This is a genomic window from Brevibacterium sp. FME17 (assembly GCF_014897515.1).
In the GTDB taxonomy this organism is placed as follows: Bacteria; Actinomycetota; Actinomycetes; order Actinomycetales; family Brevibacteriaceae; genus Brevibacterium.
In genome coordinates, this window is record NZ_JABUYD010000002.1 from 1 (window position 1) to 54,121 (window position 54,121).

63 protein-coding genes, 1 pseudogene and 1 riboswitch are annotated in these 54,121 nt (G+C 62.1%); of the genes and pseudogenes, 23 read left to right on the forward strand and 41 right to left on the reverse strand.

Translation table 11 applies throughout. The features are described from left to right. Positions 1-275 precede the first annotated feature (275 nt). The 5 genes from INT40_RS01910 to INT40_RS01930 form a co-directional block, all read right to left on the reverse strand. Positions 276-1,247: a DUF368 domain-containing protein gene (locus tag INT40_RS01910; protein WP_193095367.1), complete on the reverse strand. Its 972-nt coding sequence runs from the start codon at positions 1,245-1,247 to the stop codon at positions 276-278. A gap of 70 nt (positions 1,248-1,317) precedes the next feature. Beyond that, positions 1,318-1,854: a DinB family protein gene (locus INT40_RS01915; RefSeq protein ID WP_193095368.1), complete on the reverse strand. Its 537-nt coding sequence runs from the start codon at positions 1,852-1,854 to the stop codon at positions 1,318-1,320. After that, a complete protein-coding gene (locus INT40_RS01920; protein WP_101569878.1) occupies positions 1,851-2,243 on the reverse strand; it encodes a VOC family protein in 393 nt (130 codons plus the stop codon). Before INT40_RS01920 ends, INT40_RS01915 begins: the two co-directional genes overlap by 4 nt. Before the next feature lie 92 nt (positions 2,244-2,335). Further along, positions 2,336-3,169, reverse strand: a complete 834-nt coding sequence (locus tag INT40_RS01925) for a thioesterase family protein (protein ID WP_101569877.1) — start codon at positions 3,167-3,169, stop codon at positions 2,336-2,338. 36 nt (positions 3,170-3,205) lie between these two features. Continuing rightward, positions 3,206-3,433 (reverse strand): hypothetical protein, encoded by a 228-nt coding sequence (locus INT40_RS01930; RefSeq protein WP_226830781.1) that lies wholly within the window; start codon positions 3,431-3,433, stop codon positions 3,206-3,208. 36 nt (positions 3,434-3,469) lie between these two features. Between INT40_RS01930 and INT40_RS21105 the strand changes: the two genes are divergently transcribed. Next, complete coding sequence (locus INT40_RS21105) at positions 3,470-4,450, forward strand: GNAT family N-acetyltransferase (RefSeq protein WP_319021914.1); 981 nt, start codon at positions 3,470-3,472, stop codon at positions 4,448-4,450. A 100-nt stretch (positions 4,451-4,550) separates the two neighbouring features. Here the strand turns inward: INT40_RS21105 and INT40_RS01945 are convergent, their stop codons facing one another. Together INT40_RS01945 and INT40_RS01950 are read right to left on the reverse strand one after the other, a co-directional pair. Continuing rightward, complete coding sequence (locus INT40_RS01945; protein ID WP_101569875.1) at positions 4,551-6,818, reverse strand: LPXTG cell wall anchor domain-containing protein; 2,268 nt, start codon at positions 6,816-6,818, stop codon at positions 4,551-4,553. Between the two features lie 269 nt (positions 6,819-7,087). Next, the gene (locus tag INT40_RS01950) at positions 7,088-9,001 is read right to left on the reverse strand and encodes an LPXTG cell wall anchor domain-containing protein (protein WP_193070693.1); all 1,914 of its coding nucleotides are present in this window, start codon (positions 8,999-9,001) and stop codon (positions 7,088-7,090) included. 244 nt (positions 9,002-9,245) lie between these two features. Between INT40_RS01950 and INT40_RS01955 the strand changes: the two genes are divergently transcribed. The 3 genes from INT40_RS01955 to INT40_RS01965 are packed head-to-tail and all read left to right on the forward strand — an operon-like array spanning position 9,246 to position 11,137. Then, positions 9,246-9,710, forward strand: coding sequence for an META domain-containing protein (locus INT40_RS01955; protein WP_101569873.1), 465 nt, complete (start codon positions 9,246-9,248; stop codon positions 9,708-9,710). Further along, entirely contained in the window at positions 9,707-10,027 is a 321-nt protein-coding gene (locus tag INT40_RS01960; protein ID WP_101569872.1) for an META domain-containing protein, read from the forward strand. Before INT40_RS01955 ends, INT40_RS01960 begins: the two co-directional genes overlap by 4 nt. Then, a complete protein-coding gene (locus tag INT40_RS01965) occupies positions 10,028-11,137 on the forward strand; it encodes a DUF808 domain-containing protein (protein ID WP_193095369.1) in 1,110 nt (369 codons plus the stop codon). It begins immediately after the preceding gene. A 44-nt stretch (positions 11,138-11,181) separates the two neighbouring features. Here the strand turns inward: INT40_RS01965 and INT40_RS01970 are convergent, their stop codons facing one another. The 7 genes from INT40_RS01970 to INT40_RS20895 form a co-directional block, all read right to left on the reverse strand. Further along, positions 11,182-12,006: an ABC transporter ATP-binding protein gene (locus INT40_RS01970; protein ID WP_193095370.1), complete on the reverse strand. Its 825-nt coding sequence runs from the start codon at positions 12,004-12,006 to the stop codon at positions 11,182-11,184. 32 nt (positions 12,007-12,038) lie between these two features. Next, positions 12,039-13,145 (reverse strand): FecCD family ABC transporter permease, encoded by a 1,107-nt coding sequence (locus INT40_RS01975; RefSeq protein ID WP_193095371.1) that lies wholly within the window; start codon positions 13,143-13,145, stop codon positions 12,039-12,041. Next, on the reverse strand, positions 13,142-14,209 hold the full coding sequence (locus INT40_RS01980) for a FecCD family ABC transporter permease (protein WP_193095372.1): 1,068 nt from the start codon (positions 14,207-14,209) through the stop codon (positions 13,142-13,144). Before INT40_RS01980 ends, INT40_RS01975 begins: the two co-directional genes overlap by 4 nt. Before the next feature lie 85 nt (positions 14,210-14,294). Further along, positions 14,295-14,783, reverse strand: coding sequence for a SufE family protein (locus INT40_RS01985; protein ID WP_101569869.1), 489 nt, complete (start codon positions 14,781-14,783; stop codon positions 14,295-14,297). Then, on the reverse strand, positions 14,783-15,691 hold the full coding sequence (locus INT40_RS01990) for a sulfurtransferase (protein ID WP_193070697.1): 909 nt from the start codon (positions 15,689-15,691) through the stop codon (positions 14,783-14,785). The genes INT40_RS01985 and INT40_RS01990 overlap by 1 nt, the downstream gene beginning before the upstream one ends. 168 nt (positions 15,692-15,859) lie before the next feature. Continuing rightward, positions 15,860-16,648 (reverse strand): alpha/beta fold hydrolase, encoded by a 789-nt coding sequence (locus INT40_RS01995; protein ID WP_193095373.1) that lies wholly within the window; start codon positions 16,646-16,648, stop codon positions 15,860-15,862. Between the two features lie 149 nt (positions 16,649-16,797). Continuing rightward, positions 16,798-16,929, reverse strand: coding sequence for a hypothetical protein (locus tag INT40_RS20895; RefSeq protein ID WP_264298389.1), 132 nt, complete (start codon positions 16,927-16,929; stop codon positions 16,798-16,800). A gap of 61 nt (positions 16,930-16,990) precedes the next feature. Here INT40_RS20895 and INT40_RS02005 point away from each other — a divergent pair, with 61 nt between their 5' ends. Next, the gene (locus INT40_RS02005; RefSeq protein ID WP_193095374.1) at positions 16,991-17,449 is read left to right on the forward strand and encodes an NUDIX hydrolase; all 459 of its coding nucleotides are present in this window, start codon (positions 16,991-16,993) and stop codon (positions 17,447-17,449) included. 12 nt (positions 17,450-17,461) lie between these two features. On the opposite strand, the gene INT40_RS02010 is transcribed toward INT40_RS02005, so the two are convergent. The 3 genes from INT40_RS02010 to INT40_RS02020 form a co-directional block, all read right to left on the reverse strand. Further along, positions 17,462-18,421 (reverse strand): iron-siderophore ABC transporter substrate-binding protein, encoded by a 960-nt coding sequence (locus tag INT40_RS02010; protein ID WP_193095375.1) that lies wholly within the window; start codon positions 18,419-18,421, stop codon positions 17,462-17,464. Between the two features lie 63 nt (positions 18,422-18,484). Further along, complete coding sequence (locus INT40_RS02015; RefSeq protein ID WP_193070699.1) at positions 18,485-19,984, reverse strand: amino acid permease; 1,500 nt, start codon at positions 19,982-19,984, stop codon at positions 18,485-18,487. A gap of 61 nt (positions 19,985-20,045) precedes the next feature. Then, complete coding sequence (locus INT40_RS02020) at positions 20,046-21,311, reverse strand: alpha-hydroxy acid oxidase (protein WP_193070700.1); 1,266 nt, start codon at positions 21,309-21,311, stop codon at positions 20,046-20,048. Between the two features lie 217 nt (positions 21,312-21,528). On the opposite strand from INT40_RS02020, the gene INT40_RS02025 reads away from it, so the two are divergent. Further along, positions 21,529-22,725, forward strand: a complete 1,197-nt coding sequence (locus INT40_RS02025; protein WP_193070701.1) for a Fic family protein — start codon at positions 21,529-21,531, stop codon at positions 22,723-22,725. Here INT40_RS02025 and INT40_RS02030 read toward each other — a convergent pair whose 3' ends face one another. Next, positions 22,726-23,373 (reverse strand): response regulator transcription factor, encoded by a 648-nt coding sequence (locus tag INT40_RS02030; RefSeq protein ID WP_101569918.1) that lies wholly within the window; start codon positions 23,371-23,373, stop codon positions 22,726-22,728. It abuts the gene before it with no gap. Positions 23,374-23,419: 46 nt separating this feature from the next. After that, positions 23,420-24,568, reverse strand: a complete 1,149-nt coding sequence (locus tag INT40_RS02035; RefSeq protein ID WP_180958878.1) for a sensor histidine kinase — start codon at positions 24,566-24,568, stop codon at positions 23,420-23,422. Positions 24,569-24,721: 153 nt separating this feature from the next. On the opposite strand from INT40_RS02035, the gene INT40_RS02040 reads away from it, so the two are divergent. Together INT40_RS02040 and INT40_RS02045 are read left to right on the forward strand one after the other, a co-directional pair. Further along, positions 24,722-25,390: a DedA family protein gene (locus INT40_RS02040; protein WP_101569860.1), complete on the forward strand. Its 669-nt coding sequence runs from the start codon at positions 24,722-24,724 to the stop codon at positions 25,388-25,390. Between the two features lie 5 nt (positions 25,391-25,395). Beyond that, positions 25,396-25,974 (forward strand): histone deacetylase, encoded by a 579-nt coding sequence (locus tag INT40_RS02045; RefSeq protein WP_193095376.1) that lies wholly within the window; start codon positions 25,396-25,398, stop codon positions 25,972-25,974. On the opposite strand, the gene INT40_RS02050 is transcribed toward INT40_RS02045, so the two are convergent. Next, the gene (locus INT40_RS02050; RefSeq protein WP_193095377.1) at positions 25,928-26,866 is read right to left on the reverse strand and encodes a ketopantoate reductase family protein; all 939 of its coding nucleotides are present in this window, start codon (positions 26,864-26,866) and stop codon (positions 25,928-25,930) included. The two genes, INT40_RS02045 and INT40_RS02050, sit on opposite strands and share 47 nt — an antisense overlap. 80 nt (positions 26,867-26,946) lie before the next feature. Then, positions 26,947-27,627, reverse strand: coding sequence for a thiamine phosphate synthase (thiE, locus tag INT40_RS02055; RefSeq protein ID WP_193095515.1), 681 nt, complete (start codon positions 27,625-27,627; stop codon positions 26,947-26,949). A gap of 23 nt (positions 27,628-27,650) precedes the next feature. Continuing rightward, positions 27,651-27,753: riboswitch (TPP riboswitch) on the forward strand. Here thiE and thiO point away from each other — a divergent pair. The 4 genes from thiO (at position 27,744) to INT40_RS02075 (ending at position 31,123) form a co-directional block, all read left to right on the forward strand. After that, on the forward strand, positions 27,744-28,892 hold the full coding sequence (gene thiO / locus INT40_RS02060) for a glycine oxidase ThiO (RefSeq protein ID WP_193095378.1): 1,149 nt from the start codon (positions 27,744-27,746) through the stop codon (positions 28,890-28,892). (Overlaps the previous riboswitch by 10 nt.) Further along, entirely contained in the window at positions 28,889-29,137 is a 249-nt protein-coding gene (gene thiS, locus INT40_RS02065) for a sulfur carrier protein ThiS (protein ID WP_193070706.1), read from the forward strand. The genes thiO and thiS overlap by 4 nt, the downstream gene beginning before the upstream one ends. 1 nt (position 29,138) lies before the next feature. Further along, positions 29,139-29,906: a thiazole synthase gene (locus INT40_RS02070; protein ID WP_193095379.1), complete on the forward strand. Its 768-nt coding sequence runs from the start codon at positions 29,139-29,141 to the stop codon at positions 29,904-29,906. After that, positions 29,903-31,123 (forward strand): ThiF family adenylyltransferase, encoded by a 1,221-nt coding sequence (locus INT40_RS02075; protein WP_193095380.1) that lies wholly within the window; start codon positions 29,903-29,905, stop codon positions 31,121-31,123. Before INT40_RS02070 ends, INT40_RS02075 begins: the two co-directional genes overlap by 4 nt. On the opposite strand, the gene INT40_RS02080 is transcribed toward INT40_RS02075, so the two are convergent. Next, positions 31,055-31,564 (reverse strand): SRPBCC family protein, encoded by a 510-nt coding sequence (locus INT40_RS02080; RefSeq protein WP_101569854.1) that lies wholly within the window; start codon positions 31,562-31,564, stop codon positions 31,055-31,057. The genes INT40_RS02075 and INT40_RS02080 overlap by 69 nt on opposite strands. A gap of 70 nt (positions 31,565-31,634) precedes the next feature. Between INT40_RS02080 and INT40_RS02085 the strand changes: the two genes are divergently transcribed. After that, on the forward strand, positions 31,635-32,279 hold the full coding sequence (locus INT40_RS02085) for a mismatch-specific DNA-glycosylase (protein ID WP_219618824.1): 645 nt from the start codon (positions 31,635-31,637) through the stop codon (positions 32,277-32,279). Between the two features lie 34 nt (positions 32,280-32,313). Here the strand turns inward: INT40_RS02085 and INT40_RS02090 are convergent, their stop codons facing one another. The 4 genes from INT40_RS02090 to INT40_RS02105 form a co-directional block, all read right to left on the reverse strand. After that, positions 32,314-32,922: a thymidine kinase gene (locus INT40_RS02090; protein WP_101569853.1), complete on the reverse strand. Its 609-nt coding sequence runs from the start codon at positions 32,920-32,922 to the stop codon at positions 32,314-32,316. An 80-nt stretch (positions 32,923-33,002) separates the two neighbouring features. Then, positions 33,003-33,464: a VOC family protein gene (locus INT40_RS02095; protein WP_101569852.1), complete on the reverse strand. Its 462-nt coding sequence runs from the start codon at positions 33,462-33,464 to the stop codon at positions 33,003-33,005. Between the two features lie 53 nt (positions 33,465-33,517). Beyond that, positions 33,518-34,081, reverse strand: a complete 564-nt coding sequence (locus INT40_RS02100; protein ID WP_193070709.1) for a DUF664 domain-containing protein — start codon at positions 34,079-34,081, stop codon at positions 33,518-33,520. A 95-nt stretch (positions 34,082-34,176) separates the two neighbouring features. Next, positions 34,177-34,965: a hypothetical protein gene (locus tag INT40_RS02105; protein ID WP_193070710.1), complete on the reverse strand. Its 789-nt coding sequence runs from the start codon at positions 34,963-34,965 to the stop codon at positions 34,177-34,179. A gap of 152 nt (positions 34,966-35,117) precedes the next feature. Here INT40_RS02105 and INT40_RS02110 point away from each other — a divergent pair, with 152 nt between their 5' ends. Continuing rightward, entirely contained in the window at positions 35,118-35,408 is a 291-nt protein-coding gene (locus INT40_RS02110) for a YrhK family protein (RefSeq protein WP_101569850.1), read from the forward strand. Positions 35,409-35,475: 67 nt separating this feature from the next. Here the strand turns inward: INT40_RS02110 and INT40_RS02115 are convergent, their stop codons facing one another. Genes INT40_RS02115 through INT40_RS02135 form a run of 5 tightly spaced genes read right to left on the reverse strand, consistent with a single transcriptional unit; the run spans position 35,476 to position 40,296 of the window. Next, a complete protein-coding gene (locus tag INT40_RS02115; protein WP_193070711.1) occupies positions 35,476-36,942 on the reverse strand; it encodes an ATP-binding cassette domain-containing protein in 1,467 nt (488 codons plus the stop codon). Positions 36,943-36,946: 4 nt separating this feature from the next. Beyond that, positions 36,947-37,762, reverse strand: coding sequence for an energy-coupling factor transporter transmembrane component T family protein (locus tag INT40_RS02120; protein ID WP_193070712.1), 816 nt, complete (start codon positions 37,760-37,762; stop codon positions 36,947-36,949). Continuing rightward, positions 37,763-38,617 (reverse strand): histidine kinase, encoded by an 855-nt coding sequence (locus INT40_RS02125; protein WP_101569847.1) that lies wholly within the window; start codon positions 38,615-38,617, stop codon positions 37,763-37,765. Next, entirely contained in the window at positions 38,607-39,803 is a 1,197-nt protein-coding gene (locus INT40_RS02130; protein ID WP_193095381.1) for a nucleoside hydrolase, read from the reverse strand. The genes INT40_RS02125 and INT40_RS02130 overlap by 11 nt, the downstream gene beginning before the upstream one ends. A 34-nt stretch (positions 39,804-39,837) precedes the next feature. Next, positions 39,838-40,296: a DUF2695 domain-containing protein gene (locus tag INT40_RS02135; RefSeq protein WP_193070714.1), complete on the reverse strand. Its 459-nt coding sequence runs from the start codon at positions 40,294-40,296 to the stop codon at positions 39,838-39,840. Positions 40,297-40,416: 120 nt separating this feature from the next. Here INT40_RS02135 and INT40_RS02140 point away from each other — a divergent pair, with 120 nt between their 5' ends. Beyond that, complete coding sequence (locus INT40_RS02140) at positions 40,417-41,304, forward strand: carbohydrate kinase family protein (RefSeq protein ID WP_193070715.1); 888 nt, start codon at positions 40,417-40,419, stop codon at positions 41,302-41,304. On the opposite strand, the gene INT40_RS02145 is transcribed toward INT40_RS02140, so the two are convergent. From INT40_RS02145 to INT40_RS02155, 3 genes are all read right to left on the reverse strand, one after another. Beyond that, entirely contained in the window at positions 41,233-41,718 is a 486-nt protein-coding gene (locus INT40_RS02145; RefSeq protein ID WP_180958877.1) for an SRPBCC domain-containing protein, read from the reverse strand. The two genes, INT40_RS02140 and INT40_RS02145, sit on opposite strands and share 72 nt — an antisense overlap. A gap of 19 nt (positions 41,719-41,737) precedes the next feature. Then, complete coding sequence (locus INT40_RS02150; protein ID WP_193070716.1) at positions 41,738-42,070, reverse strand: VOC family protein; 333 nt, start codon at positions 42,068-42,070, stop codon at positions 41,738-41,740. A gap of 100 nt (positions 42,071-42,170) precedes the next feature. Further along, positions 42,171-42,554, reverse strand: a complete 384-nt coding sequence (locus INT40_RS02155) for a DoxX family protein (RefSeq protein WP_101569841.1) — start codon at positions 42,552-42,554, stop codon at positions 42,171-42,173. Positions 42,555-42,636: 82 nt separating this feature from the next. Between INT40_RS02155 and INT40_RS02160 the strand changes: the two genes are divergently transcribed. Beyond that, a complete protein-coding gene (locus tag INT40_RS02160) occupies positions 42,637-43,515 on the forward strand; it encodes a sigma-70 family RNA polymerase sigma factor (protein WP_319020832.1) in 879 nt (292 codons plus the stop codon). Between the two features lie 21 nt (positions 43,516-43,536). Here the strand turns inward: INT40_RS02160 and INT40_RS02165 are convergent, their stop codons facing one another. Beyond that, the gene (locus INT40_RS02165) at positions 43,537-44,040 is read right to left on the reverse strand and encodes a winged helix-turn-helix transcriptional regulator (protein ID WP_193070718.1); all 504 of its coding nucleotides are present in this window, start codon (positions 44,038-44,040) and stop codon (positions 43,537-43,539) included. Between the two features lie 84 nt (positions 44,041-44,124). Here INT40_RS02165 and INT40_RS02170 point away from each other — a divergent pair, with 84 nt between their 5' ends. Then, positions 44,125-44,778 (forward strand): dihydrofolate reductase family protein, encoded by a 654-nt coding sequence (locus tag INT40_RS02170; RefSeq protein WP_101569838.1) that lies wholly within the window; start codon positions 44,125-44,127, stop codon positions 44,776-44,778. A gap of 33 nt (positions 44,779-44,811) precedes the next feature. On the opposite strand, the gene INT40_RS02175 is transcribed toward INT40_RS02170, so the two are convergent. Next, the gene (locus INT40_RS02175) at positions 44,812-45,498 is read right to left on the reverse strand and encodes an SDR family oxidoreductase (RefSeq protein WP_101569913.1); all 687 of its coding nucleotides are present in this window, start codon (positions 45,496-45,498) and stop codon (positions 44,812-44,814) included. Between the two features lie 113 nt (positions 45,499-45,611). Here INT40_RS02175 and INT40_RS02180 point away from each other — a divergent pair, with 113 nt between their 5' ends. The 6 genes from INT40_RS02180 to INT40_RS02205 all read left to right on the forward strand — a co-directional run bounded on the left by INT40_RS02180 (position 45,612) and on the right by INT40_RS02205 (position 49,835). After that, positions 45,612-46,244: a GNAT family N-acetyltransferase gene (locus tag INT40_RS02180; RefSeq protein WP_101569837.1), complete on the forward strand. Its 633-nt coding sequence runs from the start codon at positions 45,612-45,614 to the stop codon at positions 46,242-46,244. Positions 46,245-46,246: 2 nt separating this feature from the next. Continuing rightward, on the forward strand, positions 46,247-46,867 hold the full coding sequence (locus tag INT40_RS02185) for a M23 family metallopeptidase (protein WP_308298049.1): 621 nt from the start codon (positions 46,247-46,249) through the stop codon (positions 46,865-46,867). 99 nt (positions 46,868-46,966) lie between these two features. Further along, on the forward strand, positions 46,967-47,542 hold the full coding sequence (locus INT40_RS02190) for a 1-acyl-sn-glycerol-3-phosphate acyltransferase (protein ID WP_193070719.1): 576 nt from the start codon (positions 46,967-46,969) through the stop codon (positions 47,540-47,542). Between the two features lie 4 nt (positions 47,543-47,546). Beyond that, positions 47,547-47,987 (forward strand): alternative ribosome rescue aminoacyl-tRNA hydrolase ArfB, encoded by a 441-nt coding sequence (arfB, locus tag INT40_RS02195; protein WP_101569834.1) that lies wholly within the window; start codon positions 47,547-47,549, stop codon positions 47,985-47,987. A gap of 48 nt (positions 47,988-48,035) precedes the next feature. After that, positions 48,036-48,536: a mycothiol transferase gene (locus tag INT40_RS02200; protein ID WP_193070720.1), complete on the forward strand. Its 501-nt coding sequence runs from the start codon at positions 48,036-48,038 to the stop codon at positions 48,534-48,536. Positions 48,537-48,614: 78 nt separating this feature from the next. Continuing rightward, a complete protein-coding gene (locus INT40_RS02205; RefSeq protein ID WP_193095382.1) occupies positions 48,615-49,835 on the forward strand; it encodes a N(5)-(carboxyethyl)ornithine synthase in 1,221 nt (406 codons plus the stop codon). A 15-nt stretch (positions 49,836-49,850) separates the two neighbouring features. Here INT40_RS02205 and INT40_RS02210 read toward each other — a convergent pair whose 3' ends face one another. The 5 genes and pseudogenes from INT40_RS02210 to INT40_RS02225 all read right to left on the reverse strand — a co-directional run bounded on the left by INT40_RS02210 (position 49,851) and on the right by INT40_RS02225 (position 53,795). After that, entirely contained in the window at positions 49,851-50,606 is a 756-nt protein-coding gene (locus INT40_RS02210; RefSeq protein ID WP_319021915.1) for an alpha/beta hydrolase fold domain-containing protein, read from the reverse strand. 175 nt (positions 50,607-50,781) lie between these two features. Then, positions 50,782-51,621, reverse strand: a complete 840-nt coding sequence (locus INT40_RS02215) for an alpha/beta fold hydrolase (RefSeq protein WP_193095384.1) — start codon at positions 51,619-51,621, stop codon at positions 50,782-50,784. Between the two features lie 21 nt (positions 51,622-51,642). Then, positions 51,643-52,278: pseudogene (locus INT40_RS02220) on the reverse strand (helix-turn-helix transcriptional regulator). Beyond that, positions 52,229-52,351 (reverse strand): HTH domain-containing protein, encoded by a 123-nt coding sequence (locus INT40_RS20455; protein WP_226830635.1) that lies wholly within the window; start codon positions 52,349-52,351, stop codon positions 52,229-52,231. The pseudogene INT40_RS02220 and the gene INT40_RS20455 overlap by 50 nt, the downstream one beginning before the upstream one ends. A gap of 214 nt (positions 52,352-52,565) precedes the next feature. Beyond that, the gene (locus tag INT40_RS02225; RefSeq protein ID WP_193095385.1) at positions 52,566-53,795 is read right to left on the reverse strand and encodes an alpha/beta hydrolase; all 1,230 of its coding nucleotides are present in this window, start codon (positions 53,793-53,795) and stop codon (positions 52,566-52,568) included. Between the last annotated feature and the right edge of the window lie 326 nt (positions 53,796-54,121).

Genomic DNA, 54,121 nt, shown 5'->3' on the forward strand with positions numbered 1-54,121 from the left:
CCTGGCGGCGTAAGAGAAATCATCAACGAACTGTCTCAAAAACTTGACGAGCGCAGCCTGCCGCCTTGTCATCCTCTGGTGGCCCGCTGCCCAGTCCCGTCGCCGAGGCGGCCGCTGGTCCTGCAACGATGAGCGTCAGAGCCAGTGTGGACGAGGCAAGGGTACGCAAGCGCATAAGTCTCCAGATATCGTTGTGATACAGATCTCCTACTCTAATCCGAAATACAACAATTCTGAGCAAATCCTGAGCAAAATATGCACAAACTATGTTGGCTCTATTGCTCGCCGAGGCTGTCCTTCACAGTCTTCGATGCGAACGCGGACTCGATGATGATGAGAACAACGACGATTGCTGCGCCGATGACGCTGAGGAGGATCGGCAGCCACACCGGGTCGAAAGGAGCGAGCAGACCACCGGCGTCGCCAGCCGATTGCCACGGCCACAGGGCACGCAGAGACCCGAGCATCAGCCCTGCCATCGCCACCAGTGTCCACCACCGGTAGTTGTGAAGTAGGTAGCGCAGGATATTGACGAACACTGCCAGGCCGAGGAGCGCGCCGAGCCCGAACACGCCGATGTAGACGAGGTCACGGTCATTAACCGCTCTCAGCGTGGTGGCGTAGAGGCCGACTGCGAGGAGAAAGAACGATCCAGAGACTCCAGGAACGACAAGGGCACAGATGGCGATGGAGGCGACGAAGAAAACTACGATGAGGGGCGGGTTCGAGACGTCGGATCCGCCAGCCAGGCTCGTCATCCAGAAGGCGAGTGCGGCGGCAGCGAGGAAGACTACGGCGCCGAGCAGCACTGGTTGACCGGTGCGCGCGGGCAGCATGCGCAGCGGGACAGCGATGCTGGCTGCGACGAGGCCGAAGAACAGTCCCCGGGCGAGTTCCGGGTTGGCGGTGACGAAGGCTTCCATCACCCCGGCGATGCTGAAGACCGCTGTCGCCATTCCCAGAAGCACCGGGATGACGAGGAACCAGTCAGTGCGGCGCAGTTCGGCAACGGCACCCTTCCACCGGTCGGGGCCGGTGATCACAGTCTTAGCAGCCTTGACGACATGCGCGGCGGAGTCGATGAGCTGGTCGTAGACGCCGGTCACGAGTGCGATCGTTCCACCGGAGACACCGGGGACGAGCTCGGCAGACCCGATTAGGAAGCCGCGCAGCAGGTCAAGGGGAATCAGAGTTTTGGAGCGGGAGGCTGCGCCATCGGCGGTCGCCTCTGAGTTGGAATTCGTCATAGTGTCTTCACCTTACGAGACACAGGTGCGGACATGAGCAGAAGGGTACCGCTGTCTCGGGGGTGGCCTCCTAGTCGCCGGTTGCTCCGTCGATGCTTTCGCGGATGAGGTCGGCGTGGCCGACGTGTCGGGCGTACTCCTCGATCAAGTGGATGAGGACCCATCGCACGTTGAATCGATCGCCTGAGGAGGGTTCACGTGCGACAAGGGTGTCCAGGTCGTCGATGTCGGCAAGAATCTGTCTTGAGCGCTCACATGCCTTGGCGTGAAGGGTGATGAGATACTCGGGCGAGTCGTTTGCCGCACTCTCGAAATCCCAATCGCGATCGGTCTCCCAGTCGATGGCTGCCCAAGGATCTGATAGCTCCTGGCCCAAGATGTCCTCGACGAACCAAGACTCTTCGACCAGGCTGAGGTGTTTGATGATTCCGCCCAGGGTCAGCGTCGATGCAGCGACGCTTCGGCTCAGTGCAGCTTGGTCGAGTCGGCTGACTTTTCTGCGCATCACCTCGCGGTAGTAGTCAAGGAACTCCTCCAATCCCTGACGTTCGCCCGGTGCTTCGGTTGGCTCGGCCAGTTCGGCTGACTCGTCTGGTGGGAGGCTCATGTCAAACGCTCGCTTTCCTCTGTGGGTGTTTTCCGGCCGATGTCGAAGACATTGCCTTCGGGGTCCCTCAACGTCGTCCATTCGATGCCGAACTCGGTAAAGGATGCGACCTTCTCGGCCCCCAACGCCACCGCGCGGTCGACATCGGCCGGATAGTTCGGGTCATCGAGATCGATGTGCAGTGGGTTCTTGCCTTCCCCACGTTCGTCGACCTGCAGGAAGAGCATGCCTGGGGTTGTTGATTCCCCGTTGTGGACTCCGCCGATGCTCGCGACGAATTCGTCCGCCCCATCGTCGAGATCTGCATTGAGGAGTTCAGCCCAGAAGACCGATTGGGTTTCAACATCGAGGCAGTCGAATGTGATGCTCAGCGAGGACAGGGACGCCATGGTTGGTGGTCCTTTCGTGATGAGGTCTGTTTGACCTCACACTCTAGACGCAGGCTATGACGCGGTGTGGGTTCCCTGACACAATTCGGGCTTCAGCTGCGTGGCTGCCTGGCCAGTTGCCGGGACTGAGCGACCAGCCGCCCGGCGGAGTCCCAGAGTTCGCAGTCTTCTTCGAACATGCCACCGGCGATATTGCGCGTGTACAGCTTTGCCTTGATCCAGCCTGGGGCTGGCACCGAGCGCAGGTGAGCTGTCAGCTCCATGGTCGGGGCCCAGTTGAAGCGGCCCAGGTCGAACATGACAGGTGGGAATGCGTCTAGAAATGCCAAGAGCGACAATGCATCCGGCTCCGTCCCGTCGGCCAGACGGATCCACCCCTGCAGCAGACCGCGTCCGCTGGGTCGACCAACTGCGAAGCCAGCGGTCTCGGGATCGAGCCTCATATCGTAGCGTTTGACCAAGGGAGCGGATTCGACGAAGTCTCCGGGCGCCTCGGCGATGCTGATGCACTGTTCCGGGTCCGGCAGCTCTGGTGGGACCGCAGTCGTTTCTACATCGTCGGGCAGACTGCCCAGACTGCCCATTGTCGCTAATGCGGTGATCTTAGGTGCATTGTTCTGCGCCATATCCACGGCGAAGGTGGCACTGGATCGGCCTTCGTGGATCAGGCGTGTGGTGATGTCGGCTCGGCCTCCCCGGCTGGGGCCCAGATAGTAGGTGGAGAGCACCAAAGGGTCGGGAGAGTTCGGACTGTTGCTGCGCAGAGCCTGAGCGGCAATGCTGAGGAGATATCCCCCGTTGACTGCTCCGGCTACACTCCACTCCCCGTCGAGTTCAGCGCTGAAGCTGGTCTCGGACTGACGTTCGACAGCGATAGCGGAGGCGAATTCGCTGAGTCGCGTTTCGTTCACATTCGTTTGGCTCATGTGACTCACATTACCAAGAACTGAACAAACGTCCGGTCAGTGATGTCGGTTGACGTGCCGTTCGTTGCCGCGGCGGTAGTTGCCGGTGGCCCGAGCAAGCAGCTGCTGGTCGGAATCATTGCTGACGCCGAGCTTTGGAATCAAAGCAGACGCCTTCTTGCCACCGAGCTCCATCACAGTTCGACCGCTGCGGGTAATGACGAGCATTCCGGATTTCGTGATGCGGTAGTCGAACGGATCGTCTTCGAGGCCCACTGCCAACACTCCCCTGCCCTCATCTATCCGGTTAGCCTGGTGACCATGAGCATATCCCTGTCACGCCTCGATCCCAACGGTGCCGATCGTTCCAGCCTCATCGAATTCTTCACCAGCAACGACTTCCCGTTCCACGTTCACGCCGAGCCTTGGACTGTTGCTAAGGCAGTGGAAGTCATCGGTTCTGGCGTTCTTCGCAATCAAGAGAATGAAGCATTCTGGCTTCGCCATGACACCTTGGGCGTCATTGGCTATGTCCGCCTGGAAGATCTTACCGATGACACACCCATGTTCGATCTGCGTTTGGGCAAGGAGTTTCGCGGACGAGGTCTTGGCATCGCGTGTCTGCGCGCTGTCACGGATCATGTATTCACGACCCTGAACGTCGATCGGTTCGAAGGTCATACTCGCGATGACAACATTGCTATGCGGTCCACCTTCGTTCGGGCGGGCTGGTCGAAGGAAGCACACTATCGACGAGCCTGGCCCGTACGAGGTCAGGCTCCCAGAGACTCGGTCGCCTACGCCATCCTGCGCGAGGAATGGGAGTCTGGGTCATCGGTCGATGTCCATTGGCACGATCTCCCAATGTTCACTCCCCATGTCGAGGAAGACGTCGAATTCACGTCGAACTCTGTATCTGGGGCCACAGAACTTGTCGATCTATATCGTTCGGTGGGCTGGACGGCATACACACAGAACCCGGCCGCCCTGCGCTCGAGCGTGCTGTCCTCGGCTCATGTCGTTTCCGCTCGGCTTAATGGCGAGCTAATCGGCTTGGCGCGCGTCGTCAGTGATTTCGCTACGATCGTCTACCTACAGGATGTGCTCGTCCACCCTAACCACCATCGCCGAGGTGTCGGTCGGCAACTCGTCACCCGTGTCCTCGCTCCGTTTGGGGCAGTCCGGCAGAAGGTCCTGCTCACGGATACCGATCCCGGACAGACGGCGTTCTACGATTCCCTGGGATTCGCCGAAGCATCCGCGGCCGGCAGGTCAGACGTCCGCGGATTTGTGAAGTTGTGACCTGAAGCTGTGGCTATAAGAAGAACACCCCTGGTCCGAAGACCAGGGGTGTTCTTGCGTGAACCCTCAAACGATCATTGGCTGATCGGGTGAGCTATGTTCAGTTCTTCTTGTTCCGACGCATGGTCAGGACTACTGCGGCTCCACCGACAACAAGGAGTCCAGCACCGGCAGCAAGGCCGGTCAGTTCAGCACCGGTGCGAGGCAGATCGGATCCACCGTCTCCACCGTCACCGTCGTCGCTTCCGCCGCCGTTGCCATCTTCATCGGCAACTACGGTGAACGAGCCGGCAAGTGCCTTTTCATCATCCGTGTCGTTGGCTCCGGTCACCTGCACGTCGTACTTGCCCAGATAGGCCGAAGGATCAGTTGCGTTGGTTCCGTAGATCGAGAAAGCGGCGACGCCGTTTTCGTTCGCGGTCTCGTCGAGGGTGATGCCCTCAACATTTTCCGGACCGGCGACTACCTCGAGAGAGACGTTTTCGCCCTCTTCGAAGCCCTCGACCGTGATCTGCACGCCCTTGTCCTTCTTCACGAAGTCAGAAGCCGCAACTTCCTTAGGCTCGATGGAGATCTTGCGCTCGGCCGGAGCCTCGCCGTCCTTCGATCCGTCGGAATCAGAGTTGGATTCTGCATTCTTAGCGTCTGCAGCTGCACCAGCGTCCGAGTCGGCGCCTGCATCAGATTCTGCACCCGAATCCGCATCAGCGGTTGCACCGTCAGTATCGGCGTCTGCTTCTTCAGCGGCAGCTTCCACGGTCACGGTGAACTCAGTTGGGTCCGAAGTTCCAGCATCAGTGGTCGCGGTAGCAGTGTATGCGTACTCGCCAGCTTCTGAAGGAGCTTCAGCGGTGAAGTTTCCGTCGGCGTCAGCCGTGACAGTCACAGTGCCTTCTGCTGCAGCCTGAGCCTGGTTCGACGACTGTTCGCCGTTGGCGGCGACAGGCTTCCAACCTAGCTTCACCTTGGCGTTGGCTTCGGTCTTGCCGGTGATCTGGCCGCCTTCGTCAACCTTCTGGTCGTCGACGACTGGCGCTTCAGGTGCTTCCGGAGCATCGGAGTCGGCGTTTGCGTCCTTGCCGTCGGCCCCAGCGTCAGCCTCTGCGTCCTTGGCGTCTGCGTCAGCTGCAGCTGATGCGTCAGCGTCTTTGCCGTCGGCACCAGCATCTGAGTCAGCGTCCTTCGCGTCGGCACCAGCGTCTGAGCCAGCGTCCTTCGCGTCGGCACCAGCGTCAGCATTTGCATCGTCGTCGCCTGGAGGCTCTTCGTTCGGATCAGTCAGCTGGAAGTCGATTCCGGACTGCTCCAGCGAGTAGTCAAGGTCAGCAACCCAGCCCCACATGAAGGTCTCGCCACCGACGGTAACGGGGTCAGGGACGCCACCCGAAATGACTCCCACAGCCGTATTGCCCTGGAACACTCCACCTCCGGAGTCACCAGGCATAGAGAAGTCGTTTCCGACTGCTGAGGTCACACCAAAGCCATGAACCCAGCGGTCACCAACGGTCTGATAGTCAAAAGGCCATAGCTCGTCAGCGGCAACTTCACCACTCGTCAGACCAGTGGTGCGTCCCGACTTTTGGACTGCTCCGGAAGTGTGAGCACCGACCTCTGTGATTTGAGTCGTTGACCCTGAAAGGTCATTGGTCGAAGCGGACTGCCAATCAGTAATCTCAGGCTTGACATTGTATTTATCACCGACGTTGATGACAGCAAAGTCGATGTCGTCTTCGTTCGCCTCGTCAGGGTTATCCGGGTCAGTCGCGACGCTCCCGAATTTGTTGAAGCCCCATTCGCCCAACGGTCCGATGTTCTGAAGATCGTATCCGCCCTCCTCGTAGTCCCCGGTGACTGCGGGGGCTGTTGAAGGCAGTTCAGAGTCCAGTGGGGTGACAAGATTGCCTGGAGCGTCGTCCTCTGCACAGTGTCCCGCAGTAAGGACGAGCTTCTTGCCGTCTGCGTCCCAACCGGCAAATCCAGTCGAGCATGCGCCCAGGAAGCCTGGCTGGCTGGGAATTTCAGACAGGTAGCCCATGCCGCCAACTGCGTCATTCTTCGCGTAAGGCTCGGCGGCTTTCATTCCGGAGACTACTTCGACGCTTTCAGCGCCGTACTTCTTCTTGAGATCCTTGATCTCCTTCGAATTAACGTCAGCCTCTCCCTCAACACCGAGGTGGAGAGTCTTAGTCTTCTCATCGAAGCCAAAGGCGTTGACGACGTCAACGTTCTTGGCAGCCTTCACAGCCTGCTGCTCAGTCAGGACTTGCTGAGGGCCGGCTGCAGCTGGGCCTGCGACGAACGCGCCGCCCAATCCGAGTGCCGCAGCGGCGGTCAGTGCCAGCGAACTCTGCACGAGTTTCTTCTGCATAAATTTCCGTTTCTCTTATCAGGAGCTTGCAACATCACAAGTTGATGACCTTGGTCACGGTAAGGTTACGGGCTGCATACAGCGACTACCAAGAAAGTACCCCTCAAGCTGTGAACTAAATGAACGAAACAACAGGCGTTGCCAAAATGATTTCCTATCGCTTTCGACACACCCGTTGTACCCACACAAACACAGAGTGCCCCTGGTCCGAAGACCAGGGGCACTCGCGTGAGCTCTCAGACGATCATCTGCTGATCGTGTGAGTCAATTCAGTTCTTCTTGTTCCGACGCATGGTCAGAGCAACTGCGGCTCCACCGACAACGAGGAGTCCAGCACCGGCAGCAAGGCCGGTCAGTTCAGCACCGGTGCGAGGCAGATCGGATCCGCCATCTCCACCGTCACCGTCATCGCCGTCGTCCTTGTTGCCATTGTCGCCGTCATCGCTTCCGCCGCCGCCGTTGCCGTCTTCGTCTGCAACAACGTTGAACGAACCGGCAAGAGCCTTCTCATCATCCGTGTCGTTGGCACCGGTGACATCTACGTCGTACTTGCCGAGGTAGACCGAAGGATCGGTCTCGCTCGTGCCGTAGATCGAGAAGGCAGCAGCACCGTTCTCGTTCGCGGTCTCGTCGAGGGTGATGCCTTCGACATTCTCAGGACCGGAGGCGACCTTAAGAGTCACCTTCTCGCCCTCGTCGAAGCCCTTGACCGTCACGGTCACGCCCTTGTCTTCCTTCACAAAGTCAGAAGCGACGATCTCTTTGGGGTCAACGTTGATCTCGCGCTCGACTGGTGCAGGAGTCTCGGACTCGTCTTCCTCTACAGTCACCTCGAACTCGGTGGTCTTAGATTCCTGACCATCGACAGTCGCGGTAGCTGAGAAAGCGTATGTACCTTCAGCCGTGGGCCCTTCGATCTCGAAGTTTCCATCCTTGTCGGCCTTGACCTTCTCGGATCCGTCTTCAGCTGCCTGGGTACCCTTGGCTGCTTCCCACTTGACCTCAACTTCGGCGCCAGCCTTAGCCTTACCTGTCACATCACCCTTGGGCTCAATGGTCTGGTCTTCGGCCTTGGGAGCGGCAGGTGCCCCAGGGGTCTCTTCGCTCGGCTTTTCGACATGGAAGTCGGTGTCGGACTCCTCCAGGGAGTGATCGAGGTCAGCAACCCAAGTGAACGAGGTGGTGGGGTCAAGGTCTCCGCCACCGGAGATGACACCGACTGCGGTGTCGCCCTGGAACACTCCGCCACCGGAGTCGCCCGGCTGCGAGAAGGGCTTGTCGATCGGTGCGGTGACACCGAATCCGTGAACCCAACGTCCGCCGACGTTCTGGTAATCGAAGTCGTAGTCCTTGCGGGGCAGAACTTCGCCTTCCGTCAGGCCGGTCGTGCGGCCGGACTTCTCGATGGAGCCGTCTTTGTGAGCTCCGACCTTGGCGATGTCGGATGTGGACTTCGACAGGTCCTCGGAGTCAGCGCTCTTCCAGTCGGTGACACCGCTCTTGGCCTGGTACTTGTCCTTGTCGACATTGATGACAGCGAAGTCGATGTCGGATTCGCTAGGCTCTGGCCACTTCTTCTCGTCGTCACCTTTGAGGAGGTCACCGCCGAAGTTGGTGAAGCCCCACTTGCCGATGACTCCGTTGCCGGACTGCTTGAAGCCTTCGCCGTCGTTCGCAGGAGCGCTCGAAGGCTGCTCGGTCTCATTGACCGTGGTCTTGCCGTCGAACTCGTTGGTCTCTTCGTTGATGATCTGGGCGCAGTGACCAGCGGTGAGGACGATTGGGTTGCCATCGCCGTCCCAACCGGAGAAACCGGTCGAGCATGCTCCGCCGGCCTCGCCGGCCTTGAGCAGGTAGCCGGCTCCGCCGACGAGATCGTTCTTTGCGTAGGGTTCGAGTTCCTGAACGCCGGTCGTGACCTTGACGTTGTCGAACTTCTTTTCGAGATCTTTGATCTCGTCGGTCTTCTTCTCAACACCGAGGTTGAGCTTTCCGTCCTCAGAACCGTAGGCGTTGACGCCTTCGATGTCGGATAGTGCCTTCTGCACCTGTGCGTCGCTCTGCACATCCAGCTTCTGCGGGGCGTCGGACGCCATGGCAGGGGATGCGACGAACGCACTGCCGAGACCGAGCGCCGCTGCGGCGGTCAGTGCCAGCGAACTCTGAACGAGTTTCTTCTGCATACTCTTGGGTTCCCTTGATCGGATTCATGTTGTGTCTGCCTGTGCTCTCTTCGTCCCGCACCTGAAGAATCGTGAGGACGTTTCTGAGAACAGTCTTTCAACCACGTGAAAGGTTACGGTTTGGCAACGATGCGAAGCAACCACAATGCGTGTTGCTGGTGAACACAACTTACAAAAGCTGAATCTGTACCCTGTCTGCGGAGTTCTCCATGGACCTGTCAAGGCAGGCCGTTATGATCGGTGCATGCTCAACCTCACTGCAATCAGACCTCCAGCTGCGTTCGGTCGTGTCATGGGAATCGCGGTGCTCGGCCTCGTACTGCCCCTCGCCGCGTGCGGGACTGGCTCCGAACCCAGCGAACCGACCAGCTCTGCGTCCACGGAATCCAATTCGCCCACTGACTCGGCCGATGCCGATGCGCTCGACCCCACCGGGAAGTGGACGTCTCCAGAGACCGGAGATCCGTTCCTCGAGTTCACCGAGGACGGACAGGTGAAGGGATCCGATGGCTGCAACGCGATCAAGACGACGTGGGAAGTCGACGGGGACAAGGTCCTCATCACCTCCTTCACTTCGACCCAGAAAGCCTGTGCAGGCGTGGATCCATGGCTGTCCAAGGCCGCATCGGCAACCATCGAAGGAAACGTCATGAAGGTCGCCGATGCCAGCGGCAAGGTCGTCGGCGGACTGGAGAAGGAGAAGAAATGACGCAGCAGATCAACGGTAAGTGGGTCAGCACCAAGGAAGGATCCTCCGCGTTCCTCCAGTTCGACGAGGATGGAACGTTGACCGGCAGCGATGGTGGAAACCGAATCGCAACCACATGGGGTGCGGAAGACCCAGGAGCGGTCATCAAGCCCTTCGCCACCACCCAGCGCGCCGTCATGGGCATGGAGGCCTGGGTGGGGCGCGTTCACCGCGTTGAGGCCGAAGGCGACCTGCTCACCGTCTTCGATCATGGCGGCAACCACCTCGGCGAACTGGTCAGGGACACCGGTTCGATCGAACCCGACGAAGGACATTAAATGGCCGGCGGTCTGTTTGCTCTCCTCGACGATGTGGCGGCACTCGTCAAGCTCTCGGCGGCCAGCCTCGATGATGTTGCCGCGGGCGCATCCCGTGCAGGAGTCAAGGCCGCAGGCGTCGTCGTCGACGACGCGGCAGTGACACCGAAGTTCGTCGAAGGGGTCGATCCCAAACGGGAGCTGCCGATCATCCAGCGCATCGCCATCGGCTCGCTGATCAACAAGGTCGTCATCATCCTGCCGGTCATCCTGCTGCTCAGCGAATTCCTGCCGTGGCTGCTGACTCCGCTTCTGATGGTGGGCGGTACCTACCTGTGCTTTGAAGGTGCGGAGAAGATCTTTGAGAAGTTCGGGTGGATCCAACACCACGAAGAGCCGAAGAAGGAATCCAAACACGGCAAAAAGGACGATGCCAACGCCGAGAAGAAGATCGTCCGCTCAGCCATCACCACTGACTTCGTGCTCAGTTGCGAGATCATGGTCATCGCCCTCAACGAGGTGACAAGCGAAGCTCTGCTCCCCCGAGCCATCATCCTCCTGCTTGTTGCTCTGGCGATCACCGTCGGCGTCTACGGTGCTGTCGGCCTCATCGTGAAGATGGACGACATCGGTCTGAACATGGCCCAGAAGGACAAACCGGGCACACAGAAGACGGGCCGGTTCCTCGTCAAGGCGATGCCCAAGCTGCTGGGCGGGCTCTCAGTCATCGGCACCTTCGCCATGCTGTGGGTCGGCGGACATATCATCCTCGTCGGCACAGACGAACTCGGCCTCCACGTCTTCTACGACTTCGTCCACCATCTCGAAGAGCCCGTGGCCATGATCCCGGTCGTTGGCGGATTCCTCGGCTGGTTGGTCAACACCTTCTTCTCGCTCATCTTCGGTGCCGTTTGGGGAGCCATCGTGGCAGGAATCGCCGTCGGCATCACTGCACTGATGAAGTCCGGGCACAACGACGGCAAGGAGCCCTCCGTCCGGGACACGAAGACGAACGATGCGAAGACAAACGAAGCGAAGTCTATTGCGGACCCGGTCTCACTTGCCAATCACGGGGCAGGACCTAAGCCGAACTACGCGCCCGGCCAGGCCAAAGACGCCTCGGACAGTTGAGTCCTATTTCTCCAGCACGTCTTCGATACTGCTGGCATTGAGAGTCAGCGGTCGGCGAAGGTCTTCTTCGGCTTGCCGGGAACGATCATGGGTGCACCGGTGATGGGGTCGTCGATGACGGTGCAGTCGATGCCGAAAACCTGATGCACCAGCTCTGTCGTGATGATCTCCGCTGGTGCTCCCTGGGCGACGATCGCGCCGTTCTTCATCGCGATGATCTCATCGGCGTAGCGGCAGGCCTGGTTGAGGTCATGAAGGACTGCCACGAGGGTGTGCCCGTGTTCGTTGTTGAGCTGCGAGAACAGGTCGAGCAGCTCGATCTGGAAGGCAAGGTCAAGGAACGTCGTGGGCTCATCGAGGAGCATCAGCGGCGTCTCCTGCGCCAGGACCATCGCCACCCATACCCGTTGCCGCTGGCCTCCGGAGAGTTCGTCGACCTGGCGCGCGGAGAGCTCTTCGGTGTTCGTTGCACGCAGTGCCGAGAGCACAGCGACTTCGTCCTGATCGGTCCACTGTTTGAGGAACGACTGGTGCGGGTGACGTCCGCGTGCCACGAGTTCCCCGACGGTGATGCCGTCGGGGGCAATCGATGCCTGCGGGAGCAGCCCCAATCGTTTGGCGATGTGCTTCGTCTTCAGCTTGGCGATGTTTCCCCCGTCGAGGAGCACCGTGCCTTTCGCCGGCGTTATCAGTCGTGCCAGTGCCCGCAGCAGGGTGGACTTGCCGCAGGCATTGGGTCCGACGATGACGGTGAATTTGCCGGGTGCGATCTCGACGTCGAGGTCGGCGATGACTTGGCGATGGTCATAGGCGAGGTCGAGATTCTGGGCTGCCAGCGGCGCCTGGGTCGAGGTCGCCTTATCAGTCATAACAGCCTTATCAGTCGTGTCGGATGAGATGCTCATTGTGCCTTCCGAGCTTCTTGGATGAGGAGCCAGATCAGGTAGATGCCGCCGATGCACACGGTGACGACTCCGACGGGAAGTTGGGTCTCGCCCAGGGCATGCTGGGCGATGAGGTCGGCAGCGACGAGCAGAAGTGCTCCGACCGCCGCAGCTGAGAGCAGGCTGGTGCCCTGGGATTTCGCGATTCTGCGTCCGATCTGCGGGGCGGCAAGTGCGACGAAGGCGATCGGTCCCGCGGCGGCGGTGACGACGGCGACGAGAGCTACGGCCACCAGGATGAGACCGGCACGGACCGGTTCATTGCGCACGCCGAGCGCCTTGGCGGTGTCATCGCCGAGCTCCAGGGTTCCCAGACCACGGGAGAAGAGACCACACCCCAGCCCCAACAGCGCCGTGCCGATGGCGGCCGGCAGCAGGGTCGACCAGCCCATGCCGTTGAGTGTGCCAGCACCCCAAGTGGCTGCGGCCATGGCGAGGTCGAGGTCTGCCCGCATGATCAGCCAGGTGTTGAAGGCGTTGAGCATGGCGGTCAGTGCGATGCCGACGATGATGAGTCGGAATCCTTGGACGCCGCCCTTCCACGTCAGGAGGTAGACCAGGATGGCGGTGAGGAGTCCGCCGATGATCGCGCCGAAGGCGGTGGAGATGAAGCTGGAGCCGAAGACGATGATGGTGACGATGCCGCCGGTGTAGGCACCGGTGGAGAAGCCGATGATGTCGGGGCTGCCCAGCGGGTTGCGGGTCAGTGATTGGAAGACCGCGCCCGAGACGCCCAAGCCGGCACCGAGGACGATTCCGGCGATGATGCGCGGTGCCCGCCATTCGGCGACGACGGTGTTGACGATGCGTCTGTCGGCCTGGCCGAACAGCCCCTGGAAGACTTCGCCGGGGGTCAGTGAGAATTCGCCGAGCAGCAGTCCCAGGAATCCGCAGCCCAGGGCCAGGAGAGTGACGATGCCGGCTGTGACGACGACGCGCAGATCGATGCGGAAGCCGAAGGCTCGCAGCATGGGGCGGCCGAAGTTGATCCGCTCCCCCGGCAGAACGCGGTGTCCTGGAACGAGCACAGGGGCGTCACCGATCGGTGAGTTCGATGTCTTCACAGTCCGCTCGCCTTCTTTCTGCGAACGAGGGCGATGAGTACCGGCGCGCCGACGAAGGCGGTGACGACGCCGACCTGGAGTTCACCCGGTTTCATCACCACGCGTCCGAGCACATCGGAGACGAGCAGAAGGATCGGCGAGAGGATGACGGAGTAGCTGAGGATCCATCTCTGGTCGGGACCGACGATCCAACGGGCGATATGGGGAATCATGAGTCCGATGAAGCCGATGGGCCCGGCAGCAGCGGTGGCGCCGCCGGCGAGGAGGGTGACGGCGAGAATGGTGATGATGCGGGTGCGATTGACCGAGGTGCCGAGGCTGGCAGCCAGATCGTCACCGAGTGCCACCGCGTTGAGCGAGTGGGCCAAGAACAGTGCGAGGACGATGCCGCCGATGATGAATGGGGCGACCGCGTAGACCGTGTCGAATCCGCGGCCGGCGATGGCGCCGACGTCCCAGGCGCGGAAGGCGTCGAAGGCGCGTTCGTTCGTGAGCAGGATGCCTTTGGTCAGTCCGGTCAGCACAGCGGCGACCGCGACTCCGGCCAAGGTCAGGCGGATCGGGTCCACACTGTGGTTTCGGCCGGAGGAACCGATGATGTACACGCCTGTCGTGGCCAGGAGCGCGCCGAGGAAGGCGAACCAGATGTAGCCGTTGATCGAAGTGACTCCGAAGAATCCGATGCCGATGGCCACCGCGAAGGAGGCTCCGGCATTAACGCCGAGGATGCCCGGATCGGCCAGCGGGTTGCGAGTCAGTGCCTGAATGAGCCCGCCTGCCACCCCCAGACCCATGCCGACGAGGACTCCGAGCACGGTCCGCGGGAAACGCAGTTCGAGGACGACGAGCTGGTCGTCGCTGCCGCTGGGCTTGAAGAACGCCCCAAGGACCTCCGAGACCGGCATATCGCGGGTGCCGATGGCCAGTGAAGCCAGCACCACGACCACCAAAGCCAGAATCGCCACGACGAGGCCGAGAGTCCTCTTGACCTTGAGCGCTCGGCTCGCCTTCTGACCGCTTACCTCAGAGTGCTTCGCCGAGGCGGTGGTGGCGAGACCGGTCATCGGAGGGTTCCTTAGTATCGACTAATTAAGGGCAGGCTAACCACAATCTAGTCGAAAATGTCGGCTCATCCAAACGATTTGCCGGTCACTGATCTGTGATCTTGCCGATCCTTTCCGATGTCTGCCGCTGGATCCGGGAGAGCATACCGCTCATCCCTCGCAGCCGCAGCGGGCTCACCAGATCCGTCATCGACAGACGCAAGGGCAGGTCGGACGGGATGGACAGGACAACCTCGGCGGTCTGGTCATTGAGCCCTTCGTGAAGAATCCCGGCGAAGCCACGCGTCGTCGGCGCCTCGGGAGGTGCCGAGAAATGCAGCTTCACGATTGCTGAGTCACCCTGCTCGGGGTTCTCGACCTCGGTGACGAGGAAGATCGGTGACTGGCATTCGGGCACCGGTTCGAGCAGTTCGGGGTGATCGGTGTAGCGCGGTGGCAGCTCGGGCAGCTCAGAAGCGAACTCGAGCAGCAGCTGCAGCCGGTCGCCGGATTCGGTGTCTGCGAAGTCAGTGACGATTTCGGCCAGACTCTCCGGCAGGTCCGAGGTGTCTGGGGTGTCTGTGTCGGCAGCCATCAGCGGGTCGGCACCTCGCCGGCTTCTGAGCCGGTGACGATGGGAACGCCGACGACGTTGCCCCACTCGGTCCAGGAACCGTCGTAGTTGCGGACGTTGGTGTAGCCGAGCAGATGCTGGAGAACGAACCAGGTGTGGCTGGAGCGTTCGCCGATGCGGCAGTAGGCGATGACTTCGTCGGCGGTGCCGAGTCCGGCTTCATCGGTGTAGATGGCCTTGAGCTCCTCGGCCGATCTGAAGGTGCCGTCTTCGTTTGCGGCCTTCGCCCAGGGCACCGATGCTGCGGTGGGGATGTGTCCTCCGCGCAGTGCGCCCTCTTCGGGGTAGGCGGGCATATGAGTGCGCTCTCCGCTGTATTCTTCGGGACTGCGGACATCGATGAGGGGACGTTTGCCCAGGCTGTCCCTGACCTCGGGCAGGAAGGCACGCAGGGTGGCATCATCACGGTCGACGACCGGGTATTCGGTTGGCTCCGGGCGTGGCTTCACCGTGGTCAGTTCGCGCTCTTCGGCTTGCCACTTGGAGCGGCCGCCGTCCATGAGGCGGACATCTTCGTGTCCGAACAGCGAGAAAACCCACAGGGCGTAGGCGGCCCACCAGTTGGATTTGTCGCCGTAGAAGACGATCGTGTCCTCTCGTGAGATGCCCTTGGCGGACATGAGGGCGGCGAAGCCTTCACCGTCAACATAGTCCCGGGTCACCCTGTCGTTGAGTTCGGTGTGCCAGTCGACCTTCACCGCTCCGGGGATGTGTCCGGTCTCATAGAGGAGGACGTCCTCATCGCTTTCGACGATGACCAGTCCGGGTTCACCTGCATGTTCGGCCACCCATTCGGTGCTGACCAGGCGTGAACCGTCTGCGTATTCGGCGAATTTGGCCGTGGAATCGGCCGGGATCGCTGTGCTCACTCGTTCCTCCTCGTGAAGATTGTGATCTTGTGGTTCATGGTGCGTCTGTGTGGCTCAACGCCACTGTCCACCAGCATATTCCTCTTCAGCAGTGACCGATCTCGGGGTGTCGCAGGTGAGATCAAAGCCTCACAAGTCAGACGGGAGGCTGCTGGCAGGTTTCGTGAGTCAGCTGCGTGCGAAGAATGTCTGCAGGGACGAGATGAACGTCTGTGGCTTTTCGGAGTGGACCCAGTGGCCCGAGCCTTTGACGGTGAGCAGGGTTGTGCGCGGGAAGAGGGAGCGCATAAGCGGCAGGTCGTCACGGGAGACGTAGTCCGATCTCTCGCCGGCGATCCACAGCACGGGACCGTCGAAGGTGGCCTCCCCCATGTCGGGGAAGTCACCGATCTCAGGCAGGCTCTCATGCAGCAGGGTCAGATTGGGCTGCCAGGCATATCCGGCCGAGGTGGTGCGCAGGTTCTGCAGCAGAAATCCTCGGATCGTGTCCTCGGGGATCTTCTCCTGCAGAGCGTCGTTGGCGGCCGAGCGGGACTCGATCTGGTGAAGGTCGAGTTCGGCCAGGCTTGAGAGCAGGTGTTCGAACACTCCGAGCGACCCGCCCGCGGTGGGTGCGATGTCCACGACGACGAGGCGGTCGATGAGCTGCGGGTGACGCAGCGCCAGGACCATGGCGACCTTGCCGCCCAGGGAATGACCGACCAGGTGCACGGGCAGGTCATCGGGATCGGTCACCTCGGCGATCTTTGCGGCGATGGAGTCGGCCATGTCCACGTAGCTGAAGTCCTCGGTCCAGTCCGAGTCACCGTGGTTGGGCAGGTCGACGAGCAGGCTCGAGTAGTCGGGCTCGAGGGCCTTGGCGTTCGAGGTGAAGTTCTTGCCGCGGCCGAAGAGACCGTGGAGGAACACGATGCGGGCACCGGTGGTGCCGATGAGTCTGGTGGCGATGTCTCTCACGCCATCAGCCTACCCGGGACGTCTCACCGGGTCATTTGCTGCTGGTGACCGTGTCTTCCAGGGCCTGCAATGACCGGTCGAGGTAGTCGGGGCTGACGACGGGGAAGCCGCCGAACTCGTCTCGTATCTTTCGTGTTGTGCGTGACCAGTCATAGGTCAGTGACACCTTTGTCCCGGTGTCGGGTCGGATCACGCAGCACTGCGAAGATCGAGTGGGCGGGGGCCTCGATGGTGCGTGTGCGGATGATGTGTTCGTTGGGGTATTTCGCGGCTTCAGGCATGTGATCAGCCTATTCACCGGGTTTCGGCTTGGGAAGAGATACTCGAAGGTAGGCTGAACCCATGCACTTCTCCGAATACGACACACGACTTGCCGGGTACGCGGTGATCGTCAACGACGATAAGGAAATCCTGCTCAGCTGGTTCAACGGCGGCAATGAACCGGCCCATGCGCTGTGGACTCTGCCCGGCGGTGGGATCGAGTTCCACGAGAGCATCGAGACCGGCACGATCCGTGAGATCAAGGAGGAGACGGGCTTTGATGCCGAGCTCGTGCGCCCCCTCACGACCCACACCTTCACGGAGAACCGCAGCAATGTCTCCCGTCGCAGATCGACACCGCGCCCGTTCAAAGGCGTACGGGTCGTCTACGAGGCTCGCATCACGGGTGGCACACTGGGCACGCTCGAGGTCGACGGCACGACAGATCGGGCGGAATGGTTGGCCATCGATTCGCTGGACGAGGTGCGCCACGCCCGCATCATCGACATCGGTCTTGAGGCGTGGCGCGGCGCAGTGTGAGGAAGGTGCTGGCTACTTGAGTTTGTCGGCCACGAGGTCGGGCATCTTCTCCGCAGCGTAAGTGGCCGAGAGCACCGAGTTGAGCGAGAATGCCTGGCGGACATCGTTGAGGTCTTCGGTCAGCACCAGGCTGTGCCCGTCTTCGACGGCTGGGATGCGTTTGAATGCGGCGTCCTTGGTGACCTCGGTGTCGGGAATGTAGATCGGGAAGGCCACGAGCAGGTCCGCGTCGAGAACTTCGAGTTCCTCCTCGGAGACGGTGGCGGTGAAGTTGTCCGACTTAAGCGCTGCGACCTTCTCTGACTGTTTGAAACCGAGCTGTTCCATGAACTGCACGCGCTCGGATCCTTCGACGTAGGCTCCCCAGCCTTCCGAGGTTTTGGCCGCCACGCTCACAGACTTTCCGTCGAACTCCGGATGGGCCTCACGCACGGATTCGAACTTCTCATCGAGTTTGCCGAGCACCTTTTTGCCCTCGTCTTCTTTGCCCAGGGCTTGGGCAATGAGATCGACCTGCTGGTCCATCGTCGTCAGGTAGTTGTCGCCGCCTTCGGGTGCTCCCACAGTTGGTGCGATCTCCGAGAGACGGTCGTAGCGCTTCTGTTCACCGGAACTCTTCGTGTCGAGGATGAGGTCGGGCTCGAGTGCCGCGATCTTCTCGAAGTCGGGTTCCATTGTGTCGATGATCTCCGGAGCCTGGTCGTAGAGATCTTCGGCCCAGGGACCAACACCCTTGCCGCCGAATTCCACCCAATCGGAGGCACCGACGGGCTGCACGCCGAGGGCCAGTGCGGTCTCTGCATCGCCCCAGCCCAGGGCCACGATCTTCTTCGGGTCCTTGGGAACCTCGACGGAACCGAATTTTGTGTCGATGCTGGTACCGGAGCCGGCCTCTTCTCCCCCACCGCCGCTGCCACCACAGGCAGTGAGCAGGAGTACTGAGGCGAGCATGGGGGCGAGAATTCTGCGCATGAGATCCTTCTTTTTGAGTTAGGCGAGCCTAGCTTAACCCATCCGAGAGGGTCTCGGCGACGCTCAGATGCGTTTGCTCCGGGCGTGCTCAGGTGTGATCTCGAGACCTTCGACATCCATCTCCTCGAGGCCCACAATGCGTGAGCGGTGACCCGTGACCAGTCGGTGGATGAGCCACAGCAGCAGGAACGCAGGCAGTCCGATGTAGGCGGAGGCAACTTCGAGGACGCGTCCTTCGACGATCGCCTGCACGTTCTGGCCGATGATGACGATCACCAGCATGACCAGGGCGATGATCGGACCGATCGGGAACAAGGGCGCTCGATACGGCAGGTCCGCAAGGTTGCGTCCCTGCCTGATGTAGGCGCGACGGAAGCGGAAATGGCACCAGGCGATGCCGACCCAGACGATGAATCCGGAGAGGCCGGAGACGTTGATCAGCCAGGTGTAGGCCCCGCCGTCGCCCATCACCTCCGAGAGGAAGCCGAAGAGGCCGATGACCGCGGTGGCCAGCAGCGCCATGACGGGTACGCCACGTTCATTGAGTCGGGCGAACAGCCTCGGCGCGGTTCCCTCCTTGGCCATTGCATAGAGCATCCGGGTCGAGGCGTAGAGACCGGAGTTGCCGGCGGAGAGGATCGCGGTGAGGATGACGGCGTTCATCACAGAGGCGGCCACGGCGATTCCGGCGCGTTCGAAGACGAGGGTGAAGGGCGAGGCCGTGACATCCTCGCTGTTGGCCGACGCCAGCAGCGAAGGGTCGGTGTAGGGCAGGAGGAAGCCGATGATGACGATCGCACCGATGTAGAAGAGCATGATGCGCCAGAACACGGTGCGGATGGCTCGTGGCATGTCGCGGCGAGGGTTGGCGGACTCGCCTGCGGTGACACCGACGAGCTCCGTGCCCTGGAAGGAGAATCCGGCGATCATGAACACACTGATGATCGAGACCCAGCCGCCCACGAAGGGAGCTTCCCCGGTCGTCCAGTTGCTGATGCCCGGCGACTGTCCACCGATGATGCCCGTAATCATGAGCACCCCGAGGACGAGGAATGCCAGGACCGCGGTGACCTTGATGGCAGCGAACCAGAATTCGCCTTCGCCGAAGGCCTTGGCCGAGAGGAAGTTGAGTCCCGAGAGCAGGACGAGAAAGACCGCGGCCCAGACCCAGGAGGGAACATCGGGCAGCCAAAAGGACATGATGACCCCGGCCGCGACGAGTTCGGCCGCGAGTGTGATGGCCCAGTTGAACCAGTAGTTCCACCCCATGGCGAAGCCGAATGAGGGGCTGACGTATTTCGAGCCGTAGGTGTGGAAGGAACCGGCCACGGGCAGATGCGTCGACATCTCCCCCAGGGACTGCATGACGAAGAGGACCATGATGCCGATCGCGGCGTAGGCCAGGAGTGCACCGCCGGGTCCGGCCTGTGAGATCGTGCCACCCGATCCGAGGAAGAGGCCGGTGCCGATGGCACCGCCGATGGCGATCATCTGCAGGTGACGTGACTTCAGCCCCCGTTTGAGTTCGCGGTTCTCCCTCGCCGAGGTGGGTGCTGCGTTCATCGTGTCCCTTGACTGTCGTGCCGGCGGGATCCCGTTCGGGCCCCGGCCATTCTTACCACATTCAGGAGTCGACGCCGCGCAATTCGTCCGGTCTGGCCGGATTCCCAGTGGCAGGTGTCGGCAGGCCCCTGGCAAGGTCCGGCCCGAGGTCGGAGATGTTCCGGGCACCCATCAGCCCCATGGCGGTTAAGATCTCAGCCTTGATCAGCTCGATGGCCCTCTCTACTCCGCGCTGCCCTCCGGCCATGAGGCCATAGAGGTACGCCCGGCCGATGAGCACGAAGTCCGCTCCGGCACACAGTGCGGCCACGACATCGGTGCCGGACATGATGCCGGAGTCGAGGATGAGTTCCATATCCTCACCGACTGCAGCCCGGACTTCCGACAGTGCGGTCAGAGAATCGGGTGCCCGATCGAGCTGGCGTCCTCCGTGGTTGGACACGACCAGACCGTCGGCACCGATGGACCGAGCCCTGACGGCATCATCGGCGGTGAGGACGCCCTTGACGAAGAGCTTGCCTTTCCAGTGTTCGCGGATCCATTTCAGGTCATCAAGGTCAAGAGTCGGGTCGAACATGGTCTGCGTCATCTCGGCCAGGGACTGTGAGGTGTTCGACAGCGAGGCGTATTTCGGCGGTTCGGTGGTGAGGAAGTTGAACCACCAGCCGGGCCGGTAGGAGGCATCGAGAATGGTCTTCAGCGTCAGCTTCGGTGGAATCGAAAGCCCATTGCGGTTATCGCGCAGCCGCTGTCCGGTGATCGGGGTGTCGACGGTGACAAGCAGGGTCTCATACCCGCTGGCTTGGGCTCGCTGCAGCAGGTCGAGGCTGCGCTCGCGGTCCTTCCACAGGTAGAGCTGGAACCAGCGTGTGGACCCGGGTGCCGCCTGCGCAACTTCCTCGATGGACCGTGTGCCCATTGTCGATAGGGAGAAGGGAATTCCTGCCTTCGTTGCGGCCCGGACTCCTCCGACCTCTCCCTCGGAATGCATCATGCGTGTGTAGCCGGTCGGTGCGATGCCGAAGGGCAGGGCTGCGTGCTGTCCGGCGATCGTCGTCGACGTGTTCGGAGCGTCGACTCCATGCAGGATGCGTGGCAGGAGTTCGACATCGGCGAAGACCTGCCGGTTCTTGCGCAGCGTGTGCTCATCGAGTGCTCCTCCGTCGACGTAATCGAAGGGAGCGGTGGGTGTCACTCGCTTGGCGATGCGACGCAGGTCCCAGATATCGGCAGCGGAGTCGAGCCGTGCGGCCACCCGGTCGAGTCTGGGCAGTCCGAACTGTAGGAGAGGGGCGAGTTCCTTCATATCGGGCAGCTGGCGTTTCATCGTTCTCCTCGTCGTGAACACGCAATCTCGTGGCAAACACGCAAACTCGTGGTCAATACTGAATGTCGTCGGGCTCGAGGTCCCTGGGACAGCCATGGGCAGTCGGCACCTCTGAGCTGCGAGTCTAACGAGGCATCTGTGTTCGCCGGAACTGGGATCACCATGAGAGATATTCCCAGTTTCCTTCATATGTGGAATTATCTCTTAGACGAATCCCATGTCCGATTTCATCGTGCCCGTCCCCACGGAGCAGTCCGAGACCAGACCGTGGCGCCAGGAGTTTCGCGGCGGCACTGTCGATGACAGGACATTCGCCGAGGTGGCAGTCTCCATTCCCGCTCGGATCAGCTCGGTCGACCTGCGTCTGCCTGCCGAACTCGCGTCTCTGTCAGAGACCGCGATCCGGGCGATTTCCCGACTCGATGCCGAGCACGGTCGCACCCTGATTCCGTTGTCGTATCTGCTGCTGCGCAGCGAATCGATCGCCTCGTCGAAGATCGAGGCCGAAGAGGCACCCATCGATGACTTCGTCAGGGCCTTGCACGGAGCCAAGTCGAACTCCTCGGCCACAGCGATGGCCGTTGCGACAGGGGCACTGGATCTGCTGACATCAGGAGCGATCAGTGCAGATTCGATCTCTCGTGCCCATCGGCTGCTGCTCAAAGACGATACTGGGGAAGATCATCTGGCGGGGCGGCATCGGCCGATGCAGAACTGGATCGGCGGGTCGGATCATTCGCCCCGTGGAGCCCTCTACGTCCCGCCTCCCCCTGAGCTTGTGCCTGGGCTCATGGACGATCTGCTCACGTTTGCTCTGCGCGATGACATTCCCACGATTGCGCAGGCGGCTATTGCCCATTCGCAGTTCGAGGCGATCCATCCCTTCACGGATGGAAATGGGCGCATCGGACGGGCCCTGGCAGCCGGGATTCTCCACTCGAGAGGTGTCACCACGGGGATCACGGTTCCGCTGGCCGCTGCTCTGGTCGAGGTTCGCGACCGCTACTTCGGCGCCTTGAATTCCTATCACCTGGGCAATGCCGGACCTGTCATATCCCTGTGGTCCCGTTCTTCGATCATCGCTGCAGAGGAATCGCAGCTGACCGCGCATCGGCTGGCCGCGCTGCCGGGTGAGTGGGCGGACCTCCTCGGCCATCCGCATGCGAACAGTGCCGCAGCTCGCGTCCTGAGCTACCTCGCATCGGACCCAGTGTTCACGATCGATGACCACGAGAACTCTTTGAACCTGCCCAGCTCCTCGGCGAACCGGGCCGTTTCCGCACTGATGGAAGCTGGCATTCTGCGCGGCCTGACCAGTCGCAAACGCAATCAGATCTGGGGCGCTGGCGACGTCCTGGCAGAGCTCGAGGACCTCAACCTGCGCATCGGCGCCCGGACCCGGGCAGAACTCTGATCAGGATTGGTCGAGGTAGTGCAGGACCGCAGCGACTCGGCGGCTCGTGGTCTCCCCCGCCTGCAGCCCGAGCTTGTCGAAGATCGAGCTGATGGCCTTCTCCACTGAGCTGATGGATACGTAGAGGCGTTCGGCGATACCTCGATTCGACAGACCTTCGGCCATGGCCCGCAGGACCTCGTTCTCCCGGGGAGTGAGCGCGGACAGAGAATTCTGCTGTTCGGAGGAGCTCAGCAGCTGCCGGACGACTTCGGGGTCGATGACTGTACCTCCCTCCGCAATCCTGTTGACGGATTCGAGGAAGCGGTCGATGTCGGTGACCCGGTTCTTCAGCAGGTAGCCGACTCCCACCGTCTCTGTGCTCAGCAGTTCGGTCGCGTATTCGCGCAGAACGTATTGGCTGAGCACGAGAACTCCGATGTCCGGGAACCGCCGTTTGATCTCCAGCGCGGCTTCCAGTCCTTCGGTGGTGTGTGTCGGTGGCATCCTGACGTCGACGATCGCCAGGTTCGGACGTTGGGCTGCTACCGCGGTGAGCAGCTGCTGCCCATCGTCGACAGAGGCCACAACCGCGATGCCCTCGTCCTCGAGCAGGCTGCGCACACCTTCTCGCAGCAGCACAGAATCATCGGCCAAAGCGACTCTCATAGTATCACCATCCCTCGATTCATCAGCGGATTCAGGCATTTCGGCTTCAGGCATAGGGGATCTCCGCTCTCACAGTGGTTCCGACATTCTCGAGGCTTTCAATCGTCATCGTCCCGTCCAAGGCTCCGACTCGACGTGACAGGCCCTTCAGCCCGCCACCGGCAGGATCTGCTCCCCCGCATCCGTCATCGACCACCTCGGCGATCAACATCTGCCCGTCAACGATCACGCTGATGCGAATGTGCGAGGCATTTGCGTGTTTGACGACATTGGTCACAGCCTCACGGACGACGAAATACGCGGCCGATTCGCAGGCCTGGGGCGCCCGTTGGGACGGGACAGCGGTGAGGGTGACCGGGATCGGGCAATGATCGGCGACCCGGTTGAGAACGGTGCCCAGGCCGTGTTCGTCCAAGGCCGTGGGATAGACGCGCCAGGCGACCTCGCGCATCTCATCGATGAGGTCCTGGGACTGGACGAGGGCATCATCGAGGAGAGCGCTGACCTTGTCCTGGTCTTTGGCTCGTTGGGCCCGGGCGATGAGCACGGATAGGGAGACAACGTTCTGCTGCACCCCGTCGTGGAGGTCACGTTCGATGCGTCGACGCTCCTCGTCTATGGCCATGACCACACCGTGGCGGGTCATGAGGAGCTGGGTGATGCGAGTGTGTGGTGCGTTGGGGCGGCTGACCGCCGAATATCGGGAGTCGATTGTCCCATGCAGCCAATTCGCGAGCTCGGCGAGGACGATGACCCCGATGAGATTCGCGGCTCCGTAGAGCACCCCGACGAACAATGTCGGCTGACTGATGGTCCAGAAGTCGAAGCCGATGGTGATGCTGCCACCGATGAACAGTCCCTGGATGAGGGAACCGATCGTGACGAGCAGGAAACCGGTCAGCAGATTGAACACGGGCATGGCGATGAGGCCAGCAACCACACCATTGAAGACGAAGAAGCCGCGCTTGCTCGGAGCCTCGCCCATGACGATGCCGAAGCACCTATCCTGTCGGCTTCTTTCCCAGCCGAGGACCCTGCGACTCAAACGCGACGTCGGTGCTGGGACGGCGGCGAGCAGAAGCGGAAGACACAGAACCACGCCCCAAAGGATGCCGAAGACCGAGGCGACCCAACGGGTGGCGAACATGCGGGACTCTCGGGGAATTCGCGCAGTCAGCGATGTCGGCCAGGGCATAGGTTGATCGTAGCAACGCCAGACGGCCACTCCCATGGGACCGACCGCAATCTCCGCTTCCGGTTTTCCGCATATCCTCGTCCGGACACCTGCACAAGAGACTGCTCCTTGCCACGTTCCGATCTCACCTCCCCGTCCATAGCGTAAGTGGGTATGGACCTTGCTCTCGACATCCTCACCGCTACGCTCCAATCCCCATGGGTCTATCTCCTCATCTTCGTCACCGCCGGCCTCGACTCCCTGGTCCCCATCGTCCCCTCCGAGACGGTCCTCATCACCGCTGCAGCCTATGCCGCGGCCGGCACGCCGACCCCCGTGGGACTTCTCCTGGCAGCGGCCATCGGTGCCCTCATCGGCGACTTCGCCGCCCATCTTGTGGGGCGCGGAGGCGGCTCGCTGGTGCATCGGTGGACCCGCTCGCCGCGGGCCTCGCGAATGGTTGAGCACACCGAAGACATCTTCGCCCGCCGAGGCGGTGCCGCCCTCATCGCGGGACGCTTCGTTCCCGGCGGGCGCACAGCGACAACCCTCACCTCCGGGATCCTGAAGTATCCGCGCACCCGGTTCCTCGCCTTCGACGCCGTAGGGTGCCTGGCCTGGGCCCTGTATTCCACGGGCATCGGTCTCCTCGGTGGTGTGCTCTTCGAAGACCAGCCGCTGCTCGGAGTGGGATTGGGCGTCGGCATCGCTCTGACAATCACCGGTGTAGCCGAACTCACGCGCAGACTCCTGGCCAGGAGGAAAGCCCGAGCAGACGACGTTCGGACGGCACACCGAGGCGCGACAGATTGGACAGTCCCAGCCGTCGACGTGGCATCATGAAAGGGATGTCTCAAGCACTCGTGTGGTATGTCAGTTATGGGTCGAACATGCATCGTGACAGGCTCGCCTGTTACCTGCAGGGCGGCCGTCCCCCAGGTGCCTTCGTCACCTATCCCGGCGCGAGGAACACCGATCCGCCGTTGGCGGAGATGGGCATCGAACTTCCCGGATCCATCTACTTCGCCGGCAGCTCCACCGTGTGGGGCGGTGGAGGAATGGCCTTCTACGACCATCACGCACCGGGACCCACCCCGGCCAAGGCCTATCTCATCACCGCCGAACAGTTCGCCGATGTCGCCGATCAGGAGATGAATCGGCCACCCTCGGCGGCCAATCCGCTGGAGACGCTGGCCTCCGAACTTCCCGTCGGCTCCGCCCGCTCGGTGGGGCCGGGCAAGTACGAGACACTTCTGGTCCTCGACCGCAGAGATGCGATCCCGATGGTGACGTTCACCGCCCCGCACGGATCTGATGCGGTCCCCCACACCATCCCCAATGACCCGTACGTGACGATGCTGCGCCTCGGCGCCGAAGAGGTCAGTGCTGTCGCAGAGATGCCCCAGCTCGCAACTGCACAAGTGTGAGGTCGAGCAGGGGCGTCGGGACACCGAGGCCAGCCGCCGTGCTCGCGAGGTGTCCGAGGATGTGCTCGGTTTCACTGGGCAGACCCGAGGTCACGTCACGGTAGAGCGATGAGGTGAACGCCGACCCTTCGGCGGTGAGCATAGACAGTGTCATGTCCCTGGCCTTGGCCGAAACAGGGTGTCCGCCCGCGGCCGCCACGGCCTCGAGTTCATCAACGATCCTCACGATGTGGGCGTGGCCACCAGCGGCCATGATCGCTCCGACCGGGGCTCGGAACAGGCAGGTGACGACTCCCGCTGCTGCGATGAAGATCCATTTCTCCCATAGCGCGGATGTTATGTCGTCCAGGATCTGCAGTTTGTAGCCGGGAACGTCAAGCGCCTGGGCAATGGTCTCCGGAACGACTCCCCCGTCGAGGTCGCCGATAGTCATGACGGCCAGATCTGTCATCTGGTGGATGGCTCCGTCCTTGATCGTCCCGACGATCTTGACCAGACCGCCCAGCACCTGTCCGGGGAACTCCTCGACCAGCCGGTCGATCTGAGCCATGCCGTTGAGGAACGGAATGATCATCGTGTGCTCGCCGACGGCGGGCCTGATGTCGTTGAGGATCGGTTCCAGGCCGTTGGCCTTGACTGCGACGATCACCAGGTCGAAGGGGGCCTGGTCGGTGCCGTCTGCGGCGAGTTCTGCCGCAGTGAGGACGGGAATGTGATTCGTCCGGTCTTCTCCGGGGGCGACGAAGCGCAGCCCATCGGCGCGTATCATCTCTGCCCGCGCGGCGCGGACCAGGAGTGTCACGTCGCGGTCTGCTTCGAACAGGCGGGTGCCGAATGCTCCACCGGTCGCGCCGGCTCCGGCGATGAGTATCTTCACTGCGTGTTCTCCCATGTCAGTTGGATTCCTTCGTTTTCATACTGCTGGCCTTCTCCCTGCTGGCCCTCACAGTGCTGGCCTCAACCGGCTGGGTTTCACAGTGCCTGCTTGAGTTCCGCGGCTGCGGCCGCAGGGTCGTCTGCCGCGGTCACCGCACGCACGACGACGGCGCGCCGCGCACCTGCAGCTTTAACCTCGTCGAGGCGCTGGCCTGCCGAGATCCCGCCGATCGCGAACCAGGGTTTGGTGGCGATGGAGGCGAGCGCACGCAGGGGGTCAGTGCCGATGGCGGGTCTGCCGGGTTTGGTTGGGGTCTCCCATACGGGGCCCAGACAGAAATAGTCGATCTCGGGGTCCGCCTCGGCGGCCTCGGCATGCGTAATCGAATGGGTCGATCGCCCCAGGATCACATCCGGGCCGAGGACCGCGCGGGCCTGGTCGCTGGTGAGGTCCCCTTGCCCGACGTGGAAGACATCGGCTCCCACGAGGAGAGCCACATCCGCACGGTCATTGACGGAGAACAGTTTCCCGTGACGGTGGGCTGCCTCCCTGAGCACTTCGAGTGCTGCGATCTCGGCGCGTGCCTCGAGGCCTTTGTCGCGCAGTTGGATGATGTCGACACCACCGGCATAGGCGGTGTCGAGGAATTCGGGGAGGTCCCCCTGGGCGCTGCGGGAATCGGTGCAGACATAGAGGCTGGCTTCGCGAAGTCGCTCCAGTCGTGCGGCTCTGTCTGCGGTCTTGTCTGTGTCTCGGACTGCGGCGTCCATTGTCATATCTGCGACCATGCTCCTAGAGTAGAGGAGTTCGCGGGAGCCTCATAAAGAGGCTGAGAGGGCTTTGTGCCGACCGTTCAACCTGATGCGGGTCATGCCGCCGGAGGGAGAAGCACGTGCACGTCGTCATTGTGGGAGCCGGAATCATCGGCTTGTCCACTGCTTGGAAGCTGCGTTGTCGCGGCGTTGGCGTGACCATCGTCGATCCGGATCCCGCCATGGGTGCCTCCCATGCTGCGGCCGGAATGTTGGCCCCGGCCGCCGAGGTGGTGTGGGGTCAGTCTCCCCTATATCCGCTCATGCGTGCCTCAGCAGACCTCTACCCAGGTTTCGCCGCCGATCTCGCTGCAGCCTCGGGTCATGAGCTGGGGTATTCGAGCGCCGAGACGTTCGTCTGTGCCGGTGACCGCGCCGATCTCGCCTCCCTGCGTGAACTCGTCGATCTGCAGACCACCGCCGGATTCGACGTCTCCCTCATCACCGGATCCCGGGCCCGCGAGCTGGAACCGTCCCTGGCACCGGGGGTATGTGGTGCGGTGATGATCCCCGGAGATCATTCGATCGATCCCCGGCGCGTTACCGGTGCACTGCTCGCGGTGCTGCGTGACGATATCGTTCGTGTCCGCGTCGACGCCCTGATCACCGAAGCCGGCCAGACACTCGGAGTGGAACTCGAGGATGGGACGAGGCTGCGCGCCGATCAGGTCGTCGTGGCCGCGGGCAGCGCTTGCAATGACATCTCGGGCGTTCCCCCACTGCCGCTGCGCCAGGTGTGGGGTGAGGTGATCAGGCTCCGTGCGCCTCAGGCCCTGGCCCCGCTGCTGACTCGCACGATCCGTGGTCTGGTCAAGGCCCGCCCCGTCTACATCGTGCCTCGTCTCGACGGTGAACTCGTCCTCGGGGCCACGAGCCGTGAGGACGGGCGGTCAGGGACCAACGCCGGTGGCGTCCACCAGCTGCTCCGAGATGCCGAACGCCTCGCCCCGGCCATCCTCGAGGCCGAGATCACCGATATCACCACCCGCGCCCGGCCGGGCTCACCCGATGATGTGCCGATCATCGGACGCATCGACCCCGGCTGTGTCATCTCCACCGGGTTCTTCCGCCACGGGATCCTCCTCGCCCCACTGGGTGCCGAACTCAGCGCCGACCTCGTGTGTGAGCGCGCACCCCAGTCTGGGCCTCCCGGGGTACTGACCGTAGTGGGACCAGAACGCTTTCACTCATCAACCACCATCCGGCAACCAGCAGGGAGTCATCCATGACCGACACGATCACCATCACGCTCAACGGCGAGCGCCATGCACTCGCCGGACCTACCACCGCCAGAGACCTCGTCTCCAGCATCGTCGACAAGGAACTCACCGCCGAGGGCATTCCCGTCGACGGCAGCCGCCTGGGCATCGCCGTCGCCGTCGACGGTGAAGTCATCCGGCGCGGACAGTGGTCGGACTTCACTCTGCGCGAGGGCCATGGAGTCGACATCGTCACCGCGGTACAGGGAGGCTGACATGACCTGGAGCGTTGACGACGTGACTCTGAACTCCCGACTCGTCATGGGCACCGGTGGCGCCAGTTCGCTGAGCATCCTCGAACAGGCCCTGGACGCGTCGGGCACCGAGCTGACGACCGTGGCTCTGCGCCGCTATGACGGACAAGCCCGCGACTCGGTGTTCGCCTTGCTGCAGCGCCTGGGTATTCGCATCCTGCCCAACACTGCCGGATGCTATACCGCCCGGGATGCTGTGCTGACGGCCCAGTTGGCTCGGGAGGCGCTCGAGACGAACTGGGTGAAGCTTGAGGTCATCGCCGATGAGGAGACTCTGCTGCCCGATCCGGTGGAACTGTTCCGTGCCGCGGAGGAACTAGTTCTCGATGGCTTCACGGTCTTTGCCTATACGAACGACGATCCAGCCTTGGCCAAGCGGCTCGAGGATGCTGGGGTGGCCGTGGTCATGCCTGCTGGGGCTCCGATCGGCAGCGGGCTGGGTATCCTCAACCCCCACAACATCGAGACGATCGTCAGCCGTGCCCAGGTGCCCGTGATCCTCGACGCTGGGATCGGCACCGCCTCCGATGCTGCTTTGGCGATGGAGCTCGGCTGCACCGCCGTCCTCCTGGCCTCAGCCGTCACCCGGGCCCACGATGCCACCGCCATGGCGCGAGCGATGTCCCTGGCTGTGGAGTCCGGGCTCCTCGCCGCTCATGCCGGTCGCATCCCGAAACGACCATTGGCCTTCGCCTCGTCGACATTCGACGGGATGGTGACCCCGGCATGAGCGTGGCGAGCAATCCGGGCCCACTCGTCGAACCGGTCGATTGTCTGAGCCCACGGGAACTCGACCGCTACGCCAGGCATCTGAGCCTGCCGGGAATCAGTGTGCTGGGACAGCGGAGGCTTCGGGCCGCTTCGGCGCTGGTCATCGGTGCGGGTGGACTGGGGGCACCTATCCTGCATTACCTGGCCGCGGCCGGGATCGGGTCGATCACGGTCATCGATGACGATGTGGTCGAAGCCTCGAATCTGCAGCGTCAGGTCCTTCACCGCGATGCCGATATCGGGCGAGTCAAGGTCGCTTCCGCCCGTGATGCCCTGCTGCGTCTTGATCCGGAACTTGTGGTCCACACGATGTGTGAGCGGCTGCGTCCTGAGAATGCTCTCGAGCTCTTCTCCTCCCACGACCTGGTCCTCGACGGTGCAGACAATTTTGCGACCCGATACCTGTCCAATGATGCCGCCGAGCTCACCGGCACACCGCTGATATGGGGCACGATCTTTCGCTTCTCGGGGCAGGTCAGCACCTTCGTCCCCGGGCAGGGGCCGATGCTGCGTGACCTGTTTCCAGACATCCCCGAGGCCGACTCCGTGCCCAACTGTGCCGAGGGCGGTGTGCTCGGGGTCCTGTGCGGCACCGTCGGTTCGGCCATGGCCACGGAGGCCGTGAAACTCATCTGCGGAATCGGCACACCGCTGATCGGGCGCCTTCTGCGCTATGACGCTCTGGAGTCCGATTACTCCACACTTCGGTTCTCACCGGATCCTGATCGTCCGCCGGTCACCGACCTAGCCGAGGTGGCCGTTGCCTGCGCTGCTGCCCGTCCGGGACCCGATGGTCGGGATCCGGACCGGGCGGAGGAGATCAGCGTCGACGAATACCGGGCTCACTCCTCGGGTGTTCTTCTCATCGATGTGCGTGCTGACTGGGAGCGGGAGATCGCGGCCATCCCCGGCTCCGTTCACCTGCCGCTGGGCATGCTGCAGATCGAGGGGTGGAGTGCGGTGGAGACAATCGCTGGCCACCCGCCAGTCGACATCGTCATCCATTGCAAGTCGGGGGCTCGCTCCGGCCAAGCCGTGCAGCTCCTCCATGATTCGGCACCGGGTTCCGTGCGCCTGCGGTCTCTGGCAGGCGGCATCGATGCCTGGTCAGCCTCGGGGCAGGAGACGGTTCAGTCGACGGACCAGACCATGGCGCCCGGCGCTCATCACATGTGAGTGCATCCTCTTTGCCACGGGACGCAGCAGGCGAATGGGCATGCGCCGAGTCGTGACACACCACACGGAGCTGATCGTTGTGATCGGGCCCATCTGCTCCAACGTCCACTCCCCGATCCCTCTCAGGTCACCGCTGGCGAAGAACTTCACGAAGTTCGGCGGGTCGGTGTCCTTAAGTTCGATGCCGAAGCTCAATGTCACACCGATCGGACTGTTGACCTGGATGTCGGCACGGCTTCCGGATGCGGTCCCCTCATCGACGGGCACCGCCACTGGCAGGCCCGGCCACCATTGCGGCCACGACTCAATATCGGAGAGCACGGACCACACATCGGCCACAGAGGCATTGACCCTCCACTGGTTCTCAAAGTGGAAGGGCGCTGACTCTCCGGCATACGATTGCACGTGCCGATGAGTATGTTGCTCGTGTGCATGGGTCATGGGTCTCCCGATTATTGTGAGTCGGCGGGTGCCGACTCAACCGTTCTGACTCGACGGTAGTGTGGAATGCGTGAATGAGGAAAGTTTCATCAGCTCCCGTCGGCCCTCGCCCTTAGGTGGACGAAAGCCGACGAAGGACGACCTCGCTGAGTTCGCCAATGACAGTCCCGACGCCATCGATGATGTTCTGCCCAAACATCCGGGTGAACTGTCGATGCTCATCGTCGGAATCAATCCTGGTCTGTGGACGGCCGCAGTCAATGCGCCCTTCGCTCGACCGGGCAACCGCTTCTGGCCGTCTCTGCATCAGGCAGGTCTGACTGATCACCTCGTCGATGCTTCCCTGGGACTCGCTGTAGAAGACGAGGCTCAGCTGCTGGCCCGCGGCATCGGCATCACCAACCTCGTCGGACGGGCCACTGCCCGGGCGGATGAGCTGGACAGGCAGGAACTGCGAGACGGTGCGGCCAGGCTTGTTCACCGCCTCGATGAAATCCGCCCCCGAGCCGTTGCGGTCGCTGGGATCACCTCATTCCGGATCGGATATTCACAACCCACGGCCCACCTGGGGCCACAGGACACGTCCCTCATCGAGGGGTGGCCTGAAGACATCGCGCTGCATGTCGTGCCCCAGCCCAGCGGACTCAATGCCCACTACCAGGTTCCGGACTTGGCGCGGATCTGGCGTGGAGTGTGGGAGAGCATCGAGGACTGAGTTCCTGACCTGATGCGGCCGTGAGCGTGCGTTTCTAGCGCGGTGGCGCGAAATGTTCCCGACAGCGTGCGACATAGGATTCGAGACCGCCGATGTGGCTGGCGTCGATATCCGTGGCACGGGGTTCTGAATCTTCGGCGATGAAGCCAGGCGTACCCACACGTTGGTGGAACACGGCATCCCTGCCGCAGATCGTGCACACGGCCGTCAGTTTGAGAACATCCTCGGCCACCGCCATGAAAGTCGGCATCGGTTCAAAGGGTCCACCGTCGAATGTCACGCACAGGCCTTCGACGATGACTGTGGCACCACGTTCCACCAGTTCGAACACGGTCGGCACCAGGTCAGGGCCGAAGAACTGAGCCTCATCGATGGCCACCAGATCAAAGTCATCGGCACGGGCGACCTCGGCAAGGGACTCGACATCACCAACAGGCACGGCGGGAATATTGATCCCATCGTGTGAGGTGATCGCCGAGAGATCGGAACGGGTATCGAGAGAGTGGCTGAGGACAAGCACCTTGACCCCAGCGATCTTCGCCCGCCGGACCCGGCGCATGAGCTCCTCGGACTTGCCTGAGAACATGGGGCCGGCAATGACGTCGAGGCGTCCTGCCGACCGCGGCGAAGCAACGGGAATCATGGGCATGTCGACAGCCTACGCCGCGATGCTGTCGACCGAAATGGTTCACTGAACCGAAATGAGCCATAGGACCGATTTGGTCAGTCCAGGCAGAACTCGTTGCCCTCAGGATCGGCCATGACGATGAATCCAGACTCCATCGGCGGGCTGGGATCAACCCTCTCCAGACGCTGTGCCCCTAGGCTTTGCAGGCGCTGACTCTCCGATTCCAGCGCATCCATCCGCTCGGGGTTCTGCAGACCGGGAGCCGCACGCACATCGAGATGGACTCTGTTCTTGACGGTTTTGCCCTCGGGAACGATCTGGAAGAACACCCGTGGCCCGCGTCCCTGCGGGTCCTCGATCGCGGCGCGGTAATCCTCCGGCTTCATCTCGATGCCGCGTTCCTCGATGAAGTTCTGCCATGCGGCAAAAGGATCGTCACCGGCATCAAGCCTGACTCCCGGCGGACCGGGTATGACATACCCGAGGACATCTGCCCAGAATGTGGCCTGCTTGACCGGGTCGCGACAATCGAATGTGATCTGAACTGCTCGGCTCATCGTGTCTCCTCATTGAGATAGTTCAACCAAGGCTACCTGCTCTTGCAGTGGTGTCACTGCCCGGTTCGACCGTCGATGCATTCACACAGCAGGTCCGCATGCCCGCAGTGTCTGGCGTACTCCTCGAATCGGTGGATCTGGAGCTCCCTCACCGCTATCTGCGACTGTCCGATGCGGGCGCCCAGATCCTTATGCTTGGCCATCTCAGCATCGGTGAATGCCTGTCCGGCTTCGAGATCTGCCGCCCAGTTCTTCGCCAGCATGTCGGCATCGGCCCTTGATGTTTCGAATGCCGCATCGAGTCCACCATAAAGTGAGGGCCTCTGGCCGTCGTCTGTGATCCAGTTGCACCAGTCTCGTTCAACCTCGGCCATGTGTCTGAGCAGGCCCAAAAGCAACATCGTCGAGGGTGGGACCGACCACGTGGCCAGCTGCTCAGCCTCGACTCCCTCGCATTTCATGCGCAGGGTGAAGCGGTAGTCGTGGATGAACTCGAGCTGAGTCTCGGCCTCGCCGTCGGGACTCGTGCCGTCTGTATTGCGTGGATCATCGTCGGGGTCAACCCACATATCGGGGTAGACGGTGGCCTGGGTCCGTCTGTTCGGGGTTGTGGACATATAGGCATTCTGCTCGCCCAGCGCCCCGGTGACCAGGGTTCTGCAGAAATTTGTCTCCGGGTTGCCGCGAAGAGTTCGTAACCGCACGACGTCGGCTATGACGAGTGCGACCACTGTTTTGTCAGCGGAAACAAACTTGGCACATCCTCGCGGACTGTCTGACCGAAATTCAGTGCACCACCGAAGAGCTTCTCAATGGCATTGACCACATGGAGAACGCGGTCTCTGGACAGTGGGGGCAGCAGTTCGCCGTGTTTGAGATAGCCCTTCAATGAGCCCGTTGCCGCCGTTTTCAGACCGAGTCGTCCGGCGATCAGCCAGGTGACGCATTCGGCTTCGAAGCGTGCCTGTCGTCCGTCGATATCGGTGTTGCTTGCTGTGATTCCCAGCTTGGGGAATGCTCCGCGGTGTCCGGCGTAGACCCGAGCCAGCTCATCGAGCACATGCGCCAACATCACGGTCGGGCTCTGAGTCTTCGGCAGACGCGCGAGAGCCAGGCCCTTTCGGTGAAGGACATCCATGACGAGACGGTGCCCGTCCCACGTCGGTGCCCCCACTGCTTTGAACGGGTTGACCGCGGAGTCAGGGACGGGAGGCCCGTGTGTGTCTTCGACGTCATAGACGAAGCGCACCGGCGCGAAAGGGTGAAGGACGATCAGCGCCACAGCTTCGTCTTTCAGCAGCCGGCCGTATTTCTGCTGCCAGGCGTGCTCTGTTTCGACGAAGATCGCTCCGGCATTCTGTTGTGCGATGAGGGCCGCATTGAACGCCGCGATATGCGGAAATCTGCGGACGAAACCCAGCAGCTCGTCCCATGGCATCACGGACCTGTGGCTGCCGACTTCGGCGTACAGTGCATCAAACGAATTCACGTTCTTATCCATGACCTCACGCTACGACGCGGCACTGACATGGCCGAGATAGTCGGCGTCAGATATGGTCGTTGAGCATTCTCGGGGCTAGCATCGAGTCGGGGACGAGCCGCGATCTCTCAGCAACACCGTGGTCCCACACACGTTCAACCCAGGAGGACTATATGACCGATGGCGACCGCAATCTGACGATTCACATCGGCCATGACGAACTCGTCATCCGCCAGCGGTATCAGGTGCTGAGCATCGTCAACGATGTCCTCATCGGCATTTGGTTCCTCATCGGCAGTTTCATGTTCTTCTCCGACAGATGGGTATTCACAGGAACCTGCCTCTTCGTCCTCGGCAGCCTTGAGATGCTCATCCGACCGGTCATCCGCCTGATCAGACATGTGCACCTGCAGAAGATCCGCGGACCTGAAACCCCGACTACGGACGCCACTTACGACTTCTGAGTCGCCCGGCCCACGCACCCCGGCCGTCGAGTGGGGCAGGTGCCAGGTGCGGACGGAACCGGTCCGCTCATCCTGCCGATGGGACTACCCCGCCACCTCGGCCCTCACAGAGACGACCATCGTCCAGAATCAGGACGCGATCCGCTGTCTCTGACGCCCATCGCCCATCGTGGGTCGTGGCCAGGACGGACCCGCCTCGGCGAAGGAAGTCCGTGATGAACATGTTCAGCCTGTCGATTCCCCTACGGTCTCTGCCCAAGGTCGGTTCGTCGAGGAGGAGGATCCGCGGGCTCATGATCAGTGCCGATGTCATCACCAGGTCCTTGCGGAGGTCGATGCTCAGATCATAGGGATGGATCTCGCTCACCGTGCCCAGCTGAGTCTTCACCATCGCTGAGGTGACCGCTTCCTGGCGTTGGGCGCGGATCGCAACCCGGTCGCGGCGTCGGTGCGCGGGCAAGGGGACAGCGTACATGAGCTCGGCGCACACGGTCGCGGCCGAGAGCTGACTGCCGGGGTCTTGCCCGACCCAAGCAAGATGCCGTGTCCGTTCGTGCGCCTGCGTTTCACCGAGGCTGACCGGAGATCCGTTGTCATCGACGGTGATGATGCCCGATGTTCGGGAGCCGGGCCCGAGTAGGCCCGCGAGACTGCGCAGGAGGGTGGACTTCCCTGCCCCGTTGGATCCCATGATTGTGACGTTCTCGCCGGCTGCGACGTCGAGGTCGATGTCGTTGACAACGGTGGCACCGTCGCGAATGACGCTCAGCCCGCGCGCGGAGAGTGTGAGTGGTGCCGAAGCCGGTGGTCGAGCACTTTCCGAGAGTCCCTGCCCATGTTGCTCAGGGCACCGGGTGTCCCAGATTCCGCAGCGTTCAAGTTCCTGGGCCGACAGACTGGTATCGGTAGTGATCAGCCGACCTGAATCCAGAATGCTCAGCCGATCGCAGGCTTCAGCCACCTCGTCGAACTGATGGGCTGTGATGAGAACCGTACCTCCGGCGGAGCAGAAGTCCTGCAGCACTGTGGCGAGGCGCTGCCGAGTATCCGGGTCCAGGGACAAGGAGGGCTGGTCGAGGACCAGCAGAGAGGGGTTGAGACTCAGCAGCCCGGCCAAGGCCACGAGCTGCCGTTGACCACCGGACAGAGTGTCGAGGCGTCGCCCCCACAGATCGCCGATGTCAAGCGAGTTCAAGGTGTTGCGTGCATGCCGTTCGACCGTTGTGACTTCGTCCCCATGCAAGCGCCCGGACAGTTGGACCTCATCGCCGACGAGGCTCGTCATTCCGCTCAGTTGGGCCTCGGGGTCATCGCCGAGCATGACGGCAGTCCCCTCGAGGTGGATGCGGCCGACGCTGGTTCCACAGTCGCCCAACAAGCCGGTGATCAGGCGCCCCAGGGTGGAGGTGCCCGAGCCCACCGCGCCTAGGATCGCATGCATCTGCCCTCGTGCCAGACGGAGGTCGATGTCTGTCAATGCCGCGAAGGCGTCGCGGCGGTAGGTGAAACCGGCTCCGATCAGTTCGAGCGGCATAGACTCAATCACCCCCGATCAGTTGGTCGGCTGTGGGCAGTGGCAGAACACCTGCCACGGAGCACACGACGAGGACACAGGTCAGGATAGGTGCACCACGGCGCAGGACCCGTTGTCCGGGCCCGTCGTGGTGGTCCTGCAGTGACCTCACCGACATTGATTCTCCAAGGCCGCGCTGTACGAGCACATCGTGGCGCTGCTCGACCCCGATGAGGACGGAGGTGAACAGGCCGGTGACGATGCTCGGGAGCAATCGTGTGCGGACCATCCAGCTGCTGACGTTCCACCCGCGACTGGCCCGAGCCTCAATGATCTGCTGAGTGCGCGTTCGGATGAGTGGAATGAGGCCGATCGCCGAGGCGCAGATATAGGCCACCGAGGAGGGCAGCCGCAGAAATCGCAGACCGTCGAACAGGCGGGCAGAGTCAGCGCCGAGGCCGAAGTATGCGCACAGGGACACGAGGGCGGTGACACGCAGCCAGATCTGAACGGCGATTGCCAGTCCTTCGACGGTGAGCCGAGCAGGACCGTACTCCCACAGCACGGTCACCTCGGCACCTGGATAGAACAGCCCTTGGACGACGCTGAGGACGAGCAGCGTCGGCAGGCTCAATACACAGACCCCGAGCGTCCATGAGTGCAGCCTCACAGCGGGTGAGGCTGCCGCGGCGATGAACGCGGCACCGATGATGGTGATGGGCACGACCGGGGATGGGATGCCGAAGACGAGCAGCAGAGAGCATGCGAGGACGATGATCTCAGTGGCTGGGTGCCAACGACGTGTGGTCTGCCGTTCACGGTCGGAAACAGTCGCTGTCACTCAGCCGACCCGCGCCGGCTCACGGAAACTGCGCGAAAGACTATGGTCAGTGAACGGGTATCGGTTGAGGATACGCCGCGGCAGGGTGCGCACGATGACGTAGGCCAGAGCGAAGATGAGTGCCTTGTCGATGATGTCGGAGAACAGGCTCTGGGCCATGGTCGCGTTGAGCATCTCCAGGCCTGCTGCCTGCAGGATGGCCACAACACCACCGGTGCCCGAGCCCAGGCCGCCCCCGAAGACGTAAGCGGCCACGGGTGCCCCGAGTAATCCGGCCGGGATTCCTGCCAGTGCCCCGGTGATGACGGCGAACCAGGGGGTGCGGAAGGCTCCGAGTCGTGCCGCCCATCCTGCGGCTGCGCCGATGAAGGCCGCTCCAGAGCTGAATGCGATGACGCTGGGGCTCAGGGTGACTCCCCAGATGAGGTTGGAGATGATGCCGGTGAATGCTCCGGCGGCAGGACCGGCGAGAACACCGATCATCACGGTCCCGATGGAGTCGAGGTAGAGCGGAATCGGGGTTACGTTGCCCACAACTTGCCCGATGACGATGTTGGCCGCGATGGCGACGGGGATGAGGGCGAGAATGCTGCGCGGGATGAGCGGCAGGGTGCCGGCTGCGAGGAGAACTCCCCCGGCCAGGTAGCCGAGCATGACCCACAATGTTGTGTGTCCCAGATCAGTGCCGAGGTTAGCCGGTTGGGTCAGGAGGACCGCGATATAGGTGCCGAGGATGATGAGGGTGCCGAGGAAGGTCAGTGTGAAGGGAATTGTGTGACCCTTGGTGCTTTGGTTTTGTGCGGGACCGACGGTGTGCGTCGGCCCCTGCCCAGACTGTCTGGATTCAGTGGTCATGATGGGGTCCTTTGCTCAGTGTCTCGCCGAGGTGGTCGAGGAAGGTCTGTGCGTCGATCGTGCGGATGATCTCAGCGTTGACGCCCTTCCCCCACCGTCCCAGCCAATCGGCGACGGTTTCGCCACGTGTGAGTTTACCGGTGAGTTCGACGTCGACGGGTGCACAGATCGTCGTGGCCCAGGGCAGTGTGCCTCGAGTTCCGTTCGCTAACGGTTCGCTGCTGCCCGCCGAGGTGGCTGTGGCCTCGGTGCTGCGTGCCCATTCGAGGGCGCAGGCGAGGACGAATGGGTCATGGATGTGAGCGATGTAGCCCAGGCCGTCCCATTCGTGGAATTCGAAGTAGAAGCGCAGAGCTTCGGCCATCTGAGCCAGCCAGTCCCTCCATTTCTCTCCTGTGACAAGCACCTCGCTGGTCTCGTCACGGGGCCCCAGCCTCTCGTCACGAGGCGGCGTTGCCTCATCATGGGCCGCCCGCGCTCCGTCGAGGATTGCCTGCAACCGCGCGGGAGTCATCTCAAGAGCCTCGGTGGCTTCGATGGGGGCGATCACCGGCAGTGCCTGCAGAGCACGCTGGCGGTGAGCCTGGTCGAAGGAGGCGATGACGGCCGCCGTCGCCTCGGGGTCGAAGGTGACGTTCCATTCGGTGGTCGGGAGCGTGTTTCCGCGATAGTTGAAGGCACCGCCCATGATGAAGAGTCGCCTCATCAGGCTGGGCAGTTCAGGCTCGAGAGCAAGGGCCAAGGCAAGGTTCGTGGCAGGTCCGATGATGACTCCGATGAGCTCTCCGGGATGGGACCGTGCCGTGTCGACCCAGGCCTGAGCAGCGTCGATGGGGCTCAGCGGTGTGCTCGGCAGTGGAAGCTGAGCGTATCCGGACCCGGTGGGTCCGTGGGTGAGGTCGGCGTACTCGGGTTCAGCACGAGGCGAAGCCGCAGACCGTCGGTCGGCATCGGCGGGTGGCCAGGCAGAGGGGAACCTGCTGCCCGGATGGATGGGGATGTCCCTCCGTCCGGCGAGTTCAAGCCAGCTCTGAACATTGGCACTCACCTGTGCGGTGGACACGTTGCCGCCTGAAGCTGCGATTCCGATGATGTCGACATCGACTTGGCACAGCAGATAGCCGAGGGCGATGGCGTCATCGATTCCGGGGTCACAGTCGAGGAACAGCGGCAGGCGTGGAGGCATGTGCCCTATTCTGCCGGAGACTCGCCTCTGTCTCTCACCAGCGACTCATTCGCACCCAGTTCGGGCACGGTTGTGTCGAGCCCCGTCGCACGAACTGGCAGCACAAGTAGAAGATCCTCGCGGGCGGCTCATTGATGCCGAACTCCTCACGTAGGTCGACGGGTTCTGCGGATTCGAACCCGGTGCCGATATCCGCACCGAACGCGGCACCGGTGATCCACGGGCGTGATGCGAACGTGTAGGCGTTGTTGAATACTTCGCAGTCACAGCAGCAGGCGCCCATACTTCCCAGGCGTTCCATCAGCGCGGTGGCCCTGGGTGCGGTGCGGTCCCGAAATGTCTGGGCGAAGCGATGTGTTCCGTCGCAACCGAATTCACCGAGCTGGCGGAAGACGTAGCAGACCAGGCACTCCCCCTCTCGCGGTGTGAGGATGCGAGCTGAGGCTGCATCGACGATGGTTCTGACTTCTGATTCCATGGTGTCTTTGTCCATGCGGCAACGATTCCAGACGGCACTGACACAAACTGACGCCAAAGCCTACTTCTGAACTAAATCTGTCCTATTCGTGCTGATGAGGCACGTGGTCGATGCGGTGCGCATAGAATCGAGGCCATGAACATTCTTGTCATCGGTGAGGCTCTCATCGACATCGTCAGCTCGGCGGGGGCACCGGATCGCTATGCCCCCGGCGGAGCGCCGGCGAATGTGGCCCTCGGCTTGGGGCGCCTGGGTGCCGATGTGGAGCTGCTCACTGATGTCGGAGATGACTTTCACGGCGGCTTCCTGCTTGCACATCTGCGGGAGTCGAACGTGCAGGTGCACACGCGCCCTACCGGTTCGACCTCGACGGCAAGGGCGCTGCTGTCACCGGATGGTTCTGCCGAATATGATTTCGCGCTGCGCTGGGCGCCGGATCCCTCTGTGGTCGACGACGGCAGGTGGTCGGCGATCCATGTCGGTTCGATTGCGGCTTTCCTCTCCCCCGGTGCCGCGGTCGTCGACGCTCTCCTGGAGCGGGGGCGCCAGTCCTCGGCGCTCCTGTGCTTCGATCCCAACATCCGACCCACCATCATCGGAGACCAGGAGCAGGCGCTGGCTCGGTTCGAGTCAATTGCCTCACGGGTGGATGTCGTCAAGCTCAGTGACGTCGACGCGGATTGGCTCTATCCCGAGCTGAGCCCCGATTCTCAGATTGAGCGGATTCTTCACCTCGGGGCTTCACTGGTGGCACTGACCTGCGGGTCGGAGGGATCCTTCATCACCACCGCCTCGGCGAGGGTGAGCGTTCCCGCGCGCACAGCCAAGGTGGCGGACACGATAGGTGCGGGAGATTGCTTCATGTCCTCGCTGGTGCACGACCTGCAGGACTCTGGTTCACGGCTTGATGCGATGAGCGAGAGCGAACTCAGACAACTCGGTGAGAATGCCTCACGGCGCGCCGCTGTCACCGTCTCTCGGCCCGGAGCCGATCTGCCCTGGGCCAGCGAGGAAGGCACCTAGCTGCTCGAGCACGATTCGGTGCCCATTTCGGCTGCCCTCGATCATGCCCTGACCGACGAACGACACGACCTGGTCGACGATCGAGACACACGTCCCCACCGGGACGTCGGAGAAGGTCCACGTGATCATGGCCGTGCCGAGAACCTCTTCGCCGGACCACACGGTATCCGTGTGGACCACATACGATTCCGCCTCAACACGGATATAGGACATCGCGGCGGAGAACTCCAGTCGCTCCGGGGATCCACACCTGTAGCGCGCACTTCCACCCGTTCTGAAATCATCGTGATCGTAGACGAGACCATCGCCTGCGGGAACTCCCCATTGCTGCCGTGTCTCGGTGTCGGCGAAGGCCGCCCAGACGTCCCTGCGGGGACGTACGATCTCAGTGCTCAGATACAGAGTCTCGGTCATCGGATGCATCGTGGGCACCTCATTCTCCGGAGAGGACGATGCGATTGCTGCCAGGGTCTCCCACCTGCAGGATCCGCTGACCTCCGCCTGACTGCGGGCCACCGTGATCGATGCCGGCTGCGCTGAGTCGATCGGCCAGAGCATCGAGGCTGGTCTCCTGGATGACGATGCTCGAGCGTCCGGCTCGATCGGGCTCGGCCCAGATCTGGACGCCGGCTCCGGGTGCCGGGTGCCATTCGAGCAACCCACTCATCGGTGCGGCGTCGAGTTCTCGGGCGAACAGCTTTGTGTACCAATCCTGTGCGCGCTTCGGATCCTTCACGGTGGCGTTGGCCATGACTCCGGTGAACATGATCGCTCCTTCGAGATCGCATAACGCAGGCAATTGCGTTTTGCAATCACTTCTACCATGCAAACACAGATGCCCGGTTTCTACAAGCATTTGAGGCCATTCAGCCGAACGGCGCCAACGAGAAGCGGCCCCAAGCGAGAAAGGCGAACGCCAGCAGATACGTAACGTCGCCGGCCATCAGCGCCCATTCGCTGCGACGGAAACGAGTCGTTGCCGCTCCCGTCATCACCAACATGAGACCGCAGGCAGCAAGTGGAGACAGAAGGGGAAGAAGCCCAATCAGAGGTGGAACCACCAGACCGATCACACCGATGATCTTGATCGTACCGATGGCTTTGACGTGAGCGGCACCGAAATCATCGACCCAGTGCTGGCTGTTCGCCAGGGACCGGTAGCGCTCCTTGGTGAGGATCAGCTGGGTGGCCCCACCGACCCCGAACGCGATGGCCAGCAGGCCGGTGAGAATCCACAGTACGATATTCATCAGCAAGTTCCCTCTCTCTGGTTTGGAGGTCCGTTCGGGCCTTCACCTTCATGACGAAGCGCGGCACGAAAAGGTAACAGCCATCAGAAAACTTCTTCCGAGCTCGGAATTCGAAGAGCAGCGACCCCACCTCACCGCAGTGGCGACGCAGATCCTCGGCACGCGCACCGACGCCGAGGATGTCGTACAGGAGGCATGGATCCGACTGGACAGGCGGGGCGCAGAAGACATCGAAAACCTCGGCGGTTGGCTGACTCGGGTGGTCGGGCGCATCTGCCTCGACGTTCTGCGCAGACGGACATCACGCGGAGAGACGGCGCTTGATATCTGGGAGGCTGATGTCGTCCTCACCGACGACCACCCTGGCCCAGAAGAGGCCGCCACCCAGTCGGATTCCCTTGGACTGGCCCTGCTGATCGTGCTCGATTCCCTGCGGCCCGAGGAACGATTCGCGTTCGTCCTCCACGACCTCTTCGCCGTGCCCTTTTCTGAGATCGCCACGATCATCGGCCGCTCGAGCGAGGCAGCGAAGATGGCTGCCAGTCGGGCCCGGCGCAAAGTACGCGACGTCCCGGTACCTACGGGCGATCTCACCGAGAGACGCGAGGTCGTCGACGCATTCCTCAGTGCCGCGCGGGATGGTGACTTTGATGCCTTGTTGCATGTGCTCGATCCGAACGTCACTTGGCACCGTTGCTCAATGCGCGGACACACCGTGGAACTCGGGGCAAACGAGGTTCTTGCTGCAGTCAGGCGCGGCGATCCTGGCAAGATCGAGGCCCGACGCATCAGTGTCAACGGCGAGCCGGGAATCTTCGTTTCAACGACGGGCGGTCAGCCTCTGGGCTTGATGTCGTGCACGGTTGCCGAGGGCAAAATGGTCGATATCGTCTCGATCATCGACCCCAGGCGACTGGGGCACATGGAGATACCCTTCCTGCGCGGCCCTTCGGACCGCTGAGGATCCGAGGCTCACGGCATGTCATGAACAGCTATGAGTCCTAGCAAGCGTCGCGTCGTACTCGGCCTGCAGCTGCTCCGAAGCCTTCGGTCGGTCTGGATTCGTTCGCGGCACTCCGAGGTGGATTTCCCTCAGTTCTCCCATGAGGTCGTCGACCAGCTCGGGTGAGTCCGCGAGAATGCGAGCCCGTACCGTCAATTCCGGTGTTGTGGCGCGATGATTCATTCCCCAGCTCCCGAGGGCGACCATCACTGGCACAACCTGGATGCCGGCCTCGGTGAGGGAATAGGCCACCCGCTGCCCCCTGGCGGCATCAGCACGGGTGAGCAGGCCTTCATCGACGAGCTTGCGCAGACGGTCGGCCAACATGTTCGAGGCGATGCCTTCATCGTTGAGAGTCAGCAGTTCACGGAAATACCGTCGACCGCCGAAGACGATGTCCCGGAGCACGATCAGACTCCACGAATCACCCAGGACCTCGACCGCAGCATTGATCGCACAGCCAGATCGCGGTTCGCTTCGCAATTCATTCTCCCAACTGGTTGCGTTCTACAATCACAGCATTCTACGCTGGGAGCAATTCTCGCTGACAATCACACCGGAGTGATCATGTTTCGTGCTCGAGTACACAGCCAATTCGTTTCACTCGACGGCTATTCCGCCGGTGACTACGTTACGTTCGACAAACCCATCGGGGATGCGCAAAGGCTCTTCGGCTGGTTCGACGGTCAAGGAATCGAGGGCATCGGCGACATCGATGCACCTGTGACCTTGGACCGCGCGCTCTTCGCGATGTGGGGGCAGGGCATCGGCGCCGAGATCATGGGACGCCAGAAGTTCGGGCCCCAGGAAGGGCCGTGGCCCTACGACGGATGGCGCGGCTGGTGGGGCGAGGAACCGCCGTTCAAGACTCCGTGCTTCGTGCTCACTCACCATCCCCATGAGGCAATGCACTTTCCCAATGGAACGAGCTTTCACTTCATCGATGCCACCGCGGAACAGGCTCTGAAACAGGCAAAGGAAGCAGCCAATGGTCTCGACGTGCGCATCGGCGGTGGTCCCTCGACCATCCGCCAGTTCCTCGCCGCAGACCTCGTGGACTTCATGAGTGTGGCAATCGTTCCGATCACACTGGGCCACGGAACCTCGCTGTGGGAAGGGCTGGGCGGAGTCGAAGACCGTTTCACCATCGAAACGATCGGTTCCTTAAGCGGCCTGACTCATCAGTTGTGGAACAGAAAAGACCGGGCGGGTTCGTCCTGAACCCGCCCGGTCTCTGCTCGATGAAGCCCGCTGCTACTTCACAGCCTCGGCGATCGGAGTGTCACCGTCATAGAAGTTCACGGTCTCACGGACCGCTGCTTTCTGGGAGATGACGTGCGTGATGACGTCGGCGACGAGCTCGCGTGAGGTGACCCGCGTGTCATCGCTGGGCGTCTGCCCCTCGACGTCTCCGGACGCGTCGGCCAACGTCAGGGCGCCCTTGGACGGTTCCAGGGTGAGTCCGCCGGGGCCGAGGACGGTGTAGTCAAGCGAACTTGCCCGCAGGTGTTCGTCCGCTCCGTGCTTCGCCTCCACGTAGGGGTAGAACGAGTTGTCCGGGTCAACGCGGTCGAGGTCGATTCCGGCGGTCGCATAGGACACGATGACGTAGCGGTCGACTCCAGCCTTCGCGCTTGCGTCAATCGATCTCTTGGCTGCTTCGAAGTCGACCGCTCGGGTCCGCTCGGGGTTACCACCACCGGCACCGGCGGAGAACACAACCGCCTTTGCCCCGGTGAAGAGTTCGGCGAGTTTGTCCGTATCTGCCGACTCGATGTCGAGGACGACGGCATTCGCGCCCGCGGCCTCCACATCGGCGGTCTGATCCGGGTTGCGGATGACGGAATCCACCGAGTATCCGGCTTCTTTGAGCTTCGGTGCGGCCATGAGGGCGATCTTGCCGTGTCCTCCGAGAATCACTACGCGGTCTGCATCAGACATGTATCTCTCCTTCGTCGGTGTGCTGGTGGTTCCTGCTCTCAGGACAGCCACAAATGCCAGCAGATTATTCCCACAGACGTCGCCGATCAGCGACATCCCTGTACCGTTGGGATATGAATTCGGTGGCGAATCGACTCATCAATGGCGAGGTTGAGGTTGTGCCGGCAACGCCCGATCTCTGGCCCCGGGTGGGCCGTGTCTACGGTCCTCGCGAAAAGAATCCCGACTCGTGCTGGTGCCAACGGTTCCAGCGGCACGCCGCTGTAGACAACCGGACTGCACTGCGGCGTGAGATCGAAGATTCGACTCTGCCGATCGGCCTGCTGGCCTTCATCGATGACGAGGCCGTGGGATGGACGCGGATCGTCCCCCGCTCATCTCTTCCCGGAATTATGGAGAATCGGGCACTTGCGCGGCTGTTGGACGATTCAGCTGATGCCTGGTGGGTCTCGTGTTTCGTCATCAGACGTGAACATCGGGGCAAAGGAATCGGCACGGCTCTTCTGCGCCGAGCTGCTGACTGGGCCTTTGACCACGGTGCAACGTGTGTCGACGGTCATCCGGTTGATATCTCAGCCCTCAGCGGCGCCCCCGCACCCTCAGCTGTATTCACCGGAACGGTGTCGATGTTCCAGGCGGCGGGATTCGCCGAGGTCGGTCGGACCTATCGAAGCCGTCCCGTCATGCGGCTACTCCGATCTGACGACGCGACGCGGTCGTGGACGACGCGGCGCAGGTGTGGATGATCATGGACCCGAAGGCACCTTCGATCGATCTCAGTTATCCGTTCACGGGCCGTTGGCTGGTACAGAACAGTCCCGCTGATCGGGTGCCCAGCCACGGGACGACGATGTTCGCCTCTGCATTCGCCATTGACTTCGTTCCCGTCGACGAGACCGGAAAGTCTGCACCCTACACTGTGGCGTCATTCTTCCGTTCGGAAGCTCCTGAGACTTTCCCCGGATTCGGAAGACCTGTTCTGGCACCGCTCGACGGAACGGTCGTGTCCACTGTTCACTCCGAAATCGATCATCTGGCACACCGGGGCCTGCCGTCCATCGGGTACGCGGCGAGTCAGCGTGGACGCGTCGCCGGCGGATGGATGTCAGCCGCGGGAAATCATGTGCTGCTCGAGTCCGGCGGGATCGTCGTGGCGGTGTGTCACCTGCAACAGGGCAGCATCAGCGTCCGGGCAGGGCAACGAGTCGGAGCAGGGGAGGTGCTGGGTCGGTGCGGGAATTCAGGCAACAGCACCGAACCCCATGTTCATCTGCAAGCCATGGACGGCAGGGACCCGCAGCGAGCTCACCCCGTCCCGATAGCCTTCGACGGAGTCCTGCCGCGTAACGGCACAGTCCTGAAGATGTGAATGACGAGCACTGCCACGCACGGTGCTCAGTTGCCCTGATGGCTACGGCAAAGCGAGTCCTGAGAGTCGAGAAGGAGCAGGTGCTCTAACCTGGTGACCATGCTTCGACGCCTTGCCGCCCGCGCGTTCTGGTTCCTAGGCCCTTGGAAACTGGTCACCGAGCCCGCCCCGAACCAACCCACCGTCCTCATCGGCGCCCCTCACACCTCCAACTGGGACTTCCCCGTCATGCTCGCCATCGCCTGGCGCCTGGGCATCGATGTGCACTGGATGGGCAAAACGAGCCTGTTCACAAGCTGGCGTGGACCGATCATGCGCGGACTTGGCGGCATTCCTGTCGATCGATCCGATCCCAAACGCGTCGTCGCCGAGGTGATCGACCGTGTCCATTCCGGAGAGGTCTTCGGGCTGGTCGTCACCCCCGACGGCACCCGCAAAGGGCACACCCACTGGAAATCAGGCTTCTATCGGATAGCCATGAAGACCGGGATGCCTGTGACGCTCGGCTTCGTCGACCGGACGACGATGACCACCGGGCTGGGGCCGACGATCGAACTGACCGGGGACGTGGCTGCAGACATGGACCGGATCCGTGAGTTCTACGCCGACAAGGCAGGCATTCGTCCCAAACATCGCGTCGAACCACGACTGCGCGAGGAATTCGAAACAGACTGAGCACATGGATGATCTGCGCGTGCCCGCCGGACCCGGGATACCTCACGGCCTCATGGTGCCCGGATCCGAGCTGAGCGAACAGTTTTCGCGGTCGTCCGGTCCTGGCGGACAACACGTGAACACTTCAGACACACGCGTGCAACTGAGCCTCGACCTCGGATCGACCACGGTGCTGACGGACGAGCAACGCGAGCGTGTCCTGCATATTCTCTCGCCCAAGCTCTCCGGAACAGTCCTCACCGTCAATTCCGAACACCAGCGCTCGCAGCTGCGCAATCGCACTGCAGCACGGGATCGACTGACCGAGCTCTTGAGAGAAGCGCTCGCTCCACCCGTTGAACGTCGGGCCACGAAACCGTCGCGGAACTCGCGCCGACGGCGGGCGCGAGCAGAGGGTCGACGCTCGGAGATCAAACGCAATCGCAGACGGCCCAGGCTCGACTGACCTTCCCACCGAATGACATGAGTGGCGACGAAGAGCACAATGGACCATATGAACAGCATCGAGATTCTCACCGACTTGGCCCAACGACCTGTCGATGCAGCCAAGCGTCTGCCGACGCTCACCGCCGAGCAGCTCAACGCCCACCCCGGCGAGCATCCCAATTCGATTGCCTGGCTGCTGTGGCACACCGGACGCGAAGTTGATGTCCAACTCTCCGACCTGACCGGTGACGAGCAGGTGTGGGAGAAGTTCCGGGATCGTTTCGCACTGGGAGAACTCGGTGACTCCGTCGGCCTCGGACACACCGCTGAGCAGGCCGCGGCGATTCGGGTCGAGGACCAGCAGCTGCTTGTCGACCATCTGGGGGCCACGCTGACAGCGCTGGGCCGCTACATCAGCGAACTGTCCGAAGCAGACCTGGACGACGTCATTGACGAGAGCTGGACTCCCCCGGTCACACGCGGAGTGCGCCTAGCTTCGATCATCGATGACGCCGCCGTGCATGTCGGCCAAGCCGCCTACGCCGCAGGTTCCCTGACCGCAAAGTAGCACGATGCTGGAGGTAGGTGAGCTCAGCGTATAGTCGAAGGTGGAGCTGACTCTGGTTCCCCGACGATGGGAGGCCGGATGACCGGCACCGCACAACCGACCACTGCCGCCACCACCGCCTCGGCGTCCGATGGGACACCTGGTACCGACCTACTCACCCTTGGCCTGCTCGCTGGCTCCTCGATGGAGAACGAACGGCGCCTCCCGCTCCACCCTCACCACCTCGACCGCATCGACCCCGATATCCGGGCACGGATGATCGTCGAACGAGGCTATGCCGAAGACTTCCAGCTCTCGCCTGGCTACATCGAGTCTCGTGTCGGACGCGTGGCCGAACGCTCCGAAGTGATCGAATCAGCCGATGTGCTGCTTCTGCCGAAGCCCCAGGCCGCAGACGTGGAGGCGATTCCCGAAAACCGCGTGCTGTGGGGCTGGCCGCACTGCGTGCAGGATGTGGCGATGGCGCAGACTGCGATAGATCGTCGGCTGACTCTCATCGCCTTCGAAGCGATGAACCATTGGACCCCGAAGGGAGATTTCAGCCTGCACGTGTTCCACCAGAACAACGAACTGGCCGGCTACTGCTCTGTCCAGCACGCGTTGAGCCTGACCGGCTCCACCGGTGACTATGGTCCGCGACTCAGTGCCGTCGTCATCGGGTTCGGAGCAACAGCGCGAGGTGCTGTGACCGCGCTGAAGGCCCAGGGGATCCACGACATCCAGGTACTCACGCAGCGAGGGGTCGCAGCCGTCGGGTCGCCGATCCACAGCGCACACATCACCCAACTCAACACCGGCGATGGACCTGTCCACCTCAGCACGGTGGTCACCGACGCTGGCGATGTCCTGCTCCCGACATTCCTCGCATCGCACAACATCGTGCTCAACTGCACGCTCCAGGATGTCTCCTCGCCGATTACCTATCTGCGCACGGAAGATCTGAAGGAGTTCGCCCCGGGCAGTCTGATCATCGACGTTTCCTGCGATGAGGGAATGGGCTTCGAGTGGGCGAAGCCCACCGGCTTCGACAATCCGATGTTCACCGTCGGGCAAGGAGTCAACTACTACGCCGTCGACCACACTCCGTCGTACCTGTGGAACTCCGCGACGTGGGAGATCAGCGAAGCGATCATGCCCTATCTCCGCACAGTCATGGAAGGACCAGATGCGTGGGCACAGGTTCCCACGATCTCCCGAGCGATCGAAATCGACAATGGAGAGATCAAGAACCCGAGTATCTTGAGCTTTCAGGAGCGAGGACCTGAGTACCCGTACCCCAGGACCGTCGATATGAGCTGAGTTCGCAGCAGGACGTCACATGGTCGGTCGCAGGCTCTCCACGAGGATGCTCGCCCCCTGTGCCCCGGCCTTCGTCGGCAGGAGGGCATAGACGTGCAGTTGGCCTTCGCCTTCGTGCCACGTCACTGAGACTCCTGCTCCTCGCGCCTTAGTGCCGAACAGATTGGCGTCCGGGTTGAGCACGTCCCGAGTCCCGGTGAGGATGGTCAGCGGTCCAAGCCCGCTCATGTCACCGAATAGGGGGCTGACTATCGGATCCTCAATTTCATCGTCACCGCGCCATCTCTGGGCCAGGAGGCGACCTCCGGAACGGCCCAGCCACGGGTCGAAGGGCTGTACCGCGTCGATCTGCGGGTTCTTCCACGTCAGATCCAGCGCCGGCGACAGCAGAGTTGTGCCCGGCAGCTGTGTACCTTGGTCGCGCAGGTGCAGTGCTGCAGACAGAGCGATCTGACCGCCGGCGGAATCCCCGGCAAGACGTACCTGATGATCGGAGTCGAGCTCGGCGCGAATCAGGTCGACGACGCCATCGCGGGCTTCACGTGCCGTGCCGAAGGGCAGCAACGGATAGATCGGCACGATGACGCGCTGGTTCGTCTTTCGAGCGATGCGGGCAATGAGCTTCCAATGCTGAGGAACGATTTCGTTGACCCAGCCGCCACCGTGGACGTAGACCACGACAGCCTTAGGCCGAGCCCAGCTGGAAATAGGTGTCGATGGTTCAACGTCATAGACCGGCCATGCGCTCGGACCCGACAGTCGGCGGTTCACACTCACGCCTTCTAATCGTGAGGGCGGAGCGTAGGAGGCGGGTCGGACAAAACGCTCATCGATGCGTCGGTGCGCTCCTTCCTCGGTTACGAACGGCCGATTTGCCCGTGTCGCTTTGAGATAGATAGGGACGATCGATTCGGGAAGCAGGAGGCGCAACGGATTCCTTTCGCGCTCAGAGACGAAGCATGGCAGTCGCGATGTCTTCGGTCGCCCACTCAGGTATCTGTGTTCCCATATCCTCGAAGATCAGCGGCTGTGCTTCAGTGATCTCTGCGGCAAGTACTTCAGCATTGCCGACGGGAAAGAAGGGGTCGACTCGACCGTGGACGATCAGGCTCGGTATTCGCAGGTTGCGAAGGCGTTCTCGCCAGCGTGGTGAGCAGTCAAGTCTGGAGAAGACCATGCCCAGCTGATTCGCCTGGTGGACTGACGTATCCGATGTCGGGGTTCGGTCCCAGATTCGAGCGGCAGCTGCTCGGGCCTGCTCCGCGTCATTACCCAACAGTGCGGCGCCTTCGGCTGCGAATTCGGCCACGGCTCGACGGTCGGTCCAATCGGGTTCAGGACGAGAGAACACCGCCGACATCACGGTCTGATCATGATCGGGCAGGTCGTCATCGACAGGGCCCGGAGCAACCGGGCGAGTGCTCACCAGTGTCAGTGCCGAAATGTTCTCCGGGTGATCAAGTGCCGCAACCTGGGCGACCATGCCTCCGACACCGATGCCAGCTAGTTGGGCGGACTTCGCACCGAGGGCTGTGACGAGGTCCGCGGCATCATCGGCAAGATCACGCAGGTCGTACGTCGGGTTTTCCGGGTCCAACGTGGATGAAGCACCCGAGTCTCGGAGGTCGTAGCGAACGACTCTGCGCCCGGCTTCGGCCAGACGTTGGCACAGAGAATCGGGCCACGACAACATCGTAGTTCCACCGACGAGCAGCACGAGGGGATCGTCATCGCGGCCGAAACTCTCAACACCGAGATCGACGCCGTTCACTCTTATGGTGGCCATATGTGCACGGTAGCACTGCAGTCAGTCCAGCCCGGCCGCATGAAGCATCTTCTGCGCCACCTCCTGCACAAGAAGGCGGAGCTCCTCAGGATGTTCGATCTCCACCTTGCACCTCAGCGCCGCAATGGCCGGCAGGAGCCAATCAAGGTTTTCAACATGGAGCTCCGCCCGATACATCGGCGACTCATCTACGGAGTTCAGCTCCCCTCTTGGAATCATTCGCTCCAGTCGGGCAACACTGGCCGCCAATCGTGCTCGGATATGCTCCTCGGTTGCAAAGATGTGCAGGATGACATGCCACCGATAGTCTGCCTCGGCGAATCGTTCGAGGAGTCGGGACTTCACGTCAAGACGCTCTGCGGCTGTGAATGTTGCCGATGTCGTTCACACCGTGCGGATGCAGTCGACTCGGAACGTGCGTTCCTCATGCTTTTCCGTATCAAATGCGAGCAAATACCACTGATCCGAATGTGCGACCAAGCCATATGGGTGGATCAGACGTCGTGATGCGATTGCAGCGCTGTTCAGATATCGCAGTTCAAGAGCCTGCTGGTAATTGACGGGCTCAGCCAGCGTCAGCATGACGGCAGGATCAGGAGCGTCTCCCCTAGCCCAGATCGTTGAGTCGCGCCACGTCTCTGCGAATCGTACGATCATCGACGCCGAGGCGGTCAGCCAATTCGGAGACGGTTCGCAGTTGAGCGGACAGGAGCAGTTCGAGAATCTGCAAGGGTCGTCGATGCTGTCTGTTCTGGCCTCCGGGAATTCGTCGAGGCCTTCGTCAATGAACCCACCGACACGCCATGGGGTAACTGATCACTGCTGGTCAGAGACCTGGACGGTAATCTGATCAACTTCTTCACCCCGCTCATCGAGGAGGCGACTCACGACTGATTCGCGGATCGAGCTGATGATCTGTTGCCTGCAGAACCTCCACTTCGTGGCTATTGAAGTCGTTCGGATAGGTAGTTTTCTGCGATGCTGAGATGTCCCTGGCTGCCGAGGGAGTTCTTCGCTTTCTGCGTGTAGGCGTGATTCGCGAGTGGAACCTGCACCGCCTGGACGTCGACTCCACGGTCTCGAGCTGTGTCGACCCATGCGAGCTGGTCAGCGGGTGCGATGACATCATCACGCATCGCGGTCATCACGAGCGTCTGCGGGGTGGTCTCAGTGATGTGCGCGGCGGAATTCACCGTGGCGTAACGTTTCGGGAATTTCTCGGGCGTACCGCCGGTATAACTGGACGCGAAAATGCGCGAGCCCGTGCCCGCACCTGGGCCCGCAGGGGCGTTTGCGTAAAGGCCGGTCACGTCGAACGCAGGGTAGTCGGCGACGACTGCTGCCGGAACGGGAACCTCCCCACCGCACGTGGATTCAGCGTTGCCTTGAGCCGCGGCGCCGGCGGTGTTGGCGACCAAGTTGCCGCCGGAGCTCTCGCCCCAGAACGCGAGACGATCCATATCTGCACTAAGCGTGTCGGCGTGCGTCTGAATCCAGGACGCAGCACACGCAACCTGCGAGGGCGCACTCTGCCAGGTCGGATTGTTCTTGTTCGCAAGTTCGTACTCGACCGACACAACCAAGTAGCCGTGGTCAGCAAGGGTGCGCAGCTCTGAACTCACTGCGTCAGGCTCTCCCGCGATCCAGCCGCCACCATGGACTACCATGATCGTCGGCGCCGGGCCCTTCGCACCCTCCGGCTCGTAGATCGATAAGGCGAGGTCGTCCCCCGAGCTGGACTTGTCGTACACCTCGTGTCGGTCTGGCGATGCTGCGTCCATTGCGGACAACCCGAACGCGGCGGTAAATAGGCTGACCGAGCCTCCGGCTGACGTGATGGCGCCGACGAGAACGATGACCACCGCGATATTCGTGACCGCGCCGACCCCACCGAGCACTGTCACGACTGCACCTGAGCGCCGACGCCCCCTGCGCACAGCAATGATTCCGACGAGGAGCACGATCAGTCCGGCAAGAGCCACTATCGGTGCCACGGTCGGCGCCCACCGAGCCGCAAACGAACTCAGTGGCCCAATCCCGGGAATGAGTGATGCGAGTCCGAAGATTGCAACAATTATGCCCAGCAAGAGCGCGATGGCGATCACCACTGCCCTGAAAAGCTTCGCGAAGCCCCCTCGTTCCGAGTGCGGCAACGAGTTCGTGCTCTCGGTCATCTTCAGTCCTCAACTTTCGATCTTCCAGGTTGACACTCCACCTACATGAGATCTCATCGTTGCGATCATATGCTGACGCCAGCGGTCACTATAGCGCATGGGACTAGACCACATACGTGGGCGGGCACCCTTGCGCATGAGAATCTTCACAGCATCGTCAGACTAGGAATTGATCAAAAAAGTAAGCGACGACGCCAGAATCCATTTTCGAGTTCGAAAACCCTCATCTTGACGCTCGGGACCGACAGATTCAGACTCGCTGACACATACATCGGACGTCGCCCGAGTACGGGCCATCCGGCCGTTCTCGCACCTGTTGGTGCGTC

What these genes read in the sequence shown, in the direction of transcription:
- INT40_RS02030 (WP_101569918.1), bottom strand. Translation starts at nt 23,373, where the DNA reads ATGAGAGTCGCTTTGGCCGATGATTCTGTGCTGCTGCGAGAAGGTGTG.
- INT40_RS01980 (WP_193095372.1), bottom strand. Translation starts at nt 14,209, where the DNA reads ATGACCGGTCTCGCCACCACCGCCTCGGCGAAGCACTCTGAGGTAAGC.
- INT40_RS02180 (WP_101569837.1), top strand. Translation starts at nt 45,612, where the DNA reads ATGAATTCGGTGGCGAATCGACTCATCAATGGCGAGGTTGAGGTTGTG.
- INT40_RS02100 (WP_193070709.1), bottom strand. Translation starts at nt 34,081, where the DNA reads ATGTCCACAACCCCGAACAGACGGACCCAGGCCACCGTCTACCCCGAT.
- INT40_RS02125 (WP_101569847.1), bottom strand. Translation starts at nt 38,617, where the DNA reads ATGACCACTGAATCCAGACAGTCTGGGCAGGGGCCGACGCACACCGTC.
- INT40_RS01925 (WP_101569877.1), bottom strand. Translation starts at nt 3,169, where the DNA reads ATGAGCCAAACGAATGTGAACGAAACGCGACTCAGCGAATTCGCCTCC.
- INT40_RS02170 (WP_101569838.1), top strand. Translation starts at nt 44,125, where the DNA reads ATGTTTCGTGCTCGAGTACACAGCCAATTCGTTTCACTCGACGGCTAT.
- INT40_RS21105 (WP_319021914.1), top strand. Translation starts at nt 3,470, where the DNA reads ATGAGCATATCCCTGTCACGCCTCGATCCCAACGGTGCCGATCGTTCC.
- thiS (WP_193070706.1), top strand. Translation starts at nt 28,889, where the DNA reads ATGACCGACACGATCACCATCACGCTCAACGGCGAGCGCCATGCACTC.
- INT40_RS02175 (WP_101569913.1), bottom strand. Translation starts at nt 45,498, where the DNA reads ATGTCTGATGCAGACCGCGTAGTGATTCTCGGAGGACACGGCAAGATC.
- INT40_RS02045 (WP_193095376.1), top strand. Translation starts at nt 25,396, where the DNA reads ATGTCTCAAGCACTCGTGTGGTATGTCAGTTATGGGTCGAACATGCAT.
- INT40_RS02225 (WP_193095385.1), bottom strand. Translation starts at nt 53,795, where the DNA reads ATGACCGAGAGCACGAACTCGTTGCCGCACTCGGAACGAGGGGGCTTC.
- INT40_RS02205 (WP_193095382.1), top strand. Translation starts at nt 48,615, where the DNA reads ATGACCGGCACCGCACAACCGACCACTGCCGCCACCACCGCCTCGGCG.
- INT40_RS02155 (WP_101569841.1), bottom strand. Translation starts at nt 42,554, where the DNA reads ATGAATATCGTACTGTGGATTCTCACCGGCCTGCTGGCCATCGCGTTC.
- INT40_RS02075 (WP_193095380.1), top strand. Translation starts at nt 29,903, where the DNA reads ATGAGCGTGGCGAGCAATCCGGGCCCACTCGTCGAACCGGTCGATTGT.
- INT40_RS01945 (WP_101569875.1), bottom strand. Translation starts at nt 6,818, where the DNA reads ATGCAGAAGAAACTCGTGCAGAGTTCGCTGGCACTGACCGCCGCTGCG.
- INT40_RS01910 (WP_193095367.1), bottom strand. Translation starts at nt 1,247, where the DNA reads ATGACGAATTCCAACTCAGAGGCGACCGCCGATGGCGCAGCCTCCCGC.
- INT40_RS01985 (WP_101569869.1), bottom strand. Translation starts at nt 14,783, where the DNA reads ATGGCTGCCGACACAGACACCCCAGACACCTCGGACCTGCCGGAGAGT.
- INT40_RS02025 (WP_193070701.1), top strand. Translation starts at nt 21,529, where the DNA reads ATGTCCGATTTCATCGTGCCCGTCCCCACGGAGCAGTCCGAGACCAGA.
- INT40_RS02145 (WP_180958877.1), bottom strand. Translation starts at nt 41,718, where the DNA reads ATGACCGAGACTCTGTATCTGAGCACTGAGATCGTACGTCCCCGCAGG.
- INT40_RS01970 (WP_193095370.1), bottom strand. Translation starts at nt 12,006, where the DNA reads ATGACTGATAAGGCGACCTCGACCCAGGCGCCGCTGGCAGCCCAGAAT.
- INT40_RS02150 (WP_193070716.1), bottom strand. Translation starts at nt 42,070, where the DNA reads ATGTTCACCGGAGTCATGGCCAACGCCACCGTGAAGGATCCGAAGCGC.
- INT40_RS02050 (WP_193095377.1), bottom strand. Translation starts at nt 26,866, where the DNA reads ATGGGAGAACACGCAGTGAAGATACTCATCGCCGGAGCCGGCGCGACC.
- INT40_RS02185 (WP_308298049.1), top strand. Translation starts at nt 46,247, where the DNA reads ATGGACCCGAAGGCACCTTCGATCGATCTCAGTTATCCGTTCACGGGC.
- INT40_RS02115 (WP_193070711.1), bottom strand. Translation starts at nt 36,942, where the DNA reads ATGCCGCTCGAACTGATCGGAGCCGGTTTCACCTACCGCCGCGACGCC.
- INT40_RS02090 (WP_101569853.1), bottom strand. Translation starts at nt 32,922, where the DNA reads ATGATTCCCGTTGCTTCGCCGCGGTCGGCAGGACGCCTCGACGTCATT.
- INT40_RS02110 (WP_101569850.1), top strand. Translation starts at nt 35,118, where the DNA reads ATGACCGATGGCGACCGCAATCTGACGATTCACATCGGCCATGACGAA.
- INT40_RS20895 (WP_264298389.1), bottom strand. Translation starts at nt 16,929, where the DNA reads ATGCCTGAAGCCGCGAAATACCCCAACGAACACATCATCCGCACACGC.
- INT40_RS02190 (WP_193070719.1), top strand. Translation starts at nt 46,967, where the DNA reads ATGCTTCGACGCCTTGCCGCCCGCGCGTTCTGGTTCCTAGGCCCTTGG.
- INT40_RS02140 (WP_193070715.1), top strand. Translation starts at nt 40,417, where the DNA reads ATGAACATTCTTGTCATCGGTGAGGCTCTCATCGACATCGTCAGCTCG.
- INT40_RS01915 (WP_193095368.1), bottom strand. Translation starts at nt 1,854, where the DNA reads ATGAGCCTCCCACCAGACGAGTCAGCCGAACTGGCCGAGCCAACCGAA.
- INT40_RS02010 (WP_193095375.1), bottom strand. Translation starts at nt 18,421, where the DNA reads ATGCGCAGAATTCTCGCCCCCATGCTCGCCTCAGTACTCCTGCTCACT.
- INT40_RS02105 (WP_193070710.1), bottom strand. Translation starts at nt 34,965, where the DNA reads ATGGATAAGAACGTGAATTCGTTTGATGCACTGTACGCCGAAGTCGGC.
- INT40_RS02130 (WP_193095381.1), bottom strand. Translation starts at nt 39,803, where the DNA reads ATGCCTCCACGCCTGCCGCTGTTCCTCGACTGTGACCCCGGAATCGAT.
- INT40_RS02095 (WP_101569852.1), bottom strand. Translation starts at nt 33,464, where the DNA reads ATGAGCCGAGCAGTTCAGATCACATTCGATTGTCGCGACCCGGTCAAG.
- INT40_RS02020 (WP_193070700.1), bottom strand. Translation starts at nt 21,311, where the DNA reads ATGAAACGCCAGCTGCCCGATATGAAGGAACTCGCCCCTCTCCTACAG.
- INT40_RS02040 (WP_101569860.1), top strand. Translation starts at nt 24,722, where the DNA reads ATGGACCTTGCTCTCGACATCCTCACCGCTACGCTCCAATCCCCATGG.
- INT40_RS02080 (WP_101569854.1), bottom strand. Translation starts at nt 31,564, where the DNA reads ATGACCCATGCACACGAGCAACATACTCATCGGCACGTGCAATCGTAT.
- INT40_RS01920 (WP_101569878.1), bottom strand. Translation starts at nt 2,243, where the DNA reads ATGGCGTCCCTGTCCTCGCTGAGCATCACATTCGACTGCCTCGATGTT.
- INT40_RS02135 (WP_193070714.1), bottom strand. Translation starts at nt 40,296, where the DNA reads ATGGACAAAGACACCATGGAATCAGAAGTCAGAACCATCGTCGATGCA.
- thiE (WP_193095515.1), bottom strand. Translation starts at nt 27,627, where the DNA reads ATGACAATGGACGCCGCAGTCCGAGACACAGACAAGACCGCAGACAGA.
- arfB (WP_101569834.1), top strand. Translation starts at nt 47,547, where the DNA reads ATGGATGATCTGCGCGTGCCCGCCGGACCCGGGATACCTCACGGCCTC.
- INT40_RS02215 (WP_193095384.1), bottom strand. Translation starts at nt 51,621, where the DNA reads ATGGCCACCATAAGAGTGAACGGCGTCGATCTCGGTGTTGAGAGTTTC.
- INT40_RS02005 (WP_193095374.1), top strand. Translation starts at nt 16,991, where the DNA reads ATGCACTTCTCCGAATACGACACACGACTTGCCGGGTACGCGGTGATC.
- INT40_RS01955 (WP_101569873.1), top strand. Translation starts at nt 9,246, where the DNA reads ATGCTCAACCTCACTGCAATCAGACCTCCAGCTGCGTTCGGTCGTGTC.
- INT40_RS02035 (WP_180958878.1), bottom strand. Translation starts at nt 24,568, where the DNA reads ATGCCCTGGCCGACATCGCTGACTGCGCGAATTCCCCGAGAGTCCCGC.
- INT40_RS02200 (WP_193070720.1), top strand. Translation starts at nt 48,036, where the DNA reads ATGAACAGCATCGAGATTCTCACCGACTTGGCCCAACGACCTGTCGAT.
- INT40_RS01950 (WP_193070693.1), bottom strand. Translation starts at nt 9,001, where the DNA reads ATGCAGAAGAAACTCGTTCAGAGTTCGCTGGCACTGACCGCCGCAGCG.
- INT40_RS02015 (WP_193070699.1), bottom strand. Translation starts at nt 19,984, where the DNA reads ATGAACGCAGCACCCACCTCGGCGAGGGAGAACCGCGAACTCAAACGG.
- INT40_RS01960 (WP_101569872.1), top strand. Translation starts at nt 9,707, where the DNA reads ATGACGCAGCAGATCAACGGTAAGTGGGTCAGCACCAAGGAAGGATCC.
- INT40_RS01965 (WP_193095369.1), top strand. Translation starts at nt 10,028, where the DNA reads ATGGCCGGCGGTCTGTTTGCTCTCCTCGACGATGTGGCGGCACTCGTC.
- INT40_RS02070 (WP_193095379.1), top strand. Translation starts at nt 29,139, where the DNA reads ATGACCTGGAGCGTTGACGACGTGACTCTGAACTCCCGACTCGTCATG.